The organism is Cohnella phaseoli (assembly GCF_003386235.1).
Taxonomy (GTDB): domain Bacteria; phylum Bacillota; class Bacilli; order Paenibacillales; family Paenibacillaceae; genus Cohnella; species Cohnella phaseoli.
Genome location: NZ_QRDZ01000031.1, coordinates 1 through 57,671, shown reverse-complemented (window position 1 = coordinate 57,671; position 57,671 = coordinate 1). Strand labels below are relative to the sequence as shown.

Sequence of the window (57,671 nt, the reverse complement as noted above, 5' to 3'; positions counted from 1 at the left end):
GCGAGATTGCAATGTTGAAGCGGATCGTGCGGTTGACGTGTTTGGCTGTGCGGATCGCTTCCGGCAATTTGCCAAGATGATCCTGCATGAGCACGACGTCCGCGGTTTCGATTGCGCTGTCCGTTCCTTTGCCCATCGCGATGCCGATGTGAGCGGAAGCGAGAGCGGGTGCGTCGTTAATGCCGTCGCCGACCATGCCCACGACGCCTTCCTCGGCGAGACGCCGCACCTTCGCAACCTTCTCCTCGGGCAGCAGGCCGCCGAACGCTTCATCTACGCCTACCGCTCGGGCGACCTTCTCCGCGGTTTTCGCATGGTCGCCCGTCAGCATGACGGTGCGTCTAATTCCTTGACGGCGCAGCGCCGCTAGCACGGACGCGCTTTCCTCGCGAATCTCGTCGGCGATGCCGAACAACCCGAGAATCGCGGCGGAATCGGCGACAAGAACAATCGTAAGCCCCTGCTGCTTATAGGCTTCAATCTCGGCACGAATAGACTCGGGAATGTTGAAGTGCTCGACGATGTTCTCGTTGCCCAGCCAATAGGAGGCTCCGTCGCATTCGGCCACGGCTCCGCGGCCAGGGACGGCGCGGATGTCGACGGCCTCAGGCAATGTTACGCCCGCTCGGCCGACCTCCTTCATGATCGCTTTGGCCAGCGGATGGGAGGAGGATTGTTCAATGGCTCCCGCGACGGCGAGAAAACGCTCTGCGTCGTATACGGTCATTTGCTCCACGTACGGCTCGCCCTTGGTCAACGTTCCGGTTTTATCGAAGGCCAGCGTATCCAGCTTGCCGAGCTGCTCAAGATGGATGCCGCCTTTGACAAGAATGCCGTGGCGGGCGCTGCGCGCGATGCCCGACAGAATCGCGATCGGGGACGAGAGAATAAGCGCGCACGGGCAGCCCACGATCAAGACGGCCAACCCTTGATATAGCCATTTCGTCCAATCTCCGCCCAGCAGCAGCGGAGGGACCAACGCTACGAGCGCCGCGACGAGCATGATGAGCGGCGTATAGTATTTCGCGAAACGATCAATGAATAGCTCGGTCGGCGTCTTCGTCTCCTGCGCCTCTTCGACAAGATGCAAAATTCGGGCGAGGGAGGAGTCTTTATATGCTTTGCGGATGCGTACGCGAATAACGCCTTCGTTGTTGATGCTTCCTCCGAATACGGCATCGCCTTCGCCTTTCTCCAACGGCAGCGATTCTCCGGTAATGGCCGCTTCGTTCACCGAGCTTCGTCCGAAGACGACCTCGCCGTCGGACGGAATTTTCTCCCCGGGCTTCACGATAACCGTGTCGCCCGCTTGCAGCGCCGCGATCGGTACGATCGTCTCTTTGCCATCCTCAAGCTTGCTCGCTTGCTTCGGCGCGACGCTAAGCAGCCGTTCCATCGATCGCCGGGCTTTCTCCATCCCCAGCCCCTCGAGCAGCTCGTTAACGCCGAATAAAATGGCGACCAGCGTCGCTTCCTTCCATTCGCCGATTGCGACGGCTCCGATCAGCGCGATTGTCATCAACGTGTCGATATTGAACTTGAGCCGGAGCAGGTTCTTCGCGCCCTTATAAAAAGTAGAGTATCCGCTAAGCGCGGCGGCTAGCAAATAACAGACGACGGCGAGCGAAGAGGAGAGTCGTCCGTCCATGATGAGAGCAGCGACATAGATTGCGGTCGAAACGGCCAATAGCGCGATCATCCGTTTGCTGCCGTGAGAGTGAGCATGGTCGTGCTCATGCGAGTGCTCATGGCTATGAGGCTGGCTATGATCGTGAAAGCCGGAATGTTCGTGTGCATGCGGCTGGCTATGATCGTTCGAGTGATCGTGCGTGTGCGCCGCTTCAGTCAAAGCCATTGCCGATGCGTGCCCGGACCCGGAACCTTGTTCTGCAGGCTGTTCGACAAGATATGCGCGGTCGCTCTTCAGAATTTGCCTGACGCGATCGAGCGGAACCCGTTCATCGAGCTTAAGCTTGCCGCTGGCAAAGCTAAGCGAGGCCGTATCCCCGTAGTCCAGCCGCTTGATTTCCTCCTCCAGCGTCCGGGCGCAGTTCCCGCAAGACAGCCCTTTAACCCGGTATTCGATCATTTCAATCCTCTCCCATTATTAAATGAATACTTGTTCATATAATAATCTAAAGCAAACGACAAAACAAGTCGAATAGACAAAATCGGCCCGATTGAAACTGTCAAGATCGAGTGCGAACCGCCCTTGATCTTAGTGCATCGATAAGCAGAACGACAAAAGGAACCGCGATTCCGAGCAAGATGGCGTAGCTCTGCCACGGCTTCAGCGAATTGAGGAAGAAGACGGCATTCGGATGGACGACGCCGGCCAGTGTCAGGGCAATCAGGGACAAGCCGCTCAGCAGAATACGGTAATCGCTAAGTCGAAGCACGCTGGCCAGGCCGTCGGCGCTTACGAACAGAAGCAGCGTTAGCCGGAAGAAGATCGTGATGTACCATAATACGCCGACAATCACTTCAAAGCGCTCGTAGAAATCCCAATAACTGATCGTCGTCAGCACCGTATAGCTGGGATAGGCCATGTTTGCCGCAAGAGCTTCGCCCAGTACGCCGACCGACAGCAGCGTCATTAGCAAAAATATGCTCCCGACGACAAGGGCGCATCCTGCGAACAGAGAGCTCCATTTGCGGAAATTGCGTGTGTAGGGCGTAACGAAAAGCAAGAAAGCCGTTTCCGCATAAGGAAAAGCCAACATGGAAAGCGATGCATAGACCGGCGGCTTCCAGCCGTACTCCAAGACGGGCAGCAGCTGAGTCGGATTCATAGCGGGAACGAGCGACAGATAGCCGAGCAGAAACAGGAACAGAACGATGTAGAACAAAATTTCCGCGGCGCGTCCGACGGACGCGATTCCGAGTCGAAGCGCATATAGAACAGGCAGCAGCATTCCCGCCTGGATGACAATCTCCGGCGTCTCGGGAAAGAAAACGGTGGCCACAAAATCGCTTAAATCAGCCAATAAGAGAGTAAAGATCAGGAACGGGAAGCAGACGATAAACACAAAAAGCAGCGTGCTGCCGAGCAGTTTGCCGAACACTCCGACCGCATATTCATGGATGGTTCTCCCATGCATCCGTTTGGCGATAGCGGCATACATCGGCACAAGCAGCATATAGCCGAGTATGGACAGCAACACCGCTATCCACGCATCCTGCTTAGCAATCGTGGTAAGCATTCCGGGCAGGAGCAAGAAGGAGCTCCCCAACTGGTACAGAATAATCCAGTGAACAAGCTGCTTGGGCGTAACGCTTGGCTTGGTCATGAGACACCTCTCGTTCTCCGGACAAAGCAGCCTGTCAGCCAGACGACAAACGGAAAAGCCGCCCCGAACAGCAGCGCGTAAATCGGCCAAATGTTAAAAATCTCGCGCAAATACGATACGTTCGGCCAGATGAAATTGGCGACGAGCAGGCCGATCAGCGAGAGCGGAATGAGCAGCGCCTGCGGAGACTTTAGCTGAAAGGCGTGGGCCAAACCGGCGCTCGATACGTGCATGAGCAGCGACAATCGCATGAAAATGGTAATAAACCACAAAATGGTGATCAATACCTCAAAGCGCTCGTAGAAGTCTCCGACGCTGATCGTTCGAACGACAAAGTAGCTCGGAAACGAGACGTTGGCGACAATCGTTTCCCCTAGCACCGCGATTGTGAACAGCGTCAACAGCAGGAAGATTCCGCCGCTGATCGCTAAGCTGGCATATACGGCCCGCTTCCAATGCGAATAGCGAAGGCGCGGGAGGAAGAAAAGGAAGAGGACGCTTTCCAGGTAGGGGAATGCTAGAAGAGGCACCGCGCCGCTGGCGATCGGCCTCCAGCCGTATTCGAATACCGGAAGCAGATTGTCGGCCTTCATGCTTGGGACCAGCGATACGAAAATAATGGAGAGCAGCGATACGGCGAAAAACGACAAAATTTCCCCGGTTCTTCCGCATACCGCAACGCCGGCGCGGTTGATATATACGACCGCTCCCATCATAAGCAGGTACAGCGCATCGGTAGGCGTTTCCGGCATCAACGAGGTGCTGATGAAGTCGCCTAAATTCCGCAAGGTCATTGTGAGAATGAGAAAAGGGCACGCCAGGCTGAACAAGCCAATGGCGATTCTGCCTGTCTTTTTCCCCCACAGATCGTCCAAATAGGCCATAAACGTTTTGTCCCCGGTTCGCCTCGCAACCGCCAAGCAGAGCGGAAGGAATAGCATCTGCAGGGCAAGAGCCGCGGGAACGGCAAGCCACGCGTCCTGCATGGCCGCGCTTGCCAGCACTGACGGAAGCACGAGAAACGAGCTGCCCAATTGGTACAGCATAAACCAGATGGTCGCCTGTCTTTCGCTCAATCCGTCCATTCGCTACAACCCCATCTTGTCAAGATAGCAGCTTGGCTACAAACTGGCTGGCCGGCTGGAACAGCGTATCGATGATCCCGAGCGGGCTCGGCAAGTTAACTTGGGCCAGACGCAGCACGCCGAGCAGCAGGCCCGCTGCCAGAAATACGGCTCCGACCGCAATGTCGCGTCGCTGCTTCAAGCGCGCGAGGCTGCGATATTCAATTAGCGAACCCGCAAGCGCGATACCCATGACGATCGCCAATAACATAGCCGGCTCACTCCTTTTCCGCTTTGTCGAGCGGATTGATCATTTTTCCGATTTTGCGCAGCTTATAATCGATAGAGATGTCGACCTGCATCTCTTTGAAATAACGGTCCCAATCCCGCTTCCATTGATGCCATTGCCGGGGATGTTTACGATGGAAGGCTTCCCCGAAGCCGAAAATGTCGGCGCCGTAATGACGCTGCACCCTTGTAATCGAATCGAAGAGCAGGTCGTATAGCTGTTCGGAGGCGGCGCTTTGCAGCTTGAGAAATTCTTCTTCCTTCGTCAAATCTACGTCGCATCCGACCTCGGCTAAATTCGCTTCGGTTTTCATTTTGACCTGAGCGTAGGGCTCTCCGTCGCGAATAGATGGAAGCACATTCACCCTGGATAGGATCACTTCTACGTTAAATTTCTTGTCGGAGTCGGGACAGCCCACAATGCCGACCGTGCTCTTAATGTTGTTTGTCACATAGTTGTAAGCTTTGCTTTCGCTTTCGTTCAGCCAGCCGATCAGACGGTCGTCCTTCAGGACGCCGATGCCTACGTACTTGAATTCGGAGAACGACTTCGGACGGGTGACGTTGCCGAGCGTTTTGCCCTTTTTGATGTCCCCGATTACCGTTACGCCTGTCAGAACGGGTTCGACGCCGGTTTTCGTAATTTTTTGCAGAAAATCGATAATGTTGACGGCTGCGGTTGGCGCCCAAGCCTCCTGCGATACTTTAAGCGACTTATACAGCTCCATGGCCGGCAATATTTCGGTTGGCGTCGTCAGCTCAAGCAATTCTTGCGCATTCGCGTCTTTGGCGATCGCGATATAGAAATCCGGACGAAACTCGTGATCCCTTGCGAAGAAGTCCACGATATCGTTGATCCCTTCCCGAGCGGCTTTTTCGTTAAATACGAGCAGACGCAGGTGAGCGACATACATCTTTCTAGAGGCCTTCGTCGTCACCTTGCGCAGCGCTTCGAATATGGTCTCGGAACGCTGAGTAAACGTAACGACCGGGGAGCGATTGGCCGCCCGATTGCGCGACATTTGGGTCGGATCGACGGATTGCAGGGTAACGACGTATTCGTCGTCGACTTTGTCGACGCCCATGGCCAGCACGACGGACAACTCGTTTAATTCGCGACGATTCCAACATCCGGACAGCGCAAGAGCAAAGACTAATACTACCGCGGCCATGCGGAAGAGCCTGATCAGCCGCATTATCGTTTGCCTCTTGCGGAGCCGAACCGATTCGAGCTGCGATAGGGGAAGCGAAAGACGGCGTCCTGCTGCATTCCCTTGCGGAACGGCGCCATCGGACTCATGTAAGGAATGCCGAACGATTGCAGATGGCACAGATGGATTGTCAGCACAATAAAACCTATCGTTAGGCCGTACACGCCCATAACGGCCGCAAGGCCCATAAAGGCAAATCGCAGGAAACGGATGGAGATCGACATCGAATACGAGGGGATGACGAAGCTCGCAATGGCCGTGATGGCAACGATGATGACCATGGCCGGCGAGACGATGCTCGCTTCGACAGCGGCTTGGCCGATCACGATCGTTCCGACGATCGATACCGCTTGTCCGATTGTACGCGGCATTCGAATGCCCGCTTCGCGCAATATTTCAAAGGTAACTTCCATGAGCAACGCTTCGAGAAACGCCGGAAAGGGGATGCCCTCGCGCTGCGCGGCAAGACTCAGCAGCAGCTGCGTCGGCAGCATATCCTGGTGGAACGTCGTTAAGGCGATGTAGATGGCAGGCGCAAGCATGCAGATGAACAGAGAAACGTAACGAAGCAGCCGAATCGCATTCGAGTATAGAATCGATTGATAGTAGTCTTCCGCCGATTGCATATAATCGACGAACAGTGTAGGCGCAAGCAGCACAAACGGCGTGTTGTCGACGAAGATGGCGATTTTGCCTTCAAGAATTCCCGCCGAGATAACGTCCGGCCTGTCCGTGTTGTACATCGTCGGGAAGATGGTCTTTGTTTGATTGCTTCGCAACAACTCCTCCACGTATTCGCCTTCGAGCACGCGGTCGATGCGTACGGAACGCAGCCGTTCCGAGATCGTCTCGACAAGCTTCTCATCCGCAAGTCCGCTGATGTACATCAAGTCGACGTCTGTTTTCGTCCGATAGCCGATTTTGAGGTTGATGATGCGGACGCGGGAGTCTTTCACTCTTCTGCGGACCAGCGTCGTATTCGTGCGCAGCGTTTCCGTAAAGGAATCCTGGGGGCCGCGGACGACCGATTGCGTCTTCGATTCCGTAACGGCGCGATCCTCCCAGCCCTGCATGCCGACGAACAGGCAGCGATCCGCCCCATCCATCAGCACGATCAGAAACCCGGATAGCAGACGGTCGAGCAACTCGTCCACGGTGTCGGTTAAGCCCATTTCCCCAGCGTCGATTACGTATTGCTGCAGACCCGCTAACGACGCCTGCTCCGCCGGAGCGCGATCCAGCAGAGAGGCGATGACGCTGTTCTGGACGGCATGCTTGTCGACCATGCCGTCCAGATACAGCAGAGTAAGGCTTTGTTTGCTGGGCAGTTTAAGCTCGCGGACAATCAGGTCGGGGCTGCGGCCCATCAGGGACAGGATATGGTCAAGCGTCTGTTGCCTATCCCGGCTTAAGTTGTTCATACCTATCCCCTTTCGAGCGCGTAACGCGTTCACTAAGTATTTCCAGAAGAGAAAATAGCAATTCATCGCGAGCCGGGCATGTTGTTTCGTGTTAGGATTAAGAGGAAGATAAGCAGGAATGGAGTGCAAGGATGCAGAGGCTGGCAGCGATCGGATCCGCGTACAACGAGATTACCGTATATGAAACGTCGCAGTTGGACGGGGAGACGGGCAAATTCAGGTGCATTCGGTTTGCGGACGAGGATGTGCAAGGCGCGATGGACCTGAAGGATCGCCGTCGTCTCGTTCTCGGTTACCAGAAGGCGATGACCGCTCTGATGGAGCATCGCGATCCCGATTTCCGTAGCGCTTTTGTTATCGGACACGGGATCGGGTCGATTTCCGGCTATTTTCGCGGCAAAAGGATCAAGACGGCGGAGATCGACGAAGCGGTTGTGGAGCTGAGCCGACGGTATTTCGATTGCGCGGACGACAACGTCGAGATCGGAGACGGTCGGCAGCTTCTTGAAGCGGAGGCCGACCGGTCGCTCGACTTTATCGTTCTTGACGCATTTACTAGCAGGGGGACTCCGCAGCACCTCACGACGGTGGAATTTTTCCGGTTAGCCGCTAATAAGCTTCGGCTTCAAGGGGCGCTCCTTCTGAACATGATGGGCCGTCCGCAGGACGACAGCATGGCGGAGGCGATCCGCTCGACGCTGCGCCGGGCTTTCGCCGACGTTCGGTGCTATTCGTTGCCCGCGCCGCGGGAACGCGACAGAAGGAATCTGATTTTCGTAGGCAGCGGTGCGTCCGACGGCCTCGATAGCAGGGAGATCGGGCTTCGCGAAATCGAGCTGGCAGAAGGCTATATTATTTGGGACGGATCGGCGGCTTGGCGGTAACTTGATACTATTTCACGATTTGTGATACTTAGTCACCGAGTGCGGCCGCGACCGTAGACGAGTCCATGCGGATTGGATACAATGTCCCCGTTGTTGATTCAACTTGAAGAAGTCGGGGGAATATCTTTGGAGACAACGCCGCAACTTTGGACGAAGACGGAAGGAGCCGCGCATGCCGCGCCCGAACAGGTCGGATTCGATTCCGGCCAGTTGGGCAAGCTGGACGCGCATTACGCAGAACTGATCGCGCAGGGTCTGCTGCAAGGTGGCGGGCATCTGGTGGGCCGCAACGGCAAAATCGCATCGTGGTCGGCGATGGGAAGACTGAATGGAGTAAAGGGCGAGGGGAGTCTGCAACCGGATTCCATCAGGAAGCTAAGCTCTCTGACCAAAGCGTTCACAACGATCGCCTTGGTCAAGCTGATCGAGGACGGCAAGCTGGATTTGGACCAGCCGGTCGCAGCGCTTCTCGAAGAATTCGACAATGGCACGTATCGGGACGTGACGCTGTTTCATCTGCTGACGCATACTTCCGGCATTCCGCCCGTTCCCGGCTATTACAACGAGCCTTACCCACGCCGATGGTACGATCCGGACAGTCACAAGAGCTGGATCGTCCAGGCGCTGACGGGGTTGCCCGTCTGCAAGCCCGGGGAGGCGTACAATTATACGTCGACGGGTTACGCTTTGCTTGGCGAGATCGTATCGCGCGTGTCCGGCGAACGGTTCGAGGAATATGTGATGAACCGAATCGTACACCCGCTCGGTTTGGAGCGCACCTGGTTCGACGTTCCGGCGGAGCTGCACGCCGAAGTGTGCGTGGTGGATCAGTACGACATCGATTCGCTCGGCCAGTCGGCTGACAACTGGAAGGTCATTCCCCGCGCGGCCAGCGGCATGCATTCCACGATGTACGACCTATGGAAGCTGGGGCAAATGCTGCTGAACGGAGGGACGTTCGAAGGCAGGCGCATTCTCGGCCGCAAGTCGGTCGAGCTGCTCACAAAACGGCATCTGTTTCGAGTGCCCGCTTACCATTGGGGCGGACAGATCAAAGACAAGGGGCATGCGCTTGGCTTCGACCTGGCGATTCACTCCACCTCTTACGAATCGCAGGGAACGTATCAACTGGAGGGGGCGGGGCGGATCGCGCTGTTCGTCGATCCGGTCGAGAGCATGGTCGTCGTGCTGCTGGTGCCGTCCGTTCATTCGTGGGTTCCCCGGTCCGTGCTCGGTACGAAGCAGATTATTTGGTCCAGCCTGGTCTAGGACAAACAGGTTAAAGCAAGGAAGAGAAGGTCCGGATTCATTCGGGAAGAGACGGCTTTACTCTATCGGAAAGGAGGCGATTCGGTTTTAGATACGCTATAAAGAAAATGCGCCGGTACGCATTTCTCCCCTTCGTCGTTTCGGATCGATGACCGATTTCGCAAACTACGAAAGGCGAGTGAGTATAGATGCGTTTGGTAACAGAAAGATTGATTATTCGCCGCTTTGAAGCGGCAGATTGGCCGGATGTTCTGGGCTATACGTCCGATCGGGAGACGATGGCGTATATGCCGGACGGCCTGTTCGGGGAAGCGGACGCCAAGCGCTTCGTTATCGAGAACGGAGGCTCCGACGCCCGCAATTATGCGGTCGTGCTGAAGGGAGTTCAGCGGCTTATCGGGCATATCGTTTTCCATCCGTGGTTCGGAGATCACACCTACGAGATCGGATGGGTGATCGCGCCGGGCTTTCGCGGGCGAGGCTATGCGACGGAAGCGGCTCAAGCCCTGCTGCATTTCGGCTTCGCCGAGCTGGGGCTGCATCGCGTCATCGCGACGTGTCAGCCCGAGAATGCCGCTTCGAGCCGTGTAATGGAGCGGCTTGGCATGCGAAGGGAAGGCTGCTTCCTAAAGTGCATTCCGCGGGGCGACGGCGTATGGTGGGATGAATATGTCTACGCCGTTCTGGCAGAGGAGTGGAAGTAGACGATAGAGGAAGCCGTCGGCAGTCGATCCGGGATTACCCGGATGTCAGCCGACGGCTTTTTTTGTTAACGCCGTTCTTCCCCGGAATATTTCTTCAGGGCAATGACCGCATTATGTCCGCCGAAGCCGAACGAATTGGACATGCCGACGTTCAGCTCGGCCCGCCGCGCCTCGTTCGGCACGCAGTCCAGATCGCAGTCGGGGTCCGGCGTCTCGTAATTGATCGTCGGCGGAATCAGCCCGTTCTGCAGGCTCTTGACCAGAGCGATCGCCTCGACCGCGCTGGAGGCGCCAAGCAGATGCCCTGTCATCGATTTGTTGGCCGTCACCGGCACGCGATAGGCGTGAGCTCCGAACAGTCGCTTGATCGCCAGCGTCTCTGAGCGATCTCCGATTTCCGTGCTCGTTGCATGGGCGCTAATGACGTCGACCTGCTCCGGATGAAGATCGGCTTCGGCCAGCGCCAGCTTCATCGCCCGATAAGCCCCGTCCCCGTCCGGGTGTGTCGCCACCATATGATAGGCGTCAGACGATGCGCCGTAGCCGAGAACCTCGGCGTAGATGCGAGCCCCGCGGCGCTTAGCGTGAGCCAACGATTCCAGAATAACGATGCCGGACCCTTCGGCCATGACGAAGCCGTCCCGGCCGGCGTCGAACGGACGGCTCGCCGCAGCCGGATCGTCGTTGCACGAAGAGAGAGCGGTCGCATTGCCGAAGCTGGCGAGCGAAATTTCCGACAAGGCCGCCTCGGCGCCGCCCGCGATGACGATGTCCGCTCCGCCGCCGCGGATGAGTCGGAACGCTTCTCCGATCGACGTATTGCCGATCGAGCAAGCCGTTACCGGCGACATTGTCGGGCCAAGCGCTCCGAACTTCATGCTGATCAGAGCCGCGGCCATATTTGAGATGATCATCGGCACAAGCGTCGGACTGACCCGTTCCGGACCGCGATCCCGCAGCACTCCGGCTTGATCGATCAGCGTCTGCAAGCCCCCGACTCCGGAGCCGACGTAGACGCCGAGCCGTTCCCCGTTGATCTGTTCCTTCTGCAGTCCGGCATCCTCCCAAGCCTCGCCGGCGGCGGCCATCGCGAACTGGCAGAAGCGATCCATTCTCCGCGCTTCCTTGCGTCCGAACAGCGCCTCGGCATCGAAGCCGCGAACCGCTCCGGCAATTTTCGTTTTGAACCGGGCGGTATCGAAGCTCTCGATGCGGGACACTCCGGACTGTCCGCCCGCCAAACGCTCCCAGAAGCTGTCCACCGAGTTGCCCAGCGGGGAGATGACGCCCATTCCGGTAATCACGACTTGTTCGACTTGCCTCATGCCGATCCACTCCTTGTACCTGTTAAAGTACATCCAGCATCTCATTCCTGTTATCCTATTACAAGTTGTCGTTTATACTAGTATAATAAATACTACGATAAGTCGATTGGTCCAACTTATATAAAAGAACCGGAGGGACGGGACATGAATCATGATGCGAGGCTGCTCGCTTTATCCGCTTTCCTCAAAGCGAAGCGGGCCAAAATCTCCCCGGAATCGGCAGGATTCGGCACGGGTGCACGCAGAAGAACTCCCGGGCTGCGCCGAGAGGAGGTAGCCCAGCTTGCCGGGGTCAGCCTGACCTGGTACACGTGGCTCGAGCAGGGAAGAGACATTCGCGTATCGTCGTCCGTACTCGACTGCATCGCTTCGGCGCTTCAGCTCAGCGTGGACGAGCGCAAGTATTTGGTCTCGCTGGCGATGGAGGTCAGCCCGGGAATCTCTCTCAAAGAGGAACCGCCCAAGATCAGTCCGTCGCTCAGACGAATTTTGCAGGAGCTAACCTACTGCCCCACCCTCATTACGGACCGGCGCCATACGATCGTCGGCTGGAACGAGGCGGCGTCGCACGTCTTTCTCGATTTCGAACAAGTTCCGGTGCAGGACCGCAACATGATTCGTCTGCTGTTTGCGAGGAAGGAGCTGCGGAGATTGGCGGTCAATTGGGAGCACTTTACGAAGGGTTTTCTCGCAATCTTTCGCGCTTATTACGGTCAGTATGTCGACGACAAATGGTACGATCGCTTTCTGGGAGAGATGAAGGCGGCTCATCCGGAGTTCGAGGCTTTATGGGAGGAGAGCGAAGTTCAATCCGCTCCGGAGGTGCTGATCGAATTCAGGCACGCCAAGGTCGGCAAAATGCTGTTCCATTTGACTTCGCTTCAAGTGCAGGGCGCCGATCTGCGCTGCAGCATCTATACGCCGGTGCCGGAATCGACGACCGAAAACAAGCTGAAGCGGCTGATCGGGGGAAGCGCTATTCTGAACGGCGAAGCATTCTCATAGGGTAGAAGGACAGGCAAACTGCCGAATCTTCGAACAGGATGGGATGCGGGATGGATACGCTGCGTTTGCAAGTGACGGGAATGACGTGCGCCGCATGCTCGGCCCGCATTGAGAAGGGGCTTGGCCGCATGAGCGGCGTTCGCAGCGCGAGCGTCAACATGGCGACGGCGCAAGCTTTCGTGCAATACGACTCGCAGGTGACCGGTGAAGCGGATATTCGCCGCAAAATCGAACAGCTGGGATACGGCGCCGCCGAGCAGGTCGATTCCCCGCAGAAGGCGCATGAATCGGAAGTTCGCGCCCTGCGCGGCAAGCTTGCGGTGTCCGTTGCCGTCTCCGTTCCCCTCTTTTGGGCGATGCTCGCCCATCTTGCTTTTTTGCCGTCGCAGATCTGGATCCCGGCCATTTTTTTTAATCCTTATTTGCAGCTGGGATTGGCGACGGTGCTGCAATTTTACGTTGGCTACTCCTTTTACAGGGGCGCTTACCAGGCGTTGAAGCAGAGAAGCGCCAATATGGACGCGCTTGTCGTACTGAGCACTTCCGTCGCCTACTTCTACAGCCATTATAAGCTGTTGAGCTTCCCTGGAACGGTCTCCCACGACCAACTCTATTTCGATGCGATCGCGATGATTATGACCGTCGTTCTGCTTGGCAAGCTGCTTGAAGCGAAAGCGAAAGGACGGGCGCTCAAAGATTTGAACGAGCTCTACGGCTTGCAGATCCGCTTTGTTCGCGTGATGCGCGAGCAAGGAGAGGAATGGATTCCGGCAGGCGAGCTGCGTCGGGGAGAGCAAGCTGTCGTATTGGCCGGAGAGTGGATTTCCGCGGACGGCCGCATCGTCTCGGGCGCAGCCGAGGTGGACGAGTCGCTGCTGACCGGCGAGAGCGTGCCCGTGCTGAGGCAGAAGGGGGACTATGCTTACAGCGGAACTCGCTGCCTGAACGGCAGCTTGCGAATTCGCGCCGAATGCGACGCGGGAGAGACGAGGCTTTCGCGCATGATCGCGATGGTGGAGGAGGCGCAAAGCTTGAAGCCGACGATCGCGCGTAAAGTGGATCGGGCGGCGGCGGTGTTCGTGCCGGCGATGGCGTTGTGCGCCGCGGCGACTTATTTGGGCTGGACGCTGCTGGCCGACGGGGCGTCTGCGGATATGGCGCTCCGCTATGCGCTGTCCGTGCTGCTTATCGCCTGTCCGTGCGCGCTTGGCCTGGCGGCTCCGGTGTCGATTCTGATCGCTACCGCTCTGGCCGCCAAACGCGGCATCCTCTTTAAACACGGAAGCGCGATGGAAACGCTGGCGAAGGCCGACCGTATCTTGTTCGACAAAACCGGCACGTTAACCGAAGGCAAGCCCCGTCTGATCGGGGTGCAAAGTGCGGGTCACCCGAACGCCTATTTGTTGAAAATGGCGGCCGCTATCGAGCGGCATTCCGCGCACCCGCTCGCCCAAGCGATCGTTCGCGAGGCGGAGCGCCTGCGCGTACTGATCCCCGAGACGACGGATGTGCGCGAGGTGCCTGGAGGCGGGATGCAAGGGATGGCGGAAAATCGGCAGATCCGCGTTGGCCATCCTCGCTGGGTGCTTGGCGGAGACGTCGTGCTTGCAGAAACGGCTATGAAGCATGAAACTGCGGGACCGGGCGAAACTGTGCTGTACGTCACGGTAGACGGACGACTGGAAGGAGCGTTGACGTTCGCCGATACGCTGAGAGAAGAAGCGTCAGCCATAGCACGCGAGCTGGAACGGACGGCTTCTCTGGGCATCGTGACGGGCGACCAGCCGGAGCCTGCAAACGAGATTGCCCGTCAGGCGGGTATCCGCGACGTTCACGCCGCTTGTACGCCGGATCGCAAGGCGGCCATCGTCGAGGAAGCGCGGCGCAGCGGCCGGGTGGTCGTCTTTGTCGGAGACGGCAGCAACGACGCCGCGGCGCTGGCTACGGCAGACGTCGGCGTCGCGATGGGCGGCGGGGCGGGGGCCGCCATGCAGACCGGCGACGTCGTACTGACGCGAGATCGCTTGTCCGGCCTCGCGGACGCGGTCGTCATCAGTCGGGCGACGCTTCGCAACATCAGGCAAAACATCGGCTTCGCAGTGGCGTACAATACCGCCGCCGTGCCGCTGGCCGCGCTCGGCTTCCTCGACCCGAGAATCGCCTGCACAGGCATGGCGGCCAGCTCGCTGCTCGTCGTCGCCAACGCGCTCCGTCTGCGGCGCTTGGCGGCGGGAGGGCGCGGATAATGCTGGCGCAGAGCCTGCTTCTCGCCGCGACCGCGGGGCTGATGGGCGCTCCCCACTGCCTGATCATGTGCGGGGGCATTACTTCGTCGTTCGCGCTTAATGCACGGGGCAATCCGCTGAAGGCTGCCGCCGCTTATCATGTGGGCAGAATTACGACCTATACGATCACCGGCGCTTTCATGGGGCTGATCGGTTCTTTCCTGAACGCGGCCGGGACGTTCGTCGGGCTGCAAGGGGCTGCAAGCATTCTGGGCGGTATCCTGATTATCGCTTGGACCTACAGTCGTTATACGCTGCCATATCCGCACCGCTTCATGCCGCTGGGCAAGCGGGCGGATGGGGCATTAGTCGCGGGCAAGCGCGGGGGACAATGGCTGGGTACGTACTCCTCCGGCTTGCTGCTCGGCTTTCTTCCGTGCGGATTGACCTACGCCATGCAGATGAACGCCGCCGCTTCCGGATCGTGGGCGGAGGGAGCGGCCTATCTGCTCGTCTTCGGGCTGGCCACCGTACCGGTGTTCGCGCTGCTGGCGCTCTTCTCCGGCCGGCTGAGCCGGTCCGGAAGGAAAGCGATGCGAGTCGCGGGGACGGCGCTTGCCTATACGATGGGCATTCTGGCCATTCTGAAAGGGCTGGCCGTCAATGGCTGGATCCCCAGCGTTCACCCGTGGCTATGGTAGTAGTTAATGTCATTAACTATACAGCTTTAAAAGCATAAGCCGTCGTCAGCGAGTTTCCATCCGAGCAGACGGCGATTTCTGCCTGCCATTTGCCCGGCATGACAGGAACGGCCAGCAGCTCGTATTGACCCGGCGCGACCTCGCGCGTCTCCGCCGGGATGCGACCGCAGAACATGCCGGGCATAACGAGATAAGCTTCGATCGTTATCGTTTCCACCGGATTTCCGCTCTCGTCCTGCACCGTCAATCGTATGATATTCTCCTCCATAACCGCAGCCCCGCCCGGCTCGGACCGAACGTCCAGCCGCAGCCCCGCACCGCTTGCAGACGCCGAAGTTTCGCCTTCGTCAGATAACTTTCCGCCAAAATCTCCGCAGCCTCCGACTACGAGCAAGCCGGCCGAACAGATTAAAGCGATGAGCCATTTGGTCATTTTACCCCTTCTTTCGCAAGCTGCTCTTATTTATTCACGCTTATGCGCAGTTGTCACAATTATGTCAACGGATGTAGCCCTAATGAGTTATGCCAATACCCCCATATAGGGCTAGAATAGGGAGGAAGTATTCGACAGTAAGGAGCGATCCGTATGACAAAGAGAACCTTGGGATTGCTGATCATGGTCGTCCTTGCGGCGCTGAGTCTGGCGGCGTGCTCGTCGTCCCGACCAGGCGATCAAGATCCGAAAGACGTGAAGGTCGAGCTGAGAACGGATCCCGCGGAAGCGAAGGCCGGAGCGGAAGTTAAGCTGATTACGACCGTGACGGGACTGGTGGACGAGAAGAACACGATCGTGCAGTACGAAATTCGCAAGGCCGATCACAGCGGTCTGCCGGAGCTGATCGAGCAAGTCGATCGGCAGGGGACTACCTATTCGGCAGGCTTCACCTTCTCGGAAAGCGCGACGTACGACGTGTACATTCACATCTACAACGGCGAGCTGCACATTACGAAGAAAAAGCCGGTGGAAGTGAAGCCATGAGCATCCTGAAGCGTCGGAAAGGCACAGGCACAGGAGCGATTGGCGGCCTGCTGCTGATCGGTCTGCTTGCGTCCTTCGCATCGCCCGGGCAGGCGTCCGCGGAGGAGTCGGCGTCCGAGCTTCAATCGCTGATCGACGCCGCGAAGCCCGGCAGCGAAATCGTGCTGGCGGCGGGAAGCTATTCCGGACCGGCGGTGATCGACAAGCCGCTCGCGGTTCGCGGAGAGGACGGCGCGACGATCTACGGCGGCGAGGGGGCGGCGGCGCTAACCGTCCGCGCTCCCGGAGTGGAACTGAGCGGCATCAAGGTGGTAAGCGCCGAATCGGACAAGCTGGCCGCTATCGCCGTCGAAGCCGACGACGCCGTCATCCGGGAGACGGTCGTCGTATCGTCGGGGCTCGGAATTTCGCTGCGTGATGCGGACCGGGCTCTTATCGTCGGCAATACGGTTTATCCGTCCTCGCAAAATGGAGGAGTGGATGGGTATACGGGCGGCGTGCGGACAGGCAACGGGATCGATCTCTACGACTCGCACGATGCGCGAATCGAAGGCAACGAGGTCCACGGCATGAAAGACGGCATCTATTTGGAGAAAAGCCATCGCGCATCCGTCGAAGCGAACCGAGTCTATCGTTCGCGATACGGCATCCATTGCATGTATACGGACGGCACGTTAATTGTCGGCAACGAAGGCGAGTATAACGTGACCGGCGCGATGGTGATGGGGGTCAGGGACGCCGTCGTGACGGACAATTCGTTCCGCAAGCAGAGCGAGAACGTCCATTCCCAAGGGCTGCTGCTGTTCGACGTTCAGACGTCGCGCATCGAGCGCAACACCTTCGAGGGCAATCGGGTCGGCATTTACATGGAGCTGTCCTCGAACAATCGGCTTGAGGCCAACGAAGTGCTCAGAAATTTTGTCGGCGTCCAGTTTCTCGAATCCGCCGACAACGAGTTTACTAGAAATACGTTTCTGTCCAACGTCATTGAAGCTCAGGCGACGGACAGTGCCGGCAATCGGCTGTCCAACAACTATTGGGACGCCGCGCAGGCGCTGGATCGGGACGGAGACGGGACGAGCGATTTGACATATGCCATCAATCCTTTTTTCGCAACGGCGGTCGATCGCACGCCGGCCTACCAGCTGTTTTTTCAAGCTCCGGGCATGACGTTCCTAAGCGGTTTGTTCACAGCTAACAATAACGAGTGGTCGTTCGACGCCGCGCCGCTGATGAATCCGCCCGAAGGGGCGGAGGGCGGTGCGCAATCGTCCGACGGGCGGAATACGGCTGTCGGGGCGATCGGAATCGCGCTATTGCTTGCGGCTGCATCAATCATTTATTGGGGGGCAAGAAAATCATGAAAAAGTGGATTATTCTCGGGGTACTTACGCTAGCGCTGTCTATTCTCGCAGGATGCGGAGGAACGAAATACGAAGCGGTTCCGATCGACGAAGCGGTCGACGTATGCGCGATCTGCAAAATGCAGGTGAAGGACGACGCCTATGCAACGCAGCTTACGACGAAAGACGGCAAGACGTACAAATTCGACGATCTCGGGTGTATGAACGAATGGAAGCAAAAAAACGGCACGGACAACATTGGAATGGATTACGTGCGCGATTACAACGACAAGGAATGGATTGAATTGTCCAAAGCGAGCTTCGTCTACGACGCTTCGATTCGGACTCCGATGGCTTACGGAATCGTCAGCTTCAAGGACAAGAAATCGGCCGAGGCGTTTATCGCCGAGCAGGGCGTAGGGCAACTGATGAGCGCGAGCGATTTGAAGGCTCATGGCTGGGAGCAAAATAAGCAAGGCATGGAAGGAATGGAGCACAGCCACGATGCCGAAGGCGGTATGGAAGGACACGATGCGGAAGGCGGCACGGAAGGGCACGGAGCGTCGTCGGGAGCTGCCGAGACGGAGCAGCACGCGGGGATGTAAACGATGGCTAACATGCTACACGTCGCGATGAGAGAAATCCGAATCGGATTTCGCAACCCGTGGTCTTACTCCTTTATGGCGCTATTCTCCGTGTTCAGCCTCAGCCTGCTGCTGATGAACGCCCGGGGCGTCGTGGAGGGCTATTCCGGAACGACCGGTTCGATGATCAGTCTGATCCTTTATTTGCTGCCGCTCATGACGTTGTTTCTCGGCTCGTTCTCGCTGACGGCGGAGAAGGAGGAGGGCAGCTGGCAGCTGCTCTCGACCTATCCGCTCAAGACGTTCTCTTACATCGTCGGAAAATATGCGGGCTTGACCGTTGTGCTGCTTACGATCGTCGCGTTCGGCTACGGGTTGATGGGAGCGGTCGGACTTGTTGCGGGGGCCGGCTTCTCCTTGCAGACCTATCTTCTGTTCCTGGCGTTTTCCGCAGGTCTCGTGCTGCTGTTTCTGGCGCTGGCGATGATCGTCGGTTCGCTCTCGCGCAACCGTTGGCAGGCGATGACGATCTGCGTCGCGCTCTGGTTTTTCCTCGTCATCGGCTGGTCGACGATTCTGATTTCGCTCTTGGACAGTCTGCCCTATCCATGGATCAAACCGCTGCTCGTCGCGCTGACGTTCTGCAACCCGGCCGAATTGGTTCGACTCTTCGTCGTTATCAAGCTCGGCGGGGGAGCGGTGCTCGGGCCGGAATATTACAACTGGGTTCAGTGGGCGCAAGGACCAAACGGAACGCTTGTGTTTCTTGGAGGCTGTGCGGCGATGATTGCATTAGCCGGAACGCTCGTCTGCTGGATTTGGGAAAGGAGGCGTTCGCATGGCTGAGCCGCTGCTGGTCGCGGACGGAATTTCCAAAGCCATTAAGAAAAGCGTCCTGGTCGAACCGATCGATATAAAGCTGGATCGGGGGGAGGTGCTTGCCCTATGCGGAGGCAACGGCGCGGGCAAAAGCACGATTCTGCGCATGATCGCGGGCATTATGCGGCCTAGCTCCGGGAGCGTGCGCTTGAACGGCAACGATTGGACTCGTAGCCGCGCCGAGTATTCCAGGCAGCTCGGGTATATGCCTGACGACTACTCGTTCAGCCCGGGACTGACGGCGATGGAGGCGCTGAGCTTCTGGGCGGCACTGCGCGGTGTCGGTCAAGCGCGTGTGCTGGAGGCGCTGGAGCTAGTCGGCCTGAAAGACAAACGCAGCGGCAAGGTTCAGACGTTCTCCAAAGGCATGAGACAGCGCTTGCTGTTCGCCCAGGCGATTCTCGCCGAGCCGCCGCTGCTGCTGATGGACGAGCCGACCAACGGCCTCGATCCTTACTGGATGGACGAGTTCGTGCGCCTGCTCGGAGAATTGAAAAAACGCGGTCATGCCGTCGTCTTCAGTACGCACCAGCTTCAGACGGCCGAAGAGATCGCGGATCGGGTCGTATTTCTGATCGACGGGCGCAAATGCGGAGAAGGCTCTGTCGAATCGTACCGGAAGCTTCACGGAGAGCATCCTTTGCACTCGGCGTTCCGGGCCGCGCTCGGAGGATGAGGGCGGGAGCCTCCAACCGGGGCCGGGCCACAGCGATCATCGCCCTGCTAGCGCTTGCCGCCGTGCTTGCCGTCGCTTGGCAGGTCTTTCGTTCCGACTCGGCGGGCAAGGGCGGACTGGCGGCGGGAATGAAGGCGCCGGCGATTGAAGGATTCGATACCTCCGGCGACCGAATCGATCTGCTTGACTATCGCGGACAGCCGGTTATCGTCAACTTCTGGGCTTCGTGGTGCGGGCCGTGCGTGAAGGAAATGCCGCTGCTCGACGAGGTTTATCGCAGCGCCTCCGGCCGATTTAAGCTGATCTCGGTCAATGTCGGCGATACGAAAGGGACGGTGAACGAGTTTTTGACCGAGCACGGCATCTCGTTCCCGGTGCTGATCGACGCGGCGGGCAAGGCGGCCGAACGTTATCGCGTATCGGCGCTTCCCGCGACGTTCGCGATCGATGCCGAAGGCCGGATCAGCCATGCGGGGCTAGGACAGATCACCGAAGCCGATCAGTTGTATGCTTTTCTTCAAACCAACGATTAAGCTTCTACAATTTGCGTTATAAATAGGGTAAGCTATGTTCGATTCGCAGACGGAGTTCCGACAGAAGCCGGAACGTTCGCAAGGAGAGCGTGCGCCCTATGGAATTGCTTATAATGGTGCTGATGCTGCTCATGCTCATCGGCGCTTCCAACGTCATCAATCGTTTTATTCCGTTTGTCCCCGTTCCGATCGTCCAGATCGCGCTCGGCGTCGCGGCGGCTTACATGCCTGGATTTCATCATGTGCCGCTCGATCCCGAGCTATTTCTCGTGCTGTTTATCGCTCCGCTGCTGTTCAATGACGGCAAGGTCATTCCCCGAGACGAGCTGTGGCGTCTAAGAAAGTACATACTGCTCATGGCGCTTGGCCTCGTATTCGCCACCGTACTGCTTGCCGGACCCTTCATTCACTGGCTCATTCCCGCCATTCCGCTGGCCGCTTCCTTTGCGCTTGCGGCCATTTTGTCTCCTACGGACGCGGTTGCGGTCGGCTCGTTATCCAGCCGAGTCAAGCTGCCGGGCAGCATGATGCGGTTGCTGGAGGGCGAGGCGCTTATGAACGACGCTTCGGGTCTTGTCGCCTTCAATTTCGCGATCGCCGCCGCGCTTAGCGGCGAATTTTCGCTGCCGACCGCGATTGGCAGCTTTATCGTCATTGCCGCAGGCGGGCTGATTCTCGGTGCGGTGTTAGGTTTTGCCGTCATCTGGCTGCGCTTGTTTTTACGTCGGCTGGGCATTGAAGACGTTACGCTGCACATGCTTCTGATCATCGTAACGCCGTTCGTTATTTTTCTTGCAGCGGAAGAGTGTCACGTATCCGGCATTTTGGCCGTCGTCGCGGCCGGACTTGTCCATTCGATTGAGAGGGAGCGCCTGGAATCGTCTTCCTCGCGTCTGCGCGTCGTCTCCGACAGCACCTGGTCGGTCATTCTCTACGTGCTTAACGGACTGGTGTTCATTTTGCTCGGTTTGGAAATTCCCGAAGTAGTTGCAGCCGTATGGGAGGATCCGGCTTACAACAACGCGAGAGCGATCGGCTATATATTTGCCGTTACGGCGCTGCTGCTGTTGATCCGATTCGCTTGGGTGTGGCTGACCAATAGGCGGCATTCCCGCACGGCGCTGCTAATGACGCTCTCCGGCGTGCGTGGCGCGCTGACGCTTGCGGCCGCTTTTTCGATTCCGGCTTTCTTCAATAACGGGCGGCCTTTTCCGGAACGGGGCCTTATGCTCTACATCTGCGCCGGCGTTATTCTGTTGACGCTCGTCTCCGCAAGCGTCTTTCTGCCCTTGCTGACTCGCGGCGCGAAGAAAGCCGCCGGAGAAGCTCGGGAGGAGCGGGGAGTAAACGAGCGGGAAGCCAGAATCCGCATGCTGGAATCCGGGCTGAGGACGATCCGCGAGGAAATGACCGAGGAGAACAAACGCGAGGCCGTGGACATGATGTCCGAATACAACCGCCGTTTACAGCGGACGAGGCTGGAAGGTCGCGCGGACTATCGCAAGGAATGGCGAACGACGATCGCTATTCGTCTGGAGGCGATGAAGGCCGAGCGGGAGGTCGTGTTGTCGCTACAGCGGGAAGAGAAGATTACGGAGGCGATGGGGAGCCGCATGTTGACGGCGATTAGCCAGATGGAGCTGATATTGTCCAAACGTCTAATCTTAAAGCGGACGGCGATACTGACCTGGTTTGCGGCGAAGCGGTTGTTGTTCGGCAAAGGACGGGCTTCGCGCATTTCTCCGGACCATCCGAATTGGCAGACGTTTAAGGAGGCCAGGCTCGCTTGTATCCGCGGGGCGATCGAACGTCTGAAGGAGCTGGAGGCGGAAGGGGGGGCCGAACGGGACATCGTACGCGCCGTGCTGGCCGATTATAAGGAAATGGAGCTGCGGTTGCAGCACGACTGGTTCATGGATGCGGGTAAATCCGGCAGGAACGAACTGAGCGGCGAGCTGGAGCTGAAGGCGATTCAAGCGGAGCGTAATGAGATTCAGGCAATGTTCGAGCAAGGCGACATCGACCGCAATCTGGCGGGCTGCCTGCGCTCGGACGTCAATTACCGCGAGGCAAGCGTGTTCGAATCGCGGACCGTACATGCGGAGGGCGCGCACTGATTCCTCTCGGTATCGAATGCGCGCCCTTATAAACCTACTTAATGACAAAGAAGAAGAACAGAATCGCGATCGCAAAACGGTAATAGGCGAACCACGACAGCCGCAGTCGTTTGATCAGCTTCAGGAAGGTCACGACGGCAATCAGGCCAACGATGAACGAGGCTGCAAGGCCGGTCAGGAAGAAGCCGATGTCCTCGGCGGCCAGCAGTTCCCGGCTCTTGTACAGATCCAGCGCGGATGCCGCGAACATGATCGGTACCGACACTAGGAAGGTGAAGTCCGCGGCCGCTTTCTGGCTCGTGCCGAGCAACATGCCGCCCGCTATCGTCGAGCCGGAACGGGAGAAGCCCGGCCATAGCGCCAAACATTGGAACAGGCCGATGCCGAACGCTTGCTTGTAGCTGATATTGTCCATCGTCTCGGCGTTTACTTTCCGCTTCGGACGGTCCGCGATCAGGATCAGAATGCCGCCGACTATTAGCCCGACCAGCACGGTGGAGGAGCCGAACAAATGCTCTTTGATGACGCTATGTAGAGCCAGCCCGATGACGACCGCCGGAATCATCGCCAGAATCAGATGAATCATGTTGAGGCGGTTGGCCGTCTTGATGTCGCGCCAATGGCGCAGAATTTGCATATATTTTTTCCAATAGATCAAAGCTACTGCAAGCACTGCTCCCAACTGGACGACGATTTCGAACGTTTTGATTTTGTCGCCGCTCAAGTTGAGCAGCTCAGCCGTCATAATCATGTGCCCGGTCGACGAGACGGGCAGAAATTCCGTCAAGCCTTCCACGATTCCCATAATAATCGCGCTAATAATGTCCATACGCATCCCTCATTCGAATTAATCCATACGAGTCGAATTGTAGCATGCCTGACCCTTCAAGCAAAACTTAAGCCACGAAAAAGCACGAAGGGTCTCTGATGTCAATAAGATAAATTTGACGATTTTGTGGACAAGCTATCAAAAAGTTTCATGATCCGCTCACATTTTCCACAACAATTTGCTACAATTCCGCTTAGTCGCCGTATGAAATGAGGATAACTATTTTGAAAGGAAGCTGAAATGATACTCAACCTGTTTCTTGTCGCTGTTCTGATCGTGTTAACCGCATTTTTCGTAGCAACCGAGTTCGCCGTCATCAAGCTTCGCCCCAGTCGCGTCGATCAGATGGTGATAGAGGGGAGAAAAAACGCGCTGGCGGTACAGAAGGTGACGAGCAATCTGGACGGTTACTTGTCCGCGTGTCAGCTCGGCATTACGATTACCGCACTGGGACTTGGTTGGCTCGGAGAGCCGACCGTCGAGAAGATGCTGTACCCGGTATTCGAGCAATTGGGAATAAGTGATAAGGCGGGCCACATTCTGTCCTTCGGAATCGCCTTCGTCTCCATTACGTTCCTGCACGTCGTGCTTGGGGAGCTGGCGCCGAAGACGATGGCCATCCATAAAGCGGAAGCGATCTCGGTATTCACCGCTCCGCTCATAATTGCTTTCCATAAAGTGATGTATCCGTTTATTTGGGTTTTGAACGGTTCGGCCAACGCACTTGTTAGAGTGTTCGGAATGAAACCGGCCAGCGAGCATGAGGAAGCGCATTCGGAAGAGGAAATCCGGATTATTTTGTCGGAAAGCTACGAGAGCGGAAAAATCAACAATACCGAGTTCGGTTACGTCAGCCGCATTTTCCAGTTTGACGAGTTGATGGCCAAGGAAATTATGGTTCCACGCACCGATATGGTCTGCTTGTACGAGGAAATGTCGCTCGAAGAGCTGGTAGCGGTCGTTAAGAAGGAGCAGTATACGAGGTTCCCGGTCGCTAAGGACAACAAGGACCATATTGTCGGCTTTATCAATACGAAGCAGCTGTTTCTGAATTACGACAACGATCCCGACTTCGATTTCCGCAAACATATTCACCCGGCAATGACCGTGCCGGAGGCGATGCCCGTCAAATCGCTGCTGCTTAAAATGCAGGAAGAAAGCGTCCATTTGGCAATTCTGCTCGACGAATACGGAGGCACCTCCGGTCTGGTGACGATCGAAGACATCTTGGAAGAGATCGTAGGCGAAATCCGCGACGAATTCGACAACGATGAGAAAAAGCCGATCGAGGAACTGGGAGCTGGCCACTACATGGTCAACGGGCTGACTCCGATAGACGAGATTAACTTGCTGCTTGGTACCACGCTGGAACAGGACGGCATCGATTCGATCGGAGGCTGGCTGTACAACAGGAAGCCGGAGCTCGCCAAAGGCGAGACTTGGACCTTCGGGGAGCTGCAATTTATCGTTCGGGAGCGAGACAAGCACCGTATCCGCAAGTTGGAGATTAGACAAAGCAAGGTAGGCGATTAGGCGCCTATCGTGTATAATAGTTTCAATTCATTCGGAGGTGTAAAAATATGCAAAAAACTCAACAATCCGTCAAGACGACAGCCAAGCTTCACGAAAGAAACAGAAACGGTAGACAACGCGCGAACTGATCGCGGTTGACGATTGTCGGCACGGATAGGATTGACGCGTTGATCTGCCGCTAATAGAGAGGCGGATTCGGCGTTTATGATGAAACTCAATGCATCGCGTATTTATATGATTATGGGATTTATGACATCGCTCGCTAACGCGACGATGTTCACGACCTATGCGATCTATCAGGTCGTTGCGCTCGGCTTCAACCCGCTCCAGCTTCTGCTGGTAGGTATGGCGCTGGAGGTTACTGTTCTGGTCTTCGAAGGCATTACCGGAGTGGTGGCCGACACTTACAGCCGAAAATTGTCCGTCATTATCGGCATGTTCGTGCTTGGAGCAGGTTTCGTGCTGGAGGGGAGCGCAATGTGGCTCGGAGACGGCGGAGCCGGGATGTCCGCGTTTGCATGGCTGTTGGTCGCTCAAGTTATTTTCGGAATCGGATTTACGTTCGTCAGCGGCGCGGATTCCGCTTGGATGGTCGACGAGGTGGGCGAGGAACGAGCAGGCGGCGTATTCCTGAAGGCCAAGAGAGTCGGCTTGATCGGGACGCTGCTGGGCATCGGACTTAGCGTAGCGATTTCCTCGGTCGGCTATAATCTGCCCTATATTGCCGGGGGCTTGATGTACTTGGCTTTAGGCGGGTTTCTAATCGTCTATATGAAGGAGACGGGCTTTGCCAAACCCGAGAAAACGGAAGAGCGCTTCTCCCATTGGCACAGTATGAAAACGACGTGGGTGACGGGAGCTCGAGCGGTCAGAGGCAACCGGATCCTGCTGATGATCTTGGTCGTAACTCTGTTCAGCGGAGCGGCTTCGGAAGGCTACGACCGGCTGTGGCAGGCATTCGTCATCGACGATATCGGCTTTCCAGCTGCAATTGGATGGAATATGGCCATATGGTTCGGCCTGATTGCGCTGGCGTCGACATTGCTAAGTCTGGCGGCGGTCTGGTCCGCGGAGAAAAGGCTGGATATCGTTAGCGAGAAATTCGCTCGCCGCAGCCTGGTCGTGCTTACCGCCGTACGCGTGCTGGGCATAGCGGGACTTGCTTTGTCGCCGAACTTCGCGTACGCTCTGGCCGCCGTGCTGCTGATCGAGGTCGTAACGGCGCTAACCGGTCCGATCTACGACACTTGGTTAAATATGAACGTGGAAAGCCGTTCGCGCGCCACCGTGCTATCTATGCTGAGTCAATCGGATGCGCTCGGCCAGACGGGCGGCGGTCCGTTCGTCGGCTGGATCGGCAGCCGCCTATCCATCAGGGCTTCGTTGCTCGCTTCCGCCGCGCTGCTCGTTCCGATTCTCGGCGTGTTCGCCAACGCGGGAAGAAGAAGAAAGTCGGGCAATTCCGCTAATCGTCGGTTTTAGCTCTAGTCTAAGCGATCTCTTGCAGGCCTTATCGGCGGCAGGGGATCGCTTGTTTTTCATCTGCCTCGCACAGCTCGATCAATCTGCGAATGCCCTGCAGCTGATGGCGAAGGCGCGCGTCCAGGTTGCGGATCGCGTCTTCCGTCAGCTTTCTGGCATGCTCGGGGCTTTGGTGATCCAGGGCGTGTACGATTTCCTTCATACTATTCAGAAAATAAACGGTGCTTCGAAGCGTGCGGATCAGCCGGATTTTACGCAGATGACCGGATGTAAATACGCGATAGCCGCTTTCCGGGTCTCTGTCGGGCGAGATCAGTCCCTCCTTCTCCCAATGCCGGATCGCGGAAGCGGCGACGCCGGCAAGCTTGGCGGCGTCGCCGATCGTCATCCGCTTTTTGCTCGCTTTCGGAAGGTCTGCCGGCTCATGCTCCAGCGGATGAAGCAGCTCTAAAGTTTGCTCCGCAGCCAGCTTCTCCTGGCGCAGTCGAGCCTGTGCCTCGTTCACCATCCAGAAGGCGTCATCCGTCTCGCCGCGCTGAACTCGGCGCAGCGCCTCGCAGGAAAGCTGCACTCCGAAGCCGGGGAACATGGCGCGTAAGCAACGAAAATAAGCAAGGTGGATGTCGGTATATAATCTGTAGCCGTTAGGCGCTCTTGTCGGGGCAGGTACGACTCCCCAGCTTTCGTAGTGTCGTAGAGCGCTCGTGCTGATGCCCAGCATTCTCGCAATCTCGATCGGTTTGTAGGAGCTCATAACTGGTCCTCCTTACAGCAAGTGAGAGAACAACTACTATAGCAGATGCGATAAGGCTTCGCAATCCTTCAACGTTTGGCAAGCTGTAAGTAAAAGCTTAAAGCTGCACGATAAGGTTAAGCGATCGAATGGTAGGTGAAGACGGATTGGACACGGAAACTTTGGCACTTGCATGAATGTTGTAAAGTAAGGGAGACAACCATTCATCGAGAAAGAAGGGATTCCGTGTGAACCTGGTCCATGAATTGCCAGACGCCCGGCAGTACGGGGAATTAAGAGAGGCGGCCGGCCTTGCTAAGATCGCCGATTCGGCAGCCGAAACGGCGTTAAGCCGTTCGTTGTTCGGCGTATGCGCGAGAGACGAAAGCGGAAACTTGCAAGGGATGGGCAGAGTGGTCGGGGACGGAGCTTGCCATTACCAGATTGTGGATCTTATCGTTCATCCCGACTCGGAAGGACGCCCAATCGCTCAGCAGATTTTGCAGGAGTTGACGGCTTATGTGGAACGGAACGCTCCGGAGGGCGCAAGCTTTTTCGTCATTTCAGATCTGCAAATGCTAAAAACGTATCAGGAGAGCGGTTTTGAGCTGATCTATCCCGATTTTTACGGAATGAGCCGCAAGCTGAAATAGGGCTGAGATACACGGACAGTGAAAATGGCTGCCAAAAGATGCGCTTGACAGACGGATTTTTTTCCCCTAAGATGTGTTTCAAGACAGCGACGATCAAGGACATGAGCGTATGCGGACACCGCCCAGAGAGAGGGGGCAAGGCTGAAACCCCCTTCGGAGAGAAGCACGCGTTTACCCCCTTGTAGCCGCGATTCGGAAATCCGCCGCGAACGATGCGGTGCGGAAGTATGAGTCGCCGGGAGCTCCCGTTATAGAGCGCCAAGGATTCGTCGGTCATGCGACAGGCTGGAGACGAATTGAATTTGGGTGGAACCACGAGCGCGCTCGTCCCTTTGCGGACGGCGCTTTTTTATTTTCACAACGGCTTGGATCAAGGACATGAGCGTATGCGGACACCGCCCAGAGAGAGGGGGCAAGGCTGAAACCCCCTTCGGAGAGAGGCATGCGTTTACCCCCTTGTAGCCGCGATTCGGAAAATCGCGCCGCGAACGATGCGGTGCGGGAGTATGGGTTGCCGGGAGCTCCCGTTACAGAGCGCCGAGGATTCGTCGGTCATGCCGCATGGCAGGAGACGAATTGAATTTGGGTGGAACCACGAGCGCGCTCGTCCCTTTGCGGATGAGGGCGTTTTTTTTCGTTCACATAGAAAACAAAAGGAGATGTTGATCATGTATCAATCCAAGCAGGATCAGGTAAAAGCAAATGCGGCAATGCTGTTGGCATGGGCGATGCAAAGAAAATTTGCCGGAGCGAAGCTGGGGGGCGCGTTTGTGACGGAGCAAGGGTTTTACTACGATTTCGAGGTGCCCGGCGCGTTCGCGGAGGCGGATTTGGCCGTTGTCGAAGAGGAGATGCGGAAGCTGTCCGCAAAGATTTCCTCGTGCAGTCTTGAGCCATATTCGCGGATGGAAGCCGCCGTGCTGTTCGAGGCGAGAGGAGAAAGCTGGAAGGCGGAATGGCTGCGCGAGGAAGCAGAGTCGGATGAGGTGCAGATTTACAGGCAGGAAGAGTTCGTCGACGTGTATCCGGATGAGTGCGCCAGGGAGGTTGGAAAGTCCGCGGCAGCTTTTAAGCTTCTGAGCGTAGCGGGAGCGTATTGGCGCGGAGACAACAGCAGGCCAATGCTGCAGCGCATATACGGCGCGGCGTTCGCTAGCGAAGCGGAGCTGAAGCAATTTCTTTCCTGGCAGGAGGAGGCGGCAAGGCGCGATCACCGCAAGCTTGGCAAGCAGCTTCAGCTCATTCATTTCTCGGAGGAAGCCCCTGGGATGCCGTTCTACCTGCCGAAGGGAGCGGTTGTGCGGCAGGAGCTGGAAAATCTGTCGCGGCAGTTCCTGCGTAAATACGACTACGAGGAAGTCCGCACTCCGCTCATTATGAACAGGCAAATGTGGGAACAGTCGGGCCATTGGGAGCATTATCGGGACAATATGTACTTCTCCGAGCTGGACAATCACCAATTCGCCGTTAAGCCGATGAACTGTCCGGGTCATATGCTCATTTACAAAAGCCAGCTGCGCTCGTACCGCGATTTGCCGATCCGGTTGGCCGAGTTCGGGCAGGTGCATCGGCACGAATTCAGCGGCGCGCTGAACGGCTTGTTCCGGGTTCGTACATTCTGCCAGGACGATGCGCATATTTTTGTTCGGCCGGATCAGATCGAGGAGGAGATTGGGCGGGCGATCGCGATGATTCAGGAAATGTACGGCTTGTTCGGCTTTGAATACAGCCTGGAGCTGTCGACTCGTCCGGACGATTCGATGGGCAGCGACGAACAGTGGGGCGAGGCGGAGGCGGCGCTGGCGCAAGTGTTGAAGAACAGCGGTCTTCCTTACCGGATCAATCCCGGGGACGGCGCCTTCTACGGTCCGAAAATCGACTTCCACATCAAGGACGCGCTGAACCGGAGTCATCAATGCGCAACGGTGCAGCTGGATTTTCAGATGCCGGAGAAGTTTGGGCTTGCGTATGTGGACGAAAAGAACGAAAAGCGCACGCCAATCGTTATTCATCGCGCGATATACGGATCGATCGACCGATTTATGGGCATTTTGATCGAGCATTATGCCGGGGCGTTCCCGGTGTGGCTGGCGCCTGTACAAGCGGTGCTCGTCCCGGTCTCGGAAAATCATGCGGCGTATGCGGAGCAAGTGTGCCGGAGGTTAAAGGAAGCGGGAATACGCGCGGAGGCGGATTGCCGGAACGAGAAGCTCGGCTACCGCATTCGCGAGGCGCAGCTGATGAAGGCTCCGTATGTCGCGGTTGTCGGAGATGCGGAGATCGCAGCAGGCACGGTGCAGGCGCGTTTGTTCGGCGAGCAGGGACAGCGGGAGCTTGGACTGAATGATTTTGTGGCGGAGCTGTGCGGCAAGGTCGAGAGAAGAGAAGGCTGACGGCGCCGGGTTAGGCGCCGGGAGTCGGTCCGGCCATGTTCGCCGTATCCTTGCCTTCGATAAGCTTGTGCAGCAACTGGCACAGATGGCTCCGCTCCTCGTCCGGCAGGTTGGCCAGCATGCGGCTTGCTACTTGGGCTTGATAGGCTAGTGCTTCGTTTAGATGGTTGCGCGCAAGCTCAGTAAGCCGAATTAGCGTTGCTCTGCCATCGGTCGGATCAGGCATTCTGAGCAGCAGGCCGTCGCGCTCCAGCGCGTCAACGAAGTCCGTAACTGTCCGAGCTTTAATGTTAAGCCGTTCCGCAAGCTCCTTCATTCGAACGCTTCCCGTTGCGGCTACAGCTTCCAGAACCCGCAGCCGCGGGGCTGAGATCGGATAGGGGATCGGGTACGTGGTCAGCTCGTTTTCCATTTCACGCTGTAAGGCGTGGGTAGCCCGGACCAGAAGATGAAGGGCGTCTATCGGCGAAGGGACATCGGAATGGGTAGACATAAAATTTCCTACAGCCTCCTGACTGAACGCGTATATGCCTACAGTATAACCTTGCCGAATGTTGCCTTCAATTGCCTCTTGCTCTTGACTCCCGAAGATTTACTGTGTATCCTCACTATCTAGAGATATAGTGAGTTACCTCAGTAAATAATCAACTAGAGGAGGACATAAAAATGCAATTGGCTAAAGAGGAAAGAGCCGGCAAGCTGATGGGAGTTCTCGTTGTTGCGCTTGTATTCTCGGTGATGAACGGAACGATGTTTAATGTGGCGCTTCCGGTCATCGCCGAGCAGTTTGCGCTTGCGCCATCCCAAGTCAGCTGGGTGATGACGTCTTATATGGTCGTGTACGCCGTTGGCTCGGTTTTCTACGGCAAGCTCGCAGACAAATATCGGCTCAAAAGCCTGATCACGACAGGGATGCTCATTTTTGCGCTCGGTTCGCTTCTAGGGGTGGCGGCTAATACGTATGCGATAGTCGTTGCGGGCCGAATTTTGCAGGCCGCCGGGGCCGCCGTAATGCCAGCAGCGTCGATGCTGGTTCCGGTCCGTTATTTTCCGGCGGAGAAAAGGGGAAGGGCGCTTGGCACGACGGCGGTCGGATTGGCGCTTGGCGGTGCGCTCGGACCGGTCGTCGCAGGAGCGATCGCGGGTTTGGGCAATTGGAGATGGCTGTTTCTACTCTCGCTGATTTCGCTTGTTACGCTGCCCTTTTTCCGTAAGTATTTGGGAGACGACAAAGGACAAGCCGATCGCATCGACTGGCTCGGAGGCGGCTTGCTAGCGGCAGCGACAGCTTCGTATTTGTTGGCGATTACGCAGGGGAGCTGGCTGATTTTCGCGGGCGGATCCCTCTTGCTTGCGCTGTTCTTCGTTCGTATTCGTAAAGCGGAGACTCCATTTATTCCGCCGGCTTTGTTTGCAAATCGTAAATTTACGGTCGGTCTGCTTATGGCTTTTCTGACCGCTGCTTTAAATTTTTCCGCAACGTTTATGGCTCCCCAATTTTTAACGTCATTAAACAATTTAACTCCGGGCGGTGTAGGAGCAGTCTTGTTCCCGGCCGCCTTGGCTTCCGCGTTGCTGGGACGTTCGGGCGGAAAGCTGGCCGATCGGCGAGGCAACGGATATTTGGTCGTTCTCGCGTCGTGTTTGCTGCTGCTGGGTTATGGACTGCTATCCGGCTTCGTGGGCGAAGCGGCGCATTGGATCGCGCTGTTTCTGATTGCCAGCCAGATCGGTCAAACGTTCATGCAGATCGCGCTGTCTAACACAGTTTCGCGCACGCTCTCCCGCGAGCAAACGGGAGTCGGCATGGGCATGCTGGCGATGCTCAATTTCATTGCCGGTTCGTTGGCAATGAGCGTAATCGGTAAATTGCTCGATTTCACGGAAGGTGACACGGGGAACACGGGAGCGTATAGCACTATTTTTATGACGATGAGTTTAACTGCGGTTATTGTTTCCGTTATTTACCGTTTTCGGTTTCGCAAAGGATGAAAAAGCTTCTTTTGTCGCAACCTGTTAACGACAGGATGATGATGGAAGGAGCCGGGAACATTGAAGGATACGATCGGCAAGGCGATATTTCTCGGGTTGGGGCTGGCCGTGGCCGGCAAGGAGCAGGTGGAGAGGACCATCGAAGAGCTGGTGAAAAAAGGGGAGCTGAGCAAGGCGGAATCGGGTTCGCTAACCGAGGAACTCGTGCGTAAAGGCGAGGAAGCGAAGCTTCGGGTAGAGGAGCTCGTGCGCGCTCGCGTTCAGGCGCTTATGGGAGACGACGCATTGGCTACCAAGGCGGACGTCGAACGGCTCGAACAGAGATTAGAAGCACTTGAGCGGCGATTGGCCGCGGATTGACGGGGGCGGAGCGGCGGATGAATCTGGGACAACGAATTCGACGGTTGAGACGCTACCGCTCGATCGCTACAGCGCTTGTCCGCAGCGGGCTTGGCTATGTGGCGCACGATATGGGCCTGACCGACAAGCTGCTGTTTTTCCGCAGCGAGGAGAGAAGGGGAGTGAAGGGGAAAAGCCTCGGAGAGCGCATACGCATGCTGTTGGAAGAGCTTGGCCCTACGTTCGTCAAGCTTGGTCAGCTTGCCAGCTCGCGCCCGGATCTGCTTCCCGCGGATATCGTAAGCGAGCTGGAACGGCTTCAGGATCAGGTTGCGGCATTCCCTTTCGAGCAAGCGGCGGCCATTATCGAGCAGGAGCTGGGGGATTCCGCCAACCGGCTGTTTATGCATTTGTACGAGACGCCGATCGCGGCAGCGTCAATCGGGCAGGTGTATCACGCTCGACTTCGCGACGGCCGGGATGTGGTCGTTAAGGTACAGCGTCCGCACATATTGCGGCTGATCGAAACCGATCTCGGCATTTTGGCGGATTGGGCCAAGCTGGCCGAGAGCCGGATGGAGTGGGCAAGGCACTACCGGCTGGCCGATATGGTCGAGGAGCTCGGCGTTGCGTTGCGCGCGGAGTTGGATTTCGACAAGGAGGCGCGCAGCGCCGAGCAGTTCGCGCTTCGCAACGGCGGAACGGAGAAAATGCGAGTTCCGGCCGTGTACCGCGAATACAGCTCAAGACGCGTGCTTACGATGGATTATATCGAGGGTATCAAGCTGTCCGAGCTTGGTAACCTGGATCGCGCCGGCTTGGACAGGGCGACGTTGGCCGAGCGCTACGCTAGGTCGATTTTCCGGCAGGTGCTGCTGGACGGTTTTTTCCACGGTGACCCGCATCCGGGCAATGTGCTGGCGCTGCCGGACGGTACGCTCGCCTGGCTCGATTTCGGGATGATGGGCCGGCTGTCGGCAGCAACGAAAACCAGCTTCACCGCATTTGTGATCGCGCTGCGCAACCAGAACTCCAAAGGCGTGCTGCGCGCGATTTCCCGTATGGGCGTCGTGCCCGAAGCAGCGGATCGCGATCGGCTGCTGGCCGATATCGAGGAGCTGCGGGACAAATATTATAAGGTTCCGTTCCAACGGCTTCGGCTAGGGGAGGCGGTGCACGACTTGTTCGACGTTGCCTTGAAGCACCGGATCGCAATACCGAGAGAGCTGGTCCTGCTCGGCAAAACGTTCCTGACGATGGAGGGAGTCGTCACGATGCTGGACCCGACGTTCAGCGTTTTCGACGTGGCCGAGCCGTTCGGCAAAAGTCTGCTGCTGAAGCGGCTCGATCCGCGGACTTGGCTGAGCGAATGGGCGGAGGACATTCCCGAATACATCGGCATACTCGGCGATCTTCCCGCCGGCATCCGGCAAATATCGCGTCTGCTGCGACAGGGCAAGCTGCACATCGAGACGGATGTGCCGCAGATTGACGCGATTATGGCGAAGCTGGATCGCATCGGCAGCCGGTTGGCGCTCAGCATCGTGCTCCTGTCGCTTAGCATCGTCATGCTCGGCCTGATCGTCGGCGCTGCGTTGAATCATGCCAAGACGGTGCTGTGGCGCATTCCGGTGATCGAGATCGGATTGGGTGTCGCGTTGTTTATGCTCGTATGGCTCATAGCATCGATTATTCGTTCGAGTCGGTTTTGAAAAGCCAAATTATTATAGTTTTTAATGATTATTGATACTCTGTATTGGACATGTAAAAAAGCTATAGACGCCGCTTTTTCTATCGGATAGAATCGCCAATGTTGTTATCCGATTTTGAGAGGGGAAATGTTTGTGTCCAAACGCAAAGTATCCGGAAGTATGCTCTGCAGAACGCTGGCGCTCACGTTGGCGTTGACTTTGGCGGCCTCGCCGTTCGCCATGGCGGCGGGGGACAAAGGAGCGGCTGCGCCTGCTGCCGAAAAGCTATCCAACGGCAAAAATGTAGGCGTTTACACAGGCAGTGCGCTGTCCGTCGGGGAAAATCGTTTTCTGACTCGCAAGGAAATCGAAGTCCAGTGGGACGGCATCGATCCCGAATATAGCCCCGAGAAGGCGGTTGACGCGGTGAAGACGCTGCTTCCGGAGCAAGCGTTCGAGGAGCTGTTTCCGTATCGCCTCGGGTCGAAGCAATGGTTCGAGGTCGCTAAGGGCAAGGAATACTTCAAAGAGGATCAAACGGACTACTTCTCTTACAATAATCTGATCGAGGCCGTTGTCGAGGTCGCGAATCTGAAGCTGAAAATCCATTCCCGCAAAGGCAATCCAGGTTCGCAGGAAGTCATTCGCTTCGACAAGGACGCACGGATCGAAACGCTCGTCTCGCGTTCCGCAGACTTCGATTCCGTGGACAACCGGAAGAAGGAGATCGAAACCGTCATCGTCGATTTCGGCACCTTTTTGAAGGAGGGCTTCAAGAAGGACCGCAAGCGCGAGCTGGCCGCGTTCCTGGCTAACCTGTCGCACGAGACCGGAGGAGGTTGGGCGACCGCGCCGGGCGGCGAACTGAAATGGGGGCTGTTCTGGAACGAAAATATCGCCGGCCGCACGGGAGTCAATCTGGATCCGTTCGTTGACGAGAACAGCGCCGAGCTGTACCCCGGAGCGAAGGATAAACGGTATTACGGACGCGGACCGATCATGCTGAGCTGGAACTTCAACTACGGGCTGTTCAGCTCCATCATCTACGGCGACAAGAGCGTGTTGCTTAGCAAGCCGGAGATCGTTGCCCAGGACGGCAAGGTAGGCTATATGACAGCCATTTTGTTCTGGATGACGCCGCAAGCGCCGAAGCCTTCGGCTCACGACGTGATCGTGAACAAATGGAAACCGACGAAAGCCGATATGGCCAAGGGTTTGGGGATGCGCGGCTTTGGCGTTACGATTATGGTGCTTAACGGCCTGGAAGCGAATTTAGGCGAAACCGAAGGCAGTTCGGTCAAGCGCCGCGCAGGGCACTATCGCGATATTACGCAAGCGATGGGCGTAGATATTACCGGAGAGAAAGTAAATACGCTCGGCATGGAGCCGTTCTAACTGTACGGAAACCGTCCCCGTCGTCTTCGGATGACCGGTGGGCGGTTTTTTGCGCTTTGTGCCGATGCGAAGCAATTAACTGTAATAAATTTTACAACAGAATACTTGATGGAGGACGGGAGTGTGTTAAAATGAGTTCATCCAAGACGCTTTTAGCGGAGGTAGAAGATGCAACTCATTGATAAATCGATTGTTCAGACGATGATTGACCGGCTTAAGGAGCGGGAGCTATATCTTCATTTGGAGATGACGAGCGGCGCATATGCGGCTCATTTTGACAGTTCCAAGCATCCGGCGGCGACGTTCGTGACGAATGCGGGCGTGCGGTACAGCCAAGGATCGATCTCCGGCGAAGGTCCGTACCGCGTCGGCCTCAAGACGGTTCAAGGTTGGGTGTATTCGGAAGGGCTGACCCATTATGAAGAGACGGAACAGGAACGGCTGATCCTTGCCGGACACGACAGCCAAGGCAAGCTGGTTGTCGCGCTGCAGCTTAGCCTGGAGCCCTTTTAAAAGGAAGAGGAGATGAGAGAGCTAAATGACTCGCCATATATTGGTTATATTGCCGCATCCGGACGATGAAGCGTTCGGGCTGTCAGGCACTCTTGCAAAGCATGTACAGGAAGGCGCGCAGATCACTTACGCTTGTCTGACACTGGGCGAAATGGGAAGAAATATGGGCGTTCCGCCGTTCGCCAATCGAGTGACGCTGCCGGAGGTGCGGAAGAAGGAGCTGGAGCAATCGTGCCGGGTAATCGGCATTCAGGATCTGCGTCTGCTCGGCTTTCATGACAAAACGATCGAGTTCGAAGATCAGGAACGGTTGGACCGGGAAATCCGGGCGCTGGTAGACGAACTGCAGCCCGAGCTCGTCTATACGTTTTATCCCGGCTACAGCGTACACCCCGATCATGATGCAACCGGAGCGGCGGTCGTTCGCACGATCGGCGGTTTGGACAAGGCGCGCAGGCCGGAGGTTCGCTGCATCGCTTTCGCCAATAATCACGAGCAAGCGATAGGTAAGCCGGACATTGTTAATGACATTAAACAATATCTCGAACCGAAACTGGCTTCCATCCAAGCGCATCGTTCGCAGTTTCAAGCTGCGGAGCTGTTAGGCAAGAAGGCGCTGGACGACGAGGAAATCCAGCAGCGCTTCGGCACAGAGAGATTTTGGACGTATCGTTTTAATTAAAGGAAACCCGATTGTAAGTCGAGTTCGCGCTCTGACTTACAATCGGGTTTCTTTTTCGGCTAGCGGTCCCGTAGTCCGGCCTGCGATGAGGCGGGGCTCCAACACAATCTGACGGTAATCGTTGAAGTTTTCGCTCAGGGCGTCAAGCAGAATGCCCGTCGCCTGTCGGCCGATTTCTTCTTCGGATTGTGCGATATGGGTGAAACGCGCCCAATTGTCCAGTCCTGGCGACGGATCGTCGAAGGTAACGATAGAGAGGTCGCCCGGCACGCTCATGTTCAGAAATTCGGCGACAGCGGCAAGGCGAGTGCCAAGCGTGGAGTTGAGCGTAATATAGGCGGTCGCCAAACGGCTGCCGATATAGCGGTGAATCATGTGCGCGCCATCCTCAACGTCTTGCGCATTGAGCGTAAAATCGGTCAGCAACATCGCGGGGTTGATCAGGGCGCCCCTTCGCTTTAATGCGTCCATATAGCCGGCAATTCGGTCCTGCACCGTAACGGTCTGCAGCGGAGAATCCGAGCAGACTGCAATATCGCGATGCCCGAGCTCCCACAGATGGCTGACGGCAAGCTCCGCGCCCTGGCTGCTGTCGGAGCAGACGAAATGCGTCTCCACCCCGCGCAGGTAGCGATCGATCAGCACGAACGGAAACCGGTTTACCTTCAGCGCTAAAATTTCCTCGTTATACGTCGTCGCATCGATCGGGAAGATGATCAGCCCGGCCGCGCCCATCCGAAGCAGCTCGGAGATCGCCTCCCTTTCCCGTTCCTCGGACTCGTTCGTCAGCACGATGTTCAAGTAGTAAGGCGTACCGCCAAGCACGCTGTTTATTCCCCGGATGAGACGCAGTGCAAAGAAGTCGTTTATGGAAGGTACGACGAACCCGATCATTTTCCCGGACGCTGCAACGGCTTCCGTATGCTGGGATGGGGGAGAACCGGGTTGTTCGTCGTTGCTCATTTTTTCGTGTTGAACGGTCTCGAATTGAACCGTCTCGGCGGAGCCGGAGAGGTCACGCCCAACATAACTGCCCTTCCCCGGAATCCGGTGAATCCAGCCTTCCTTAGCCAACTGCGACAGCGCGTTCGCCACCGTAATTCTGCTGACGTTGAAAGCTGCCATCAACTCGTGCTCGGTCGGAATTTTGTCGCCTGTCCGCAGCCCACCATCGCCAATTAGCCGCTTAAAATGATTTTGGATTTGCACGTAAAGCGGCTGCCGCTCGTTGTTCATTTTCCCGCTCTCCTATAAGTCAAAGTGTATAGCTATTATATCAAATCCTGTTGTTTAAGCGATAGCTATATTAGGGTTTTGAAGTGAATGATATAAATGACATAAAAATAATTCATATATTGAATATGTCATTTCGCAATGGTATATTCGTTGCAAAAGCCCTATGACGATAAGGAGAGAAACAGATGCCCTACGAAACGTCGGCAATTATGTTGGACCGAGCCAAACACACGCTGGAGAAGATTCGCGATCATATCTACTTGAAGGTTGCCTCCCTTGAAGTTAACGCATGGAGAACGAAAGAGCCGGTCCCTTATGAGGAGAGAACATCCGGAGAGCCGCTGGCTCTTCGGTCGGGAGACAAGTGGGGCGACCTGTGGGATTGCGCGTGGTTCCGCTTTGTCGGCTCCGTTCCCGCTAGTGCAGCAGGCTGCAAAGTCGTGCTGCTGATCGACGTGAACGGAGAGCTGTGTCTTGTGGATGAGGACGGAGCGCCGTTTCAAGGGTTGACCAATATCAACTCGGAGTTCGATTATTCATTGGGTCTGCCGGGCAAAAGGGTGGTCGACGTAGCCGATCGCGCTCAGGGCGGGGAAGTGGTGGACCTGTGGGCGGACGCCGGCTGCAACGACCTGTTCGGCCGTTACCGCAGCGGTACGTTGAAGGAAGCGGACATCGCGATCTGCCGCGAAGAGACGCGCCGTCTTTATTACGATTACGAGGTGCTGTTGGAGCTGGCCCAACAGCTGCCGGAGGCAAGCGCGCGCCGTTCCCGGCTGCTGCACAAGCTGTATGAGGCTTCTTACGTGCTGGAACGATTCGACGACGGCGCCGTTGAAGCCGCGCGGGAGCTGCTGCGTCCCGAGCTTGATAAGAAGGGCGGAGATCCTGACGTGACGGTCAGCGCCGTCGGACATGCGCATATCGACCTCGCTTGGCTGTGGCCGATTCGGGAGACGATTCGCAAAGGGGCCAGAACATTTTCCACGGTGCTTAGAAATATGGAGAAATATCCGGACTATGTATTCGGGGCGAGCCAGCCGCAGCTGTACCAGTGGATGAAGGAGCATTATCCGAAGCTGTACGGACAGATTAAGGATAAAATCGCAGAAGGCCGCTGGGAAGTTCAAGGAGCGATGTGGGTCGAACCCGATTCCAACGTATCGGGCGGAGAGGCGCTTGTACGGCAAATTTTGTACGGCAAACGGTTCTTTAAGCAGGAATTCGGCGAGGAGGTTCGCGTGCTGTGGGTTCCGGACATTTTCGGCTACAGCGCCAGTCTGCCGCAGCTGCTCAAGAAATCCGGCGTCGATTATGTAATGACTCAGAAGCTGAGCTGGAGCGTGTACACCGATCACCCGCACCACAGCTTCCTGTGGGAGGGGATCGACGGTACGAAGGTGCTGACTCATCTTCCGCCCGAAGACACGTACAACAGTCCGGCGGCGCCGCGCTCGCTGGCGAAAATCGAACGGGAGTATATGGATAGCGGCGTCTCCGAGCATGCGCTCATGCTGTTTGGTATCGGCGACGGCGGAGGCGGGCCGGGCGAGGAGCATCTGGAACGGTTGGAGCGTCTGCGCAATCTGCAAAGTCTCGTGCCGGTCGTTCAGGAGCCTTCCATCGATTTCTTCCGTAAGCTGGAGCGCGAGCTGGAGCGGTTCGAGACTTGGCGCGGAGAGCTGTATCTGGAGAAGCATCAAGGAACGCTGACGTCGCAAGGACGCAATAAGTGGTACAACCGCAAGCTGGAGAAAGCGCTGCGAGAAGTCGAATTCGCGGCGTCGCTGGCAATTTCGTGCGGGGCAGCGCCGTCCGTCTATCCTCAGGCCGAGCTGGAGACGATCTGGAAGGAAGTGCTGCTCTATCAGTTCCATGATATTCTGCCAGGTTCGTCGATCGGCAGAGTGTACGACGAATCGCTGGAGCGCTATGCGGCGCTGTACGAGCGAGCGCAGAAGCTGACAGAAGAGGCTTATGCCGCGGCTGCCGCCGCCGCGGGCCTGAAGGCGGGTGAAGCGTTCGTTGCTAACTCGCTGCCTTGGGAGCGGCAGGAGTGGGTCGTCTGGAACGATCGGGAGTATCGCGTAACGGTTCCGTCCATGAGCGTGACGTCGCTGGAGCGTGCGGCACGGGACGCGAATACAGCCGAACCGACCGCGACCGAGAGTAGCCTGGAGAACGAGTTTGTCTGCGTTAAGCTCGATTCCGACGGTAGCATCGTATCGCTTTACGACAAGCAGATCGGCCGGGAGACAGTGGCCGCGGGCGAACGGGCCAACGTGCTGACCGTCTATTACGACCGCGGAGACGCCTGGGATTTCGATCGCAATTATCGCCAAGCCGCTGCCGGCACCATGACGCGAGAGTCGGTCGCCGCCTATGCGGACGGCGCCAAGGCGGTCGTAGAGCAGCGGTTCCGTTTCGGGGAGTCGACGCTGACGCAGAAAATCGTTCTGCATGCGGGCGAACGAGTCGTTCGGTTCGAGACGGAAGCGGATTGGCGGGAATCGGAGAAAATGCTGCGGGCTTCGTTCCCGGTCGATGTGCGCGCCGACCAGGTCAATTGCGAAATTCAGTTCGGCAATCTGCAGCGCCAGACGCATCGCAATACGAGACAAGATTTTGCCAAGGACGAAATTTGCGCGCATCAGTACATCGATCTGTCGCAGCCGGACTACGGCGTCTCGCTGTTGAACGATTCCAAATACGGCTACAGCGCGCTGGGGCACATTCTGGACATCCATCTGTTGCGCAGCCCGTCGTATCCCGATCCGCTTGCCGACAGGGCGGTTCATCGGTTCGTCTATGCGCTGTATCCGCATGCCGGCGATTATGTCGCGGCGCAGACGTACCGGAAAGGCTACGAGCTAAATTCTCCGCTAACCGTATTCGAGGCGGGAGAGTCTAAGGCGCAGCAAGCGGCGGCCGCGCTGCAGCATTCGTTCGTCGGCATCGATTCCCCGAACGTTATGCTGGAGGCGGTCAAGAAGGCCGAGGATTCCGACGATCTGATCTTGCGTCTGTACGAGACATCGGGTATGCGAGCCGAGGCGACTCTGTCGTTCGGCAAGGGGTATGCGGCCATCGACGAAGTCGATCTGATGGAAAACAACTTGGCGACGATCGGCGAAAATACCGATACGGCCAAGCTGTCGTTCGCTCCGTTCGAGATTCGTACGCTTCGTTTGAAGCTGCTCCAGTAACAGGCAGGAGCTGTCAGGAGCTGTCCCATATGCGCATCAAGCTGTTATAGAAGATGAATCAATACAGGGGGGATAGATCTCCTTTCGCTGCTATACGCTCCTGAAATCTGAACGGGGAGATCCGTGAAAAGTTGATTTCAGGGGCGTATGAGGCAGTCTCCGTGCTAATCATGACCCGCATTGTTTCCTGTTTATTTGGAGAGTGAGCTTTTATGGCGGCTCTATTGCACATATGAGTTTACGCAGGGAAGTTTGTCCGAAGAATCGTACAAAGCAGCTCGAATCAGGCTTTAACGACGGAAGTTTGTCCGAAAAATCGTACAAAGCAGCGCGGTTCAGGCTCAAATGACGGAAGTTTGTTCGAAGAATCGTACAAACCGCTCAGAATCAAAGGTTGTATGTCACTAAAGCGTCTTCGATGATTATTATACGGATAATACTGGTAATTCTTTGGGAGTGTTAGGGGCCATGATTAGTTCTCCGAGAAGTATATCCCCCTTACTTTGCGTATCGATTCATCTCAAGCTGTTCTGCTTACGGGACAGCCCTTTCGTATTTCCTATCTATAATCGCGCATGTCCTATTTATAAGACGCCCCCCTTTTGCCATCATAAACCAAAGTCCAAGCGCGTAAAAATAAAGTAAATGGTCCGGAGACAACATTCATTGTCCCTAATCTGTCGCGGAAACCCCGCGGCTTTTTTTGTTCTCGGACACGGGCCGGAGAGGGGGCGGAGGCTTACGAAGCTCATCAAGCTGCTCGGATTGATTGCCGTCGTCTCTATCGTGAACGTCGTTGTGCTTTCACCCGGTTTGCTTGGAATCGGCTTCGGCGAGAGCGCGCTGGAGACGGCGATCGGAGTGACGCTGCCGCTGGCCGGCGTTATTGCGCTTCTGCTGGGAAGCTACGTCATTCTGCAGAAGCCCCAGGAGCAGCCGCCGCCTCTGCGAGAGCTTCAAACACAGGAGGACTTCGCGACGGCATTGTCTCGCTACAAACGGGTCCGGCTGCTGGAGGAGGACATGGATCACGCGATCGAACAGCTGGATCGCATCCGCAAGAAGAAGGAAACGCTGCTCGAGGCGTTGTCGCAACGGTTTCAGCCCGGAGAGTTGAGCTATGCGAAGTTTGCTTCCGTCATCGCGGAGGTCGAATCGTTGTTTTACCGCAACGTCAGAAGCGTCTTGAATCGGCTGCAGGCGTTCGACGAGGCCGAGTTCGAGAGATTTGGCTCGCGTAAAGCGTCGCGAATACCGAGGGAGCTGCTGCAGATGCGGGCGGAAATGCTGAACGAGTTTCTCGATTTTGTGAAATATTCGATCGCGATGAACGAAGAAATTTTGCTGAAGCTGGATCGGCTGCTGCTGGAAATCTCGCGTCTGGACGCCTTCGAACCGGGCGATATCGAGGCGATGCCCGGCATGCAGGAGATCGATGCGCTGATTAAGACAACGAAGCACTACAGATGAAAAGAGGTGGGGGAGTTGGCTAAACCGCGCAAATTTGCTTTAGTGTCCGTCTTCCTGCTGGCGATCGTGTTTGCTTTGGTCTATTGGGGAATCAGTCTGACCTCCAACCTGGGAAAAACGAAGGCGGAGCTAAGCTCGGAGAACGCGGAGAAGCGGCTGAGCAGGCTGTTTTCGGACCTCTCCGTGTCGAGCGCAGAGCCGGTGAAGGGGCAGATCGATCTCGATCCGGCGGACGTGGCCGAAGCGTTGCCGGACATCTCCAAGTTTCCGGTGACGGTAGACAACACGACCGGCTTTTATGTCGAAATTTTTTCCTCGACAGAGAAATCCGGCTCCGGCGTCGACGGCTGGCTGACCGAAGTCGCGGCTGAATTCAACCGGGCGGGAATCGAGGTGAACGGTCAAGCCGCATCGGTCAAGGTGAGAAACATCGCTTCGGGGACGGCCACCGACTACATTGCGTCCGGCAAGTACATACCCGACGCGTTCACCCCCTCCAACGAGCTGTGGGGCGAGATGGTCAAGGCAAGCGGCGTCAGAACGGAGCTGGTCGCGAAGAGGCTGGCCGGCAACGTGCCGGGTATCGTCATCGCCAAGGCGAAATACGACGCGCTCATGGAGAAATACGGAGCGGTGAACGTAAAGACGGTGACGGAGGCGATCGCCGGCAACGAGTTTGCGATGGGCTATACCGACCCGTTCGCCAGCTCTACGGGCCTCAACTTCCTGCTGACGGCGCTGGATTCGTTCGACAGCTCGAACCTGCTCGGAGAGAAGGCGGTCGCAGGCTTCGAGAAGTTCCAGGCCAACGTGCCGTTCATCGCTTCGACAACGATTCAGATGCGCGACGCGGCCAAATCAGGCATGCTGGACGGCTTCGTACTGGAGTATCAAACCTATATCAATGCCGCCGATCTCAAGGGAGGTTATGTGTTTACGCCGTTTGGCGTCCGGCATGACAGTCCGCTCTATGCGCTGGGCGATCTGCCGCCGGAAAAGGTCGAGCTGATCAAGCGGTTCGCCGATTTCGTTCAGCAGGAGCAATACCAGCAAGCGGCGGAAAAGCTGGGCTTTAACGGGCTGGAGGAATATACGCCGGAGCTGGCCGTTCCGGATGGCGCGCTGCTCTCTGCCGCTCAGAAGCTGTGGAAGGAGAAGAAAAACGCCGGCAAGCCGATCGTGGCGGTATTCGTCGCGGACGTGTCCGGCAGCATGGACGGCGAACCGTTAAATCGGCTTAAGGAGTCGCTGTTGAAGGGGCAGAAATATCTTGGCCGAGACAACAGCATCGGCTTCGTTTCCTACTCGAGCGACGTCACGATCCATCTGCCGATCGGGAAGTACGATACGAACCAGCAGTCGATGTTCGTCGGGGCGGTGAACAGCCTGCAGTCCGGCGGCGGAACGGCGACGTTCGACGGGATCGTCGTGGCGCTCAAAATGCTGCAAGACGAGCTGCGGGTCAATCCCAACGGCAAGCCGGTTATTTTCGTCCTGAGCGACGGGGAGACGAACGAGGGCTACTCTCTTAACGACGTTAAAGATCTCGTCGAAGCGTACAAAGTGCCGATCTACACCATAGGCTACAATGCCAACATCAAGGCGCTGCAGAGCATTTCCGGCATTAACGAGGCGGCCAGCATCAATGCCGATACGGACGACGTCGTCTACAAGATCGGCAACCTGTTTAACGTACAGATGTGATTTGAATACGGAGGGGGATCCGGATGTCATTCTCAATGGAAGTCGCCAGCCCGGAACAGATTAAGGCGGTAATTGAGCAGGAAGTTAAGCCCGTGCCCGAGGAGGTAGCCAAGCTGAAGCAGCTGGCCGACGCGAATGTGGCGGCGATTATGACGCTTGACGTCGAGTCGCTGGACAAACGCAAGGAGATCGTGCAATCGATCGAAAGCTTCGGCCTCGGCACGATGAAGTCGTCCGCAGACAAAAACAAGCTTCTGGAAGTGTCCGTCGGCAATCTGGCGCGTACGGGGGACGAGGGCGGCCAGGTGGCCAAAGGGCTGGCCGAGCTGCATACGCAGCTCAAGGATTTGGACCCGAGCGCCGTCGATTTCGCCAAGCGCGGCATGCTAGGCAAGCTGTTCAATCCGCTGCGCGCCTATTTTCTGAAATATCAGAAGGCCGACATCGTGATTGCCGATATCGTCGTCTCGCTCGACAAAGGCAAAGCAACGCTCAAAAACGACAATACGACGCTGGAGCTGGAGCAGCAGACGCTACGCGAGCTGACCAAGAGGCTGCAGAAGGAAATTCAGCTCGGCATGCTGATGGACGAATCGATCGAGGGGCAGATCGAGGCGGCGCGGCAGCGTGCCGAGGATCCGGACAAAATCCGCTTCATTACCGAGGAAGTGCTGTTTCCTCTTCGCCAGCGCGTAATGGACCTGCAGCAGATGCTCGTCGTCAATCAGCAGGGAATAATGGCGATCGAGGTCGTCATCCGCAACAACAAGGAGCTGATTCGCGGCGTCGACCGGGCGAAAAATGTGACCATCTCGGCGCTGCGCATTTCCGTAACGGTAGCCAGCGCGCTCTTTAACCAGCGGATTGTGCTCAAGAAGATCGAGCTGCTCAACCAGACGACGAACGAGCTGATCGCCGGCACCTCCCGCATGCTGAAGGAGCAAGGAGCGACGATCCATAAGCAGGCGCTCGAGACGAGCGTGTCGGTGGAGACGCTGAAGCAGGCGTTCACGGACGTGCTGGCAGCGCTCGATTCGATCAGCGCCTACAAACAGGAAGCGCTGCCCCGTATGCGGGATACGATCAGCCAATTCCGCGAGCTGGCCGACCAGGGCGAACAGCAGATCCGGCGCCTGGAGAAAGGGCAAAGACTCGGCATTTGATCGGGCATGCTTCGCCTCGATTTTCTTTTGCTCCAGGCTCTCCGAAATCATGACTTTCCTGCGAATCAGTGATAGAATTTCGGTATTACGGAGTACGGAGGAATAGTCTTGACTTTGCAGCAACTCAAATACGTGATCGAAGTGGCGAACCGCGGCTCCATCAACGAAGCGGCCAAACGACTGTTTATTTCCCAGCCCAGCCTGTCCAACGCAATCAAGGATTTGGAAGAGGAGCTGCAGATCGCCATCTTCGATCGATCGAACAAAGGAATCTCGTTGTCCAAAGAAGGAGTCGAATTTCTGAGCTACGCCCGGCAGGTCGTCGAGCAGGCCGAGCTGCTGGAAAGCCGGTACTTGAACGCCAAGCCGTCTCCGCAGCATTTCTCGGTCTCGACCCAGCACTATGCGTTCGCGGTCAACGCCTTCGTCAGTCTTGTCAAGGAGTACGGTCACGATGAATACGAGCTGACGCTGCGCGAGACGAAAACGCACGAGATCATCGAAGATGTCAGTACGATGCGCAGCGAGATCGGCATTTTGTACGTGAACGAGTTTAACGGCAAAGTCATCCACAAGCTGCTGAGAAGCGCCAATCTGCAGTTTACGAGCCTGTTTACGGCTAAGCCGCACATTTTCATCAGCATCCACAATCCGCTAGCCAAACACGCCATCGTCACGATTGATCAATTGCAGGAGTACCCGTATTTGTCGTTTGATCAGGGGGAATACAACTCCTTTCATTTTGCCGAAGAGATCTTGAGCACGTTGTCCCGTAAAAAGAGCATTCGCGTCAGCGACCGTGCGACGCTGTTTAATTTGCTGATCGGCTTAAACGGCTACACGATTTCGACGGGAGTGCTGAGCAAGGATTTGAACGGCAACGAGATTATTCCCGTACCGCTGGACTGCAGCGAGACGATCAACGTCGGTTGGATTTCGCATCGCAATGCGGCGCTTACGAAGCTTGGAGCGGCGTATGTTGAAGCGCTGGAGCGAGCGACGGCGCCTGACCCCAAATAAGCCTGAGCAGCGGGTTGGGGCCTAGGGCGTGTATGCAAACCCGCTCAGAGGTATCTTTCACCGCCTTTTCGCCCCCTGCTGCGTCACTTTTGCTTGACGTACCCCCCGTACGCCTTCACAAAAGTTCCTTGCATGGAACGAAAATTCGGCAATATCTACTATCCTCGGAGTATGCATACACGCCCTAACGCGATTTGCGATATAGGGAATAGCTATATCCAGATATAGGATTTGAGAGTTACACTATATCTAAAAATCCGTGCTATCTTCTACGTAACAACTTATATAGGAGTGTTACGAGATGGCGCAAAGCAGTATTTTGGGATACCCGCGAATCGGCGCGGATCGGGAATGGAAGAAAGCGTTGGAAGCGTTCTGGGCAGGCAAGCTGGAAGAAGCGGAATTCGTGGAAAAGCTGCGCGACATCCGTCTGGCTCATCTTCGCAAGCAGAAAGACAAAGGCATTGACCTGATTCCGGTCAACGACTTCAGCTACTACGATCATGTGCTCGATACGGCAACGATGTTCGGCATCGTTCCGCAACGGTTCAAATACGAAGGCGGTGCGGTTTCGCTGTCGGTCTACTACGGAATCGCACGCGGCACGAAGGAAGCGGCAGCTAGCGAAATGACAAAATGGTTCAACACGAACTACCATTATATTGTTCCTGAACTGGACGGTGCGCAGCCGGCGCTGACCGAAAACAAGCCGCTGCAGGCTTATCGCGAAGCGAAGGAGAAGCTGGGCATCGAAGGCAAACCGGTGCTGCTGGGGCCGCTGACGTTCCTGAAGCTGTCCAAAGGCTACGCCAAAGCGGAGACGGATTCGTGGCTGGAACGCTTGCTGCCGCTTTACGTTCAAGTTTTGCGAGAGCTGGCTCTGGAAGGCGTCCGTTGGGTACAGATCGACGAGCCGATCGCGGTGACGAAAATCGACGCGGAGGACGTTCGCCGCTTGCAGACGATATACGGAGCGTTCGCGGCTGCGGTTCCCGAGCTGAACATCCTGCTGCAAACGTATTTTGAATCGGTTGAAAGCTATGCGGACATTGTCTCGCTGCCGGTTAAAGGCATCGGTCTCGATTTTGTTCACGGAGCGGCCGGCAACCTGGCGGCGATCCGTGAGTTCGGCTTCCCGCAGGACAAGGTGTTGGGCGCAGGCGTTATCGACGGACGCGGCATCTGGAAAGCGGCGCTTGGCGAGAAGCTGGAAGTGCTTGAGCAGCTTGGCAAATACGTCAGCGGCGATCGGCTGATCGTGCAGTCGTCGTGCAGCCTGCTTCACGTGCCGGTCACAACGGAGAACGAGACGAAGCTGGCGGCGGAATTAAAAGGAGCGCTCGCTTTCGCCGATGAGAAGCTGACGGAAATCGCGTTGTTGACCAAAGCAGCGAACGAAGGCAGAGAAGCGATCGCTGCTGAGCTGGCTGCCAGCCAGCGTGCCGTAGAGGCGCTGAGACAATCGGCGGAGCGCAATCGCGCCGACGTCCAGCAAGCGGTGGCGGGAATTAGCGGAGCAGAGCCGGCGCGCGCCAGCGCGTTCGAGCAGCGCCGGATCGCGCAGCAGAACAAGTGGCAGTTGCCGCTGTTCCCGACGACGACGATCGGCAGCTTCCCGCAGTCCGCCGAGGTGCGCAAAGCTCGCCAGCTCTGGCGCAAAGGCGAATGGAACGAGGAGCGCTACGCCGCCTTCATTCGCGAACAGATCGATCTGTGGATCAAGCTGCAGGAAGAAATCGGTATCGACGTGCTTGTGCACGGCGAGTTCGAGCGTACGGACATGGTTGAATTTTTCGGCGAGAAGCTGGCCGGCTTTGCGTTTACGCAGAACGGCTGGGTACAGTCCTACGGCTCCCGCTGCGTTAAGCCTCCGGTTATCTACGGCGACGTGGCATTCGAACAGGCGATGACCGTCGAAGAGACGAAGTACGCTCAGTCGCAAACGGACCGTCCTGTCAAAGGCATGCTGACCGGACCGATTACGATTATGAACTGGTCGTTCGTTCGCGACGACATTCCGCGCGAGCAAATCGCGTACCAGCTCGCTTATGCGCTCAGACAAGAAGTAGAAGCGCTGGAGCAGGCCGGTATCGGAATGATCCAGGTCGACGAGCCGGCGGTGCGCGAAGGACTGCCGCTCAAGGAGCAGGATCAGGCGGAATATCTGAATTGGGCGGTTAAGGCGTTCCGGATGACGACTTGCACGGTGCAGAACGAGACGCAAATTCACACGCATATGTGCTATTGCGAATTCCACGACATGATCGACTCGATCGAAGAGATGGATGCGGACGTTATCTCTATCGAGACTTCGCGCAGCCATGGAGAGCTGATTCATAGCTTCGAGGAAAACACCTACAAGCTGGGCATTGGTCTGGGTGTCTACGACATCCACAGCCCGCGTGTACCGAACGTCGAGGAGATGTCCGGCATGATCGACCGTGCGTTGCGCGTACTTGATCCGCAGCTGTTCTGGATCAACCCGGACTGCGGTTTGAAGACGCGCGGACAGGAAGAGACGGTTGCTTCCTTGCGCAATATGGTTGCGGCGACTCAAATTGCCCGTGAGAAGCATTTGGCTCAGTAATTTCCTGTGAAAGTTAATCGATGAACAAGACGGAAGGTGTATGTATCTCCCTCTGATGCTATACGCTCCCGAAATCTGCATGGGGAAACCCGTTGCAAGGCGATTTCAGGAACGTATGAGACAGTCTCCGGGAGGTGCATGCACCTTCTTTTTTTATCGAGCGTCTCAAGCTGCGCTGTCTTTGGGACAGTCTTTTCAATTTTTTCGGCGAGGAATCGGGCTTTGCGCTTGCCATTGAGAAAACTTATCATCTAAGATGGAGAATATGCAGAATAACGAATGTATTTCGAACGGAAGCTCAGATTCGGGGGCGAGCGGTTTCATGAAGTTGGACAACCATATCCGGTTGTGGAATCAAGTGTACATCGAGTTGATCGATATTCGCGACAAAGAAATGGAGCGGTTGGAAGAGCTTCGGGACTACCGGCTGCCTGCCAGCTCTTTTCTCTATATCAAACGGGGAATAGGACAAATCTGTCTGGATAGGGTATGCCATAAAGTCAGATCTCATCATCTGGTACACTGCGGCAAGGGAACAAGCCTGACCATTACGGCGGAGGAAGAGCTGGCGTACTGCCTGATCTTATACCGGGCTTCTCCGTCAGCTCCCGACCGCTCGGAGATCGCCAGGCTGATGGAGGAAGGAAATCCGTTTCAGTTCAGATATGTTTTCGCCCCGCGTTATCCGATGCTGCTGAGCGACAAAGTCGAGAGGATGTGTCGAGAGTGGCGGGAAGCTACCGAGCTGAGCAAGGTTCAAGTCAAATCGCTCTTCTACCAGTTCATTTACGAATTGCTCTGGCAGCTGCATCAGCAGCAGGTCGAACCTGTGAAGCCCGATATGGTGGCGGAGGCGGTCCGTTACATCCAGGAGCACTATAACCGTCCGTTGACGCTGGACGCGATCGCGAAGGCGCTCGATTACAGCTCGGGACACTTGTCGCGCCTGTTCAAGCTGAAGCTTCACACGAGTCCTATTCATTTTCTGGGCCAAGTCAGAGCGCTGCGAACGATGCAGCTGCTCGTGGAGACGGAGGCGACATTGCAGGAAATTGCCGAAGCTGTCGGTTTTCCGGACGCGCACTCTTTAAGTAGAAGCTTCAAGAAGCATACGGGAGTCGCTCCTACCTATTACAGGCAGTGCGGCGGCAGACTTTCGGAAAATCAGGATTTGCCCACCGCGATGCAAGGAATTGCCGTTTCTCGAATTTCCGAGCTCCCGTATACTGATATTGAAAATCATTATCAGATGATGACAGGGAGAGAGCTTGACATGCAAAAGAGAAGTAAAATCGCGGCAATGACTACTGTACTCGGATTAACGCTGCTTATGGGGGCTTGCTCGAATTCAACTAACAGTCCTGCCGACTCCGCGGCGCAGCCGTCCGCAAGCGCCAAGTCCGGCGAACCGGCGACTTCGCCAAGCGCATCTGCGACGGGCGGCCAGGAGCAGGAGGCGCAGCCGACTACGAGAACGATATCGACGCCCAAGGGGGATGTTGTCGTGCCGGCCAATCCGCAGCGGGTCGCCGCCGATCAATATATGGGACATCTGCTCAAGCTAGGCATCGTTCCGATCGGCGTCCGAACGTTTATGCTCGACGAAGGATGGATGGCTGGGGCGGGAATCGAGAAAGAGACGCTGGCGAAAATCGAGGATTTGGGCGGATTTCCGATGAACCTGGAGAAGCTGACTTCTCTGGAGCCGGATTTGATTATCGGTTCGGTAGAGGACAGCATCGAGCAATACGAGAAAATCGGCACGACCGTATTTCTGCCGTATTGGACGCCGGAAATGTCCACTGCGGGACCGCTGGAGAAGTTCAGGAGCGTCAGCGATATATTCGGCAAGCGGGAAGAAGCGGAGCAATGGATCGCCGATTACGAGAAGAAGGCCGCGGAGGCGCGGGAGCAAATCAAAGGCATCGTCAAGGAAGGGGAGACCGTGTCCGTCGTGCAATTCGCCGACAAAGCCGCCTTCGTCTTGGCTGCCGAGGGAGGCAATTACGGCTCCTCTACCATCTATGGTACGCTGCAGTTGCCGCCGACCGATATCGCCAAAAACATGAAGGCAGGGTTCGAGTCGATCTCTGCGGAAATGCTGCCGGAATATATGGGCGATCATATTTTCGTCTATTACGGCGCGAAGGAAGCGACCGACAAAATGATGGACAGCAAGCTGTGGAAAGGGCTGCCCGCCGTTCAGAACAATCGGGTTTACGTATTCGGCAACGAGTATTATGATGAATTTGTGATGGAGGACCCGTATTCGCTGGAGCAGCAGCTGGATACGATCGTGGGCTTGCTGCTGAATAATAAACAATAACGCGCACGTGTAAGTCAGTCGGCTCGTCTCCGTATCGGGAGAGGGCCGATTGTTCTATTTTATTAGTAAGGGAACGATTCGCAAGACGCTCTTGTCTAATAGGTTGGAGGTGAAACGATGGACTCCCAGATGGAGCTTCAATACTTGGCATACAAGGACAAGCTGGACAAATCCGAGCTGGACGATCTGATGACCGAATACGGCGACGACGTCAGGCGTTACGCGTATGCCATTACGAAAAACCGAGAGCAGGCCAAAGATATTGCGCAGGAAGTGTTTATTAGAGCATATCGCGGCTTCGGCTCGTTCCGGGGAAGCTCCTCGGTCAAAACCTGGCTGTTCTCGATAACGAGAAATCTGGCCATCAACGAGATGAAGTCGAGCTACGTGCGGCGAATTGTGCTGTTCGAATGGGTGAAGCCGGCGGGAGTCGGGGAGTCTGCCGAAACGGCTTATTTGGAAGAGCAGTCCGTTCGCGAGATCAGAGCGGCAATGATGAGCCTGTCGGTTAAGCTGCGCGAGGTGCTGCTGCTCACGCTTGAGCACGGGCTGACGATGCCCGAGATCGCGGGACTGCTGAGCGTGTCGGAGGGCACGGTCAAGTCGAGATTGCATCGGGCGCGCCAGGCGATGGACAGAAAACGGAAGGAGATGGAACGATGAGCGACGGTTCGTCCGCCTGGGAAAAACGAGTTAAGGAAGGCTTGTTCCAAGAGGAAAGGTTTACGGACGAGATGAAGCTGAAGGTGCTGGGGGCGATTGAGCGAAGACCGCGCCGGATTGCAGGGCTGTGGCCGAGGCTGGCCGGAACGGTAGCGGCTTGTCTGGCGGCGCTCCTTCTTGTCGTCTACTGGCCGAGCGGGAGCGTCGATACAGCTCGCCCGCAGGGAGCGGCGGCCGGAGCAGAGAAGGCTATGACGTTTCAGCCGCTGGAAGCGCGGATATTGACGAAAGGGCAAACGATCTACGGAAGCGATCCGGACATTTTGCCCGGACTATCCAACAAGTATAGTCCGCTAAGAAACACGGGGTACGTCGAGCAGATTCCGTTGACCGATATCGAGTTGATCGATAAGAAGGAAATCCCGGGATTCGGTACAACGTTGCGGTATACGCTTATAAATAACGAAGATCTGCCGAAGAGCGACAAAAACGGAATAATCGTCTATTTCGGCTTTGTCATCGAAGGCCTCTCCAAGCCCGGCCAGCTTTTCCACTACGGCTTCGGTTATTTGGACGGCGACGACTTTAGCGCGACGCGGCTGTTCGGTCAAGAGGTGCTCAAGATTGACAGGCAGCAGTGCAGAATCGACGGGGAGGCGTGCGCCTTCTACGTGAAGAAGGACGAGGGAGGCGTCAGCACCTTCGCGGAATTCGATGCGGCGACCTACGAACGGGATCTTGACGGGGACGGCCGTGAGGAAGCGATAGTTGCGACGCACAAGCAAAATCAAATCTACATTTTTAAAGAGGAGCACGGACGGCTTCAGTGGGCAAGCGTGCGGGAAGCGCTGGGGGCGGGTAACGAGGATCGACTTGTCTACGATGAAGCTGCAGGGCTGTTCGAAGTGTATACTCCGTCAGCGGAGCAAGGCGACGGTGTCCGAATATACGCTTATACGCAGGACAACAAGCTTGCGGAAGTGGTACAATAAGAAGAACAAAGGCTGTTTCCCGAAAGGGGAGCAGCCTTCGCATGTCGGCGCTGCCAATGGGCTGCCGCCTGGATAAGGAAGGGGCGACATCGTGGTTGGGGCGATTGTGATCTTCGTGTTGGCCGGTCTCGCTGAAATCGGCGGAGGGTATTTGGTGTGGCTATGGTTGCGGGAATCGAAGCCTTATTGGTACGGGATAGCTGGAGGATTGATTCTCGTACTGTACGGAATTATCCCGACTCTGCAGAGCTTTCCTTCCTTCGGACGCGTGTACGCGGCGTACGGAGGCGTGTTCGTCGTATTGGCCGTTTTGTGGGGCTGGCTCGTCGACAAGAAGACGCCCGATCTGTATGATTGGCTTGGAGCGGCGGTCTGTATCGTCGGCGTTTCGATCATGTTGTGGGCGCCGAGAAGTTAAAGGAAGACGATATCAAGACGGGTGGAGACAACTAGCGCATGGAGCACGTAACGACGGATAGCTGGGACGAGGCGCTGTGGACGGAGGCGGACGTCATTTATCGGGAAGCGTTCCCCGAGCATGGAAGGAAAAGCGAAGCGATTGTCAGACGCATGTTCGAGCGCGGTCTCTGCACGCTGCATGTGTGGCGCATGCAGAATGAAGCCGCAGCGATGGCGCTGACGGCATTCGACGATCGCTCCGAAGTGCTGATCGTCGATTACATAGCCGTACGGCGATCGCGTCAGGGTCGAGGAATCGGTCGAAGCTGCGTCTTGCAACTTCGGGACTGGGCCGTCGGCGCGAAGCCGGAATGCCGCGGCATCGTTATTGAAGTCGAAGCGGAGGAGACGGACGAGAACGCGAAGCGCATCCGTTTTTGGCAAAGCGCGGGTTTTCGGCTGACCGAATACGTTCATGTCTATATATGGGTTCCCGAGACGTATCGGGCGATGTCGCTTGGCTTTGATGCCGCTATACCGCTCGCCGATGACGGAAGGGAACTGTTCAAAGCTATCACGCGCTACCACGAGCGCGCTTACCGGAAAACGAAGGACGGCGGTAAAGTTTGATTATAGCCGTTTATTCACTTTATGTAGGGCGGTAAACGGTCGTACAATGTAGTTGTCGGGCCGACGAATTTGCCGGAAAGGAGATGATCGAATTGATCTACCATCCTGAGGTGATCTCCGCTTAGACGGAGATCGTCAATTAGGGAGGAGGCCGCAAGGCCTCCTTTTTCACTTGTAAGGCAAAGCGGTTTTCAATATACTGGAAATACGAACAACGCGTTCGTGATCGCCATATGGCACATTACACTCGGATAAAGGAGGAGAAATCGAGCATGGCTAAAGGATCTGCGAAAGAAATGTTATCCATTATCGGGGCGTTAGAATTGAAGGAGGGCCAACTTGATTTACAAAAACGGGAGAGATGTGCTTCCCCCTAGTTTGTTGCAGGAGTTACAGAACTACGTGGGAGGCGAGCTGATCTATATTCCCAAGCCGAACGAGTGTCGCGCGCGTTGGGGGGAAGTCAGCGGGACGAGAAAGCTGCTCGCGGAACGCAACAAGGAAATCCGCCGTCTGCACTCGGACGGAATGACCGTTTCCGAGCTTGTGGGCAAATATCATCTGTCTGGAGACAGCATTCGTAAAATTATTGTTAAAACGTCATGAACGGGCATAGAGGTGCATATCGCGAATGGTAAAAAAGAAAATTCGGTCGTGAAGCACACGCCGCTCTTTCTCCTGATGGATTCAGGGGAACGGGCGGCTTTTCTATTTTATTGGCGACCGGGCGGGCTGCAGGGAGGGGCAAGGCGATGAACGCGGATCATGATCGGCTGCTGATTTTCCGCAGCGGATGTTTCTCTATTCGGGTAAGCTTTACGAGAAATATCGTCATCGCATTCTTCCGATTGCAATTTTCAGTCATAGACGCCGGGCCAAGGAGCCGTCTTCGTTCGAGTGGGCTTTCCCGTTTCTAAGAGTGCTGACCTTTCGGTATTATGTGGTTCAATTGCGTCACAAGAACTGGCGTCGTTTTATACGCACGAAGAACCCGGTGGCTGCTGCGCTGCTGAGCAGTATGGGGTATAATAAGAAGGAACGCGTAACGGTAAAGCTAGAGTTTCTGCGGATGGTTACACGGCTGGAGCTGGACCCGGCGAGGATGAAGCTGCTAACCGTATTTTTCGAAACGTACTTGCCGTTGACGGAAGCGGAGAACAAACAATTAGCGAAGAAAATAGAGCAAACGGATCTGAAAAAGGAGGCTGCGATCATGGAGTGGTTGACTTCCTGGGAGAGGAAAGGCATGGAGAAAGGCCTAGAGGAAGGCTTAGAGAAAGGAATCGAAGCGGGAGTGCTGAAGGGCAAAGAAGAAATCGCCGCCAAAATGCTGGCGAAGGGACTTGACCCAGCGATGGTGGAGGAGATGACCGGACTGCCTGCGAAGCGAATCGACGAGCTCAAGGCAACGGTATAGCAGGCTGTTCGAGCAGGCTCGGAAGAAAAATAGCTTTACCTCCGTTGCGTTATTTGATAATATAATCGCAATAACAAATGCGATGAAGAGAAGAGTAGGTAAAGCCATTCTTTCGCAGAGAGCTCCGGCAGCTGGGAAGGGGCAGAGGATGCTTTACTGAAAAAAGACTCCGAGCAGCGCGTCGGAACCTCGCTTACGAGGGGGTGGCGCGACAGGCGCTCCTGTTACAGAGCTAGAGTATAAGCATTGCTGGGCAATGCCGTACTTGAAGAGGCGGATATGGCGACATATCGGCGAATCCGGGGTGGTACCGCGAGCACACAATCTCGTCCCTAAGGCTGAAGTCTTGGGGGTGGGATTTTTTTGTTGAAGCGCAAAGCCGGCGCAAGCTGCGCACCATTGGATTCGGCTTGAATAGTAATTAGGTATGAGGCTCCGTAAAAATAAGCGGCATGGAAAGGACTGGAATAAACGATGTCAAACAAATTGAAAGTCGGAATAGTCGGAGGAACGGGGATGGTCGGACAGCGGTTCGTGCAGCTGCTGGACGGTCACCCTTGGTTTGAAGTAACGACGATCGCGGCAAGCGCGAACTCGGCGGGAAAAACTTACGAGCAATCGGTCCAAGGCAGATGGAAGCTGGCCGGAGAGATTCCCGATTCGGTCAAAAATATCGTCGTGTTGGACGCATCCAAGGTGGAAGAGGTCGCTTCGCAGGTCGATTTTATTTTCTGCGCGGTCGATATGAAGAAAAATGAAATTCAGGCGCTGGAGGAAGCGTACGCCAAGACGGGCACGCCGGTCGTCTCCAACAACTCCGCGCACCGCTGGACGCCCGACGTTCCGATGGTCATTCCGGAGATCAATCCGGGTCATCTGGACGTGATCGCGGCGCAGCGTAAACGGCTCGGCACAGAGACCGGCTTTATCGCCGTTAAGCCGAACTGTTCCATTCAGAGCTATGTGCCGATGCTGCACGCGCTGCAGGAGTTTAAACCGACGAAGGTTGTCGCTTCGACGTATCAGGCGATTTCCGGCGCAGGCAAAAACTTCACCGACTGGCCGGAAATGCTCGACAACGTCATTCCGTACATTGGCGGAGAAGAAGAGAAGAGCGAGCAGGAGCCGCTGCGCATCTGGGGCAGCGTCGAAGATGGCGAGATCGTGAAGGCGAACGCTCCGCTCATTACGACGCAGTGTATCCGCGTTCCGGTCACGGACGGCCACTTGGCAACCGTATTTGTCTCGTTCGAGAACAAACCTTCCAAGGAAGAGATTTTGCGGCGCTGGAGCGAGTTCGCAGGCCGTCCGCAGCAGCTTGGCTTGCCGAGCGCTCCGAAGCAGTTCATTACGTATTTCGAAGAGGAGAACAGGCCGCAGACGAATCTGGATCGCGACATCGAGCGCGGCATGGGCGTGTCCGCCGGACGTCTGCGCGAGGATTCCCTGTACGACTTCAAATTTGTCGGACTGTCGCACAACACGCTTCGCGGCGCCGCCGGCGGAGCGGTGCTGATCGCCGAGCTGCTTAAGGCGGAAGGCTACATTCAGGCAAAATAAGCATGAACTAACGCAAGGGGTTGTCCCATAAACAGGTCAAGTTGCTCTGAAAGTTATCGATATTAAAGATGCAAGATGTATATACCTTCCTCCGATGCTATACGCTCCTGAAATCTGAATGGGTAAACCCGTTACAAGGTAGTTTCAGGAGCGTATGAGGCAGTCTACGGGCTACATTTGACCCACAACACTTCCAGATAATTCCGAGAAGCTATTCGTATACTTATCGAAGACGCTTTAGTGGCATACAATCCCCGATCCTGGTTGATTTATACGATTTTCCCTACAAACGTTCGTCGTTTGAGTCTGAGCCGAGTTGCTTTGTGCGGTTTTTCCTACAAACGTCCGCCGTTTAAGCCTGGTTCGAGCTGCGTTGTACGAATTTTCGACTAACTTCCCTGCGTAAGCTCATGTGTGCAAAGAGATCCGTCGTAAAAGTTTAATATCCAATAAATTGGAAACGTTGTGGGTCATGATTATTCCCATTCCTTTCGCTTCGCTCAAGGCACAAAACGGAATGAAATCCGTCAGCCTTGGGCGTTTTTTTGTATGCTTGAGTTACGGA

Annotated in this window: 49 protein-coding genes and 1 other annotated feature (1 of these 50 running past the window's edge); of the genes, 37 read left to right on the top strand and 12 right to left on the bottom strand. The window is 56.3% G+C overall.

Features of this window, described 5'->3' with window-relative positions; genetic code table 11:
- The 6 genes from DFP98_RS29815 to DFP98_RS29790 form a co-directional block, all read right to left on the bottom strand.
- On the bottom strand, nt 1–2,089 hold the 5' portion of the coding sequence (locus DFP98_RS29815) for a heavy metal translocating P-type ATPase (protein ID WP_116064285.1). It extends 137 nt beyond the left edge of the window; the window shows 2,089 of its 2,226 coding nt (coding positions 1–2,089); it begins with the start codon at nt 2,087–2,089; its stop codon lies beyond the left edge, outside the window.
- A 100-nt stretch (nt 2,090–2,189) separates the two neighbouring features.
- Complete coding sequence (locus DFP98_RS29810; protein WP_116064284.1) at nt 2,190–3,290, bottom strand: GerAB/ArcD/ProY family transporter; 1,101 nt, start codon at nt 3,288–3,290, stop codon at nt 2,190–2,192.
- Nucleotides 3,287–4,375, bottom strand: coding sequence for a GerAB/ArcD/ProY family transporter (locus tag DFP98_RS29805; RefSeq protein WP_116064283.1), 1,089 nt, complete (start codon nt 4,373–4,375; stop codon nt 3,287–3,289). The genes DFP98_RS29810 and DFP98_RS29805 overlap by 4 nt, the downstream gene beginning before the upstream one ends.
- A gap of 19 nt (nt 4,376–4,394) precedes the next feature.
- Nucleotides 4,395–4,625 carry a hypothetical protein gene (locus DFP98_RS29800; RefSeq protein ID WP_116064282.1) on the bottom strand — a complete coding sequence of 77 codons (231 nt, stop codon included), beginning with the start codon at nt 4,623–4,625 and terminating at the stop codon, nt 4,395–4,397.
- A 7-nt stretch (nt 4,626–4,632) separates the two neighbouring features.
- Nucleotides 4,633–5,838 carry a Ger(x)C family spore germination protein gene (locus DFP98_RS29795; RefSeq protein WP_116064281.1) on the bottom strand — a complete coding sequence of 402 codons (1,206 nt, stop codon included), beginning with the start codon at nt 5,836–5,838 and terminating at the stop codon, nt 4,633–4,635.
- Complete coding sequence (locus tag DFP98_RS29790; RefSeq protein WP_116064280.1) at nt 5,838–7,274, bottom strand: spore germination protein; 1,437 nt, start codon at nt 7,272–7,274, stop codon at nt 5,838–5,840. Before DFP98_RS29790 ends, DFP98_RS29795 begins: the two co-directional genes overlap by 1 nt.
- 131 nt (nt 7,275–7,405) lie before the next feature.
- On the opposite strand from DFP98_RS29790, the gene DFP98_RS29785 reads away from it, so the two are divergent.
- From DFP98_RS29785 to DFP98_RS29775, 3 genes are all read left to right on the top strand, one after another.
- Nucleotides 7,406–8,158, top strand: coding sequence for a spermidine synthase (locus DFP98_RS29785; protein WP_246016883.1), 753 nt, complete (start codon nt 7,406–7,408; stop codon nt 8,156–8,158).
- A 126-nt stretch (nt 8,159–8,284) separates the two neighbouring features.
- A complete protein-coding gene (locus DFP98_RS29780) occupies nt 8,285–9,427 on the top strand; it encodes a serine hydrolase domain-containing protein (RefSeq protein ID WP_181918019.1) in 1,143 nt (380 codons plus the stop codon).
- Between the two features lie 188 nt (nt 9,428–9,615).
- On the top strand, nt 9,616–10,131 hold the full coding sequence (locus DFP98_RS29775; protein ID WP_116064278.1) for a GNAT family N-acetyltransferase: 516 nt from the start codon (nt 9,616–9,618) through the stop codon (nt 10,129–10,131).
- Nucleotides 10,132–10,196: 65 nt separating this feature from the next.
- Here the strand turns inward: DFP98_RS29775 and fabF are convergent, their stop codons facing one another.
- Entirely contained in the window at nt 10,197–11,456 is a 1,260-nt protein-coding gene (gene fabF / locus DFP98_RS29770; protein ID WP_116064277.1) for a beta-ketoacyl-ACP synthase II, read from the bottom strand.
- 144 nt (nt 11,457–11,600) lie between these two features.
- On the opposite strand from fabF, the gene DFP98_RS29765 reads away from it, so the two are divergent.
- The 3 genes from DFP98_RS29765 to DFP98_RS29755 are packed head-to-tail and all read left to right on the top strand — an operon-like array spanning nt 11,601 to nt 15,387.
- A complete protein-coding gene (locus DFP98_RS29765) occupies nt 11,601–12,461 on the top strand; it encodes a helix-turn-helix transcriptional regulator (protein WP_116064276.1) in 861 nt (286 codons plus the stop codon).
- Nucleotides 12,462–12,511: 50 nt separating this feature from the next.
- A complete protein-coding gene (locus DFP98_RS29760; protein WP_116064275.1) occupies nt 12,512–14,707 on the top strand; it encodes a heavy metal translocating P-type ATPase in 2,196 nt (731 codons plus the stop codon).
- The gene (locus tag DFP98_RS29755; RefSeq protein WP_116064274.1) at nt 14,707–15,387 is read left to right on the top strand and encodes a sulfite exporter TauE/SafE family protein; all 681 of its coding nucleotides are present in this window, start codon (nt 14,707–14,709) and stop codon (nt 15,385–15,387) included. Before DFP98_RS29760 ends, DFP98_RS29755 begins: the two co-directional genes overlap by 1 nt.
- Before the next feature lie 16 nt (nt 15,388–15,403).
- On the opposite strand, the gene DFP98_RS29750 is transcribed toward DFP98_RS29755, so the two are convergent.
- The gene (locus DFP98_RS29750) at nt 15,404–15,820 is read right to left on the bottom strand and encodes a FixH family protein (RefSeq protein WP_116064273.1); all 417 of its coding nucleotides are present in this window, start codon (nt 15,818–15,820) and stop codon (nt 15,404–15,406) included.
- A gap of 153 nt (nt 15,821–15,973) precedes the next feature.
- Between DFP98_RS29750 and DFP98_RS29745 the strand changes: the two genes are divergently transcribed.
- The 7 genes from DFP98_RS29745 to DFP98_RS29715 all read left to right on the top strand — a co-directional run bounded on the left by DFP98_RS29745 (nt 15,974) and on the right by DFP98_RS29715 (nt 22,498).
- Nucleotides 15,974–16,366 carry a hypothetical protein gene (locus DFP98_RS29745; RefSeq protein ID WP_116064272.1) on the top strand — a complete coding sequence of 131 codons (393 nt, stop codon included), beginning with the start codon at nt 15,974–15,976 and terminating at the stop codon, nt 16,364–16,366.
- Nucleotides 16,363–17,730 carry a right-handed parallel beta-helix repeat-containing protein gene (locus DFP98_RS29740; RefSeq protein WP_116064271.1) on the top strand — a complete coding sequence of 456 codons (1,368 nt, stop codon included), beginning with the start codon at nt 16,363–16,365 and terminating at the stop codon, nt 17,728–17,730. The genes DFP98_RS29745 and DFP98_RS29740 overlap by 4 nt, the downstream gene beginning before the upstream one ends.
- On the top strand, nt 17,727–18,314 hold the full coding sequence (locus tag DFP98_RS29735; protein ID WP_116064270.1) for a nitrous oxide reductase accessory protein NosL: 588 nt from the start codon (nt 17,727–17,729) through the stop codon (nt 18,312–18,314). Before DFP98_RS29740 ends, DFP98_RS29735 begins: the two co-directional genes overlap by 4 nt.
- A 3-nt stretch (nt 18,315–18,317) precedes the next feature.
- Entirely contained in the window at nt 18,318–19,139 is an 822-nt protein-coding gene (locus tag DFP98_RS29730) for an ABC transporter permease (RefSeq protein ID WP_116064269.1), read from the top strand.
- A complete protein-coding gene (gene ccmA / locus DFP98_RS29725; RefSeq protein WP_116064268.1) occupies nt 19,132–19,848 on the top strand; it encodes a heme ABC exporter ATP-binding protein CcmA in 717 nt (238 codons plus the stop codon). Before DFP98_RS29730 ends, ccmA begins: the two co-directional genes overlap by 8 nt.
- Nucleotides 19,845–20,381 carry a TlpA family protein disulfide reductase gene (locus DFP98_RS29720; RefSeq protein WP_181918018.1) on the top strand — a complete coding sequence of 179 codons (537 nt, stop codon included), beginning with the start codon at nt 19,845–19,847 and terminating at the stop codon, nt 20,379–20,381. Before ccmA ends, DFP98_RS29720 begins: the two co-directional genes overlap by 4 nt.
- Before the next feature lie 98 nt (nt 20,382–20,479).
- Complete coding sequence (locus DFP98_RS29715; RefSeq protein WP_116064266.1) at nt 20,480–22,498, top strand: Na+/H+ antiporter; 2,019 nt, start codon at nt 20,480–20,482, stop codon at nt 22,496–22,498.
- A gap of 34 nt (nt 22,499–22,532) precedes the next feature.
- Here DFP98_RS29715 and DFP98_RS29710 read toward each other — a convergent pair whose 3' ends face one another.
- On the bottom strand, nt 22,533–23,327 hold the full coding sequence (locus tag DFP98_RS29710; protein WP_116064265.1) for an undecaprenyl-diphosphate phosphatase: 795 nt from the start codon (nt 23,325–23,327) through the stop codon (nt 22,533–22,535).
- A gap of 240 nt (nt 23,328–23,567) precedes the next feature.
- On the opposite strand from DFP98_RS29710, the gene DFP98_RS29705 reads away from it, so the two are divergent.
- Nucleotides 23,568–24,860, top strand: coding sequence for a hemolysin family protein (locus tag DFP98_RS29705; RefSeq protein ID WP_116064264.1), 1,293 nt, complete (start codon nt 23,568–23,570; stop codon nt 24,858–24,860).
- A gap of 204 nt (nt 24,861–25,064) precedes the next feature.
- The gene (locus DFP98_RS29700; protein WP_342772519.1) at nt 25,065–26,342 is read left to right on the top strand and encodes an MFS transporter; all 1,278 of its coding nucleotides are present in this window, start codon (nt 25,065–25,067) and stop codon (nt 26,340–26,342) included.
- A 28-nt stretch (nt 26,343–26,370) separates the two neighbouring features.
- Here DFP98_RS29700 and DFP98_RS29695 read toward each other — a convergent pair whose 3' ends face one another.
- On the bottom strand, nt 26,371–27,096 hold the full coding sequence (locus DFP98_RS29695; RefSeq protein ID WP_116064263.1) for a MerR family DNA-binding transcriptional regulator: 726 nt from the start codon (nt 27,094–27,096) through the stop codon (nt 26,371–26,373).
- A 227-nt stretch (nt 27,097–27,323) separates the two neighbouring features.
- On the opposite strand from DFP98_RS29695, the gene DFP98_RS29690 reads away from it, so the two are divergent.
- Complete coding sequence (locus DFP98_RS29690) at nt 27,324–27,728, top strand: GNAT family N-acetyltransferase (RefSeq protein WP_116064262.1); 405 nt, start codon at nt 27,324–27,326, stop codon at nt 27,726–27,728.
- A gap of 668 nt (nt 27,729–28,396) precedes the next feature.
- Nucleotides 28,397–30,121, top strand: a complete 1,725-nt coding sequence (gene thrS / locus DFP98_RS29685) for a threonine--tRNA ligase (RefSeq protein WP_246016873.1) — start codon at nt 28,397–28,399, stop codon at nt 30,119–30,121.
- A 10-nt stretch (nt 30,122–30,131) separates the two neighbouring features.
- On the opposite strand, the gene DFP98_RS29680 is transcribed toward thrS, so the two are convergent.
- Complete coding sequence (locus DFP98_RS29680; protein WP_116064260.1) at nt 30,132–30,614, bottom strand: MarR family winged helix-turn-helix transcriptional regulator; 483 nt, start codon at nt 30,612–30,614, stop codon at nt 30,132–30,134.
- Between the two features lie 173 nt (nt 30,615–30,787).
- Between DFP98_RS29680 and DFP98_RS29675 the strand changes: the two genes are divergently transcribed.
- The 6 genes from DFP98_RS29675 to bshB2 all read left to right on the top strand — a co-directional run bounded on the left by DFP98_RS29675 (nt 30,788) and on the right by bshB2 (nt 36,733).
- Nucleotides 30,788–32,113: an MFS transporter gene (locus tag DFP98_RS29675; RefSeq protein WP_116064259.1), complete on the top strand. Its 1,326-nt coding sequence runs from the start codon at nt 30,788–30,790 to the stop codon at nt 32,111–32,113.
- A gap of 60 nt (nt 32,114–32,173) precedes the next feature.
- Nucleotides 32,174–32,473 (top strand): phasin family protein, encoded by a 300-nt coding sequence (locus DFP98_RS29670; RefSeq protein WP_116064258.1) that lies wholly within the window; start codon nt 32,174–32,176, stop codon nt 32,471–32,473.
- Between the two features lie 17 nt (nt 32,474–32,490).
- Nucleotides 32,491–34,164 (top strand): ABC1 kinase family protein, encoded by a 1,674-nt coding sequence (locus DFP98_RS29665; protein WP_116064257.1) that lies wholly within the window; start codon nt 32,491–32,493, stop codon nt 34,162–34,164.
- Between the two features lie 126 nt (nt 34,165–34,290).
- Nucleotides 34,291–35,538, top strand: a complete 1,248-nt coding sequence (locus tag DFP98_RS29660; RefSeq protein ID WP_116064256.1) for a chitinase — start codon at nt 34,291–34,293, stop codon at nt 35,536–35,538.
- Nucleotides 35,539–35,706: 168 nt separating this feature from the next.
- A complete protein-coding gene (locus DFP98_RS29655; protein ID WP_116064255.1) occupies nt 35,707–36,051 on the top strand; it encodes a YojF family protein in 345 nt (114 codons plus the stop codon).
- A 25-nt stretch (nt 36,052–36,076) separates the two neighbouring features.
- Entirely contained in the window at nt 36,077–36,733 is a 657-nt protein-coding gene (gene bshB2 / locus DFP98_RS29650; protein WP_116064254.1) for a bacillithiol biosynthesis deacetylase BshB2, read from the top strand.
- A gap of 36 nt (nt 36,734–36,769) precedes the next feature.
- On the opposite strand, the gene DFP98_RS29645 is transcribed toward bshB2, so the two are convergent.
- Nucleotides 36,770–37,969: a GntR family transcriptional regulator gene (locus DFP98_RS29645; protein WP_116064253.1), complete on the bottom strand. Its 1,200-nt coding sequence runs from the start codon at nt 37,967–37,969 to the stop codon at nt 36,770–36,772.
- A 185-nt stretch (nt 37,970–38,154) separates the two neighbouring features.
- Here DFP98_RS29645 and DFP98_RS29640 point away from each other — a divergent pair, with 185 nt between their 5' ends.
- From DFP98_RS29640 to asd, 14 genes are all read left to right on the top strand, one after another.
- Nucleotides 38,155–41,175, top strand: coding sequence for an alpha-mannosidase (locus tag DFP98_RS29640; RefSeq protein WP_116064252.1), 3,021 nt, complete (start codon nt 38,155–38,157; stop codon nt 41,173–41,175).
- A gap of 666 nt (nt 41,176–41,841) precedes the next feature.
- Complete coding sequence (locus tag DFP98_RS29635) at nt 41,842–42,645, top strand: hypothetical protein (RefSeq protein ID WP_246016869.1); 804 nt, start codon at nt 41,842–41,844, stop codon at nt 42,643–42,645.
- 15 nt (nt 42,646–42,660) lie between these two features.
- Nucleotides 42,661–44,349, top strand: coding sequence for a vWA domain-containing protein (locus tag DFP98_RS29630; RefSeq protein WP_116064251.1), 1,689 nt, complete (start codon nt 42,661–42,663; stop codon nt 44,347–44,349).
- Between the two features lie 23 nt (nt 44,350–44,372).
- Entirely contained in the window at nt 44,373–45,512 is a 1,140-nt protein-coding gene (locus tag DFP98_RS29625) for a toxic anion resistance protein (protein ID WP_116064250.1), read from the top strand.
- Between the two features lie 108 nt (nt 45,513–45,620).
- Nucleotides 45,621–46,532 carry a LysR family transcriptional regulator gene (locus DFP98_RS29620; RefSeq protein ID WP_116064249.1) on the top strand — a complete coding sequence of 304 codons (912 nt, stop codon included), beginning with the start codon at nt 45,621–45,623 and terminating at the stop codon, nt 46,530–46,532.
- A 301-nt stretch (nt 46,533–46,833) separates the two neighbouring features.
- Nucleotides 46,834–49,119 (top strand): 5-methyltetrahydropteroyltriglutamate--homocysteine S-methyltransferase, encoded by a 2,286-nt coding sequence (metE, locus tag DFP98_RS29615; RefSeq protein ID WP_116064248.1) that lies wholly within the window; start codon nt 46,834–46,836, stop codon nt 49,117–49,119.
- Between the two features lie 322 nt (nt 49,120–49,441).
- Nucleotides 49,442–51,445 carry an AraC family transcriptional regulator gene (locus DFP98_RS29610; RefSeq protein ID WP_116064329.1) on the top strand — a complete coding sequence of 668 codons (2,004 nt, stop codon included), beginning with the start codon at nt 49,442–49,444 and terminating at the stop codon, nt 51,443–51,445.
- 117 nt (nt 51,446–51,562) lie between these two features.
- The gene (locus tag DFP98_RS29605; RefSeq protein WP_246016867.1) at nt 51,563–52,108 is read left to right on the top strand and encodes an RNA polymerase sigma factor; all 546 of its coding nucleotides are present in this window, start codon (nt 51,563–51,565) and stop codon (nt 52,106–52,108) included.
- Nucleotides 52,105–53,100 carry a hypothetical protein gene (locus tag DFP98_RS29600; RefSeq protein WP_116064247.1) on the top strand — a complete coding sequence of 332 codons (996 nt, stop codon included), beginning with the start codon at nt 52,105–52,107 and terminating at the stop codon, nt 53,098–53,100. The genes DFP98_RS29605 and DFP98_RS29600 overlap by 4 nt, the downstream gene beginning before the upstream one ends.
- A 91-nt stretch (nt 53,101–53,191) precedes the next feature.
- Nucleotides 53,192–53,518: a YnfA family protein gene (locus DFP98_RS29595; protein WP_116064246.1), complete on the top strand. Its 327-nt coding sequence runs from the start codon at nt 53,192–53,194 to the stop codon at nt 53,516–53,518.
- 38 nt (nt 53,519–53,556) lie between these two features.
- Entirely contained in the window at nt 53,557–54,129 is a 573-nt protein-coding gene (locus DFP98_RS29590) for a GNAT family N-acetyltransferase (RefSeq protein ID WP_116064245.1), read from the top strand.
- A gap of 339 nt (nt 54,130–54,468) precedes the next feature.
- Nucleotides 54,469–54,735, top strand: a complete 267-nt coding sequence (locus DFP98_RS29585) for a CD3324 family protein (protein WP_116064244.1) — start codon at nt 54,469–54,471, stop codon at nt 54,733–54,735.
- Between the two features lie 187 nt (nt 54,736–54,922).
- Nucleotides 54,923–55,546, top strand: coding sequence for an RpnC/YadD family protein (locus tag DFP98_RS29580; RefSeq protein WP_116064243.1), 624 nt, complete (start codon nt 54,923–54,925; stop codon nt 55,544–55,546).
- Nucleotides 55,547–55,619: 73 nt separating this feature from the next.
- Nucleotides 55,620–55,883 (top strand) — a binding site (T-box leader).
- Between the two features lie 137 nt (nt 55,884–56,020).
- The gene (asd, locus tag DFP98_RS29575; protein WP_116064242.1) at nt 56,021–57,106 is read left to right on the top strand and encodes an aspartate-semialdehyde dehydrogenase; all 1,086 of its coding nucleotides are present in this window, start codon (nt 56,021–56,023) and stop codon (nt 57,104–57,106) included.
- Nucleotides 57,107–57,671: the final 565 nt, after the last annotated feature.

Bases quoted from the DNA above. Each gene is read 5' to 3' on its own strand.
- DFP98_RS29810 (WP_116064284.1), bottom strand. From the start codon at position 3,290: ATGACCAAGCCAAGCGTTACGCCCAAGCAGCTTGTTCACTGGATTATT.
- DFP98_RS29805 (WP_116064283.1), bottom strand. From the start codon at position 4,375: ATGGACGGATTGAGCGAAAGACAGGCGACCATCTGGTTTATGCTGTAC.
- DFP98_RS29800 (WP_116064282.1), bottom strand. From the start codon at position 4,625: ATGTTATTGGCGATCGTCATGGGTATCGCGCTTGCGGGTTCGCTAATT.
- DFP98_RS29795 (WP_116064281.1), bottom strand. From the start codon at position 5,838: ATGCGGCTGATCAGGCTCTTCCGCATGGCCGCGGTAGTATTAGTCTTT.
- DFP98_RS29790 (WP_116064280.1), bottom strand. From the start codon at position 7,274: ATGAACAACTTAAGCCGGGATAGGCAACAGACGCTTGACCATATCCTG.
- DFP98_RS29785 (WP_246016883.1), top strand. From the start codon at position 7,406: ATGCAGAGGCTGGCAGCGATCGGATCCGCGTACAACGAGATTACCGTA.
- DFP98_RS29775 (WP_116064278.1), top strand. From the start codon at position 9,616: ATGCGTTTGGTAACAGAAAGATTGATTATTCGCCGCTTTGAAGCGGCA.
- fabF (WP_116064277.1), bottom strand. From the start codon at position 11,456: ATGAGGCAAGTCGAACAAGTCGTGATTACCGGAATGGGCGTCATCTCC.
- DFP98_RS29765 (WP_116064276.1), top strand. From the start codon at position 11,601: ATGAATCATGATGCGAGGCTGCTCGCTTTATCCGCTTTCCTCAAAGCG.
- DFP98_RS29760 (WP_116064275.1), top strand. From the start codon at position 12,512: ATGGATACGCTGCGTTTGCAAGTGACGGGAATGACGTGCGCCGCATGC.
- DFP98_RS29755 (WP_116064274.1), top strand. From the start codon at position 14,707: ATGCTGGCGCAGAGCCTGCTTCTCGCCGCGACCGCGGGGCTGATGGGC.
- DFP98_RS29750 (WP_116064273.1), bottom strand. From the start codon at position 15,820: ATGACCAAATGGCTCATCGCTTTAATCTGTTCGGCCGGCTTGCTCGTA.
- DFP98_RS29745 (WP_116064272.1), top strand. From the start codon at position 15,974: ATGACAAAGAGAACCTTGGGATTGCTGATCATGGTCGTCCTTGCGGCG.
- DFP98_RS29740 (WP_116064271.1), top strand. From the start codon at position 16,363: ATGAGCATCCTGAAGCGTCGGAAAGGCACAGGCACAGGAGCGATTGGC.
- DFP98_RS29735 (WP_116064270.1), top strand. From the start codon at position 17,727: ATGAAAAAGTGGATTATTCTCGGGGTACTTACGCTAGCGCTGTCTATT.
- DFP98_RS29730 (WP_116064269.1), top strand. From the start codon at position 18,318: ATGGCTAACATGCTACACGTCGCGATGAGAGAAATCCGAATCGGATTT.
- ccmA (WP_116064268.1), top strand. From the start codon at position 19,132: ATGGCTGAGCCGCTGCTGGTCGCGGACGGAATTTCCAAAGCCATTAAG.
- DFP98_RS29720 (WP_181918018.1), top strand. From the start codon at position 19,845: ATGAGGGCGGGAGCCTCCAACCGGGGCCGGGCCACAGCGATCATCGCC.
- DFP98_RS29715 (WP_116064266.1), top strand. From the start codon at position 20,480: ATGGAATTGCTTATAATGGTGCTGATGCTGCTCATGCTCATCGGCGCT.
- DFP98_RS29710 (WP_116064265.1), bottom strand. From the start codon at position 23,327: ATGGACATTATTAGCGCGATTATTATGGGAATCGTGGAAGGCTTGACG.
- DFP98_RS29705 (WP_116064264.1), top strand. From the start codon at position 23,568: ATGATACTCAACCTGTTTCTTGTCGCTGTTCTGATCGTGTTAACCGCA.
- DFP98_RS29700 (WP_342772519.1), top strand. From the start codon at position 25,065: ATGATGAAACTCAATGCATCGCGTATTTATATGATTATGGGATTTATG.
- DFP98_RS29695 (WP_116064263.1), bottom strand. From the start codon at position 27,096: ATGAGCTCCTACAAACCGATCGAGATTGCGAGAATGCTGGGCATCAGC.
- thrS (WP_246016873.1), top strand. From the start codon at position 28,397: ATGTATCAATCCAAGCAGGATCAGGTAAAAGCAAATGCGGCAATGCTG.
- DFP98_RS29680 (WP_116064260.1), bottom strand. From the start codon at position 30,614: ATGTCTACCCATTCCGATGTCCCTTCGCCGATAGACGCCCTTCATCTT.
- DFP98_RS29675 (WP_116064259.1), top strand. From the start codon at position 30,788: ATGCAATTGGCTAAAGAGGAAAGAGCCGGCAAGCTGATGGGAGTTCTC.
- DFP98_RS29665 (WP_116064257.1), top strand. From the start codon at position 32,491: ATGAATCTGGGACAACGAATTCGACGGTTGAGACGCTACCGCTCGATC.
- DFP98_RS29660 (WP_116064256.1), top strand. From the start codon at position 34,291: ATGTTTGTGTCCAAACGCAAAGTATCCGGAAGTATGCTCTGCAGAACG.
- DFP98_RS29655 (WP_116064255.1), top strand. From the start codon at position 35,707: ATGCAACTCATTGATAAATCGATTGTTCAGACGATGATTGACCGGCTT.
- bshB2 (WP_116064254.1), top strand. From the start codon at position 36,077: ATGACTCGCCATATATTGGTTATATTGCCGCATCCGGACGATGAAGCG.
- DFP98_RS29645 (WP_116064253.1), bottom strand. From the start codon at position 37,969: ATGAACAACGAGCGGCAGCCGCTTTACGTGCAAATCCAAAATCATTTT.
- DFP98_RS29640 (WP_116064252.1), top strand. From the start codon at position 38,155: ATGCCCTACGAAACGTCGGCAATTATGTTGGACCGAGCCAAACACACG.
- DFP98_RS29625 (WP_116064250.1), top strand. From the start codon at position 44,373: ATGTCATTCTCAATGGAAGTCGCCAGCCCGGAACAGATTAAGGCGGTA.
- metE (WP_116064248.1), top strand. From the start codon at position 46,834: ATGGCGCAAAGCAGTATTTTGGGATACCCGCGAATCGGCGCGGATCGG.
- DFP98_RS29610 (WP_116064329.1), top strand. From the start codon at position 49,442: ATGAAGTTGGACAACCATATCCGGTTGTGGAATCAAGTGTACATCGAG.
- DFP98_RS29605 (WP_246016867.1), top strand. From the start codon at position 51,563: ATGGACTCCCAGATGGAGCTTCAATACTTGGCATACAAGGACAAGCTG.
- DFP98_RS29600 (WP_116064247.1), top strand. From the start codon at position 52,105: ATGAGCGACGGTTCGTCCGCCTGGGAAAAACGAGTTAAGGAAGGCTTG.
- DFP98_RS29590 (WP_116064245.1), top strand. From the start codon at position 53,557: ATGGAGCACGTAACGACGGATAGCTGGGACGAGGCGCTGTGGACGGAG.
- DFP98_RS29580 (WP_116064243.1), top strand. From the start codon at position 54,923: ATGTTTCTCTATTCGGGTAAGCTTTACGAGAAATATCGTCATCGCATT.
- asd (WP_116064242.1), top strand. From the start codon at position 56,021: ATGTCAAACAAATTGAAAGTCGGAATAGTCGGAGGAACGGGGATGGTC.